This is a genomic window from Serratia sp. MF1(2023), from assembly GCF_030954545.1.
GTDB classification, from domain to species: domain Bacteria; phylum Pseudomonadota; class Gammaproteobacteria; order Enterobacterales; family Enterobacteriaceae; genus Serratia; species Serratia sarumanii.
In genome coordinates this window covers 112,917-168,646 of record NZ_JAVHUX010000020.1, presented here as the reverse complement: position 1 = coordinate 168,646, position 55,730 = coordinate 112,917, and the positions used below count along the sequence as shown (strand labels likewise).

The 55,730-nt window shown below is 60.2% G+C and carries 58 protein-coding genes (2 of these 58 cut by a window edge); 31 read left to right on the top strand and 27 right to left on the bottom strand.

Annotated features, from left to right (window positions below; genetic code table 11):
• From REA38_RS12450 to REA38_RS12440, 3 genes are all read left to right on the top strand, one after another.
• A protein-coding gene (locus tag REA38_RS12450) for an MFS transporter (protein WP_033653892.1) crosses the window boundary here: on the top strand, positions 1-882 show its 3' portion. Its footprint begins 423 nt before the window's first position; the window shows 882 of its 1,305 coding nt (coding positions 424-1,305); the start codon falls outside the window, past its left edge; its stop codon occupies positions 880-882.
• Between the two features lie 168 nt (positions 883-1,050).
• Positions 1,051-2,310, top strand: a complete 1,260-nt coding sequence (locus REA38_RS12445; protein WP_060452888.1) for an MFS transporter — start codon at positions 1,051-1,053, stop codon at positions 2,308-2,310.
• Entirely contained in the window at positions 2,307-3,749 is a 1,443-nt protein-coding gene (locus REA38_RS12440; RefSeq protein ID WP_308885968.1) for a glycoside hydrolase family 32 protein, read from the top strand. The genes REA38_RS12445 and REA38_RS12440 overlap by 4 nt, the downstream gene beginning before the upstream one ends.
• Positions 3,750-3,790: 41 nt before the next feature.
• Here REA38_RS12440 and REA38_RS12435 read toward each other — a convergent pair whose 3' ends face one another.
• From REA38_RS12435 to REA38_RS12425, 3 genes are all read right to left on the bottom strand, one after another.
• A complete protein-coding gene (locus REA38_RS12435) occupies positions 3,791-4,792 on the bottom strand; it encodes a LacI family DNA-binding transcriptional regulator (protein WP_049200376.1) in 1,002 nt (333 codons plus the stop codon).
• 69 nt (positions 4,793-4,861) lie between these two features.
• Positions 4,862-5,425, bottom strand: a complete 564-nt coding sequence (locus REA38_RS12430; protein WP_308885967.1) for a HutD family protein — start codon at positions 5,423-5,425, stop codon at positions 4,862-4,864.
• Complete coding sequence (locus tag REA38_RS12425) at positions 5,425-6,795, bottom strand: formimidoylglutamate deiminase (RefSeq protein ID WP_308885966.1); 1,371 nt, start codon at positions 6,793-6,795, stop codon at positions 5,425-5,427. The genes REA38_RS12430 and REA38_RS12425 overlap by 1 nt, the downstream gene beginning before the upstream one ends.
• 180 nt (positions 6,796-6,975) lie before the next feature.
• Between REA38_RS12425 and hutC the strand changes: the two genes are divergently transcribed.
• From hutC to REA38_RS12405, 4 genes are all read left to right on the top strand, one after another.
• On the top strand, positions 6,976-7,731 hold the full coding sequence (gene hutC, locus REA38_RS12420; RefSeq protein ID WP_033646346.1) for a histidine utilization repressor: 756 nt from the start codon (positions 6,976-6,978) through the stop codon (positions 7,729-7,731).
• 157 nt (positions 7,732-7,888) lie between these two features.
• Entirely contained in the window at positions 7,889-9,112 is a 1,224-nt protein-coding gene (gene hutI, locus REA38_RS12415) for an imidazolonepropionase (RefSeq protein WP_308885965.1), read from the top strand.
• Positions 9,109-9,912, top strand: coding sequence for an N-formylglutamate deformylase (hutG, locus tag REA38_RS12410; RefSeq protein ID WP_047567892.1), 804 nt, complete (start codon positions 9,109-9,111; stop codon positions 9,910-9,912). Before hutI ends, hutG begins: the two co-directional genes overlap by 4 nt.
• A gap of 245 nt (positions 9,913-10,157) precedes the next feature.
• Positions 10,158-11,693, top strand: a complete 1,536-nt coding sequence (locus REA38_RS12405; protein ID WP_308885964.1) for a serine hydrolase domain-containing protein — start codon at positions 10,158-10,160, stop codon at positions 11,691-11,693.
• A 3-nt stretch (positions 11,694-11,696) separates the two neighbouring features.
• On the opposite strand, the gene REA38_RS12400 is transcribed toward REA38_RS12405, so the two are convergent.
• Together REA38_RS12400 and REA38_RS12395 are read right to left on the bottom strand one after the other, a co-directional pair.
• On the bottom strand, positions 11,697-12,227 hold the full coding sequence (locus REA38_RS12400) for a chorismate mutase (RefSeq protein ID WP_308885963.1): 531 nt from the start codon (positions 12,225-12,227) through the stop codon (positions 11,697-11,699).
• Between the two features lie 113 nt (positions 12,228-12,340).
• On the bottom strand, positions 12,341-12,862 hold the full coding sequence (locus REA38_RS12395) for an anti-virulence regulator CigR family protein (protein ID WP_308885962.1): 522 nt from the start codon (positions 12,860-12,862) through the stop codon (positions 12,341-12,343).
• Positions 12,863-13,306: 444 nt separating this feature from the next.
• Here REA38_RS12395 and REA38_RS12390 point away from each other — a divergent pair, with 444 nt between their 5' ends.
• Complete coding sequence (locus REA38_RS12390) at positions 13,307-13,486, top strand: hypothetical protein (RefSeq protein WP_025160261.1); 180 nt, start codon at positions 13,307-13,309, stop codon at positions 13,484-13,486.
• A 54-nt stretch (positions 13,487-13,540) separates the two neighbouring features.
• Here REA38_RS12390 and REA38_RS12385 read toward each other — a convergent pair whose 3' ends face one another.
• The 5 genes from REA38_RS12385 to REA38_RS12365 form a co-directional block, all read right to left on the bottom strand.
• Positions 13,541-14,428 (bottom strand): nucleoside-specific channel-forming protein Tsx, encoded by an 888-nt coding sequence (locus tag REA38_RS12385; RefSeq protein ID WP_308885961.1) that lies wholly within the window; start codon positions 14,426-14,428, stop codon positions 13,541-13,543.
• A gap of 373 nt (positions 14,429-14,801) precedes the next feature.
• Positions 14,802-15,074, bottom strand: a complete 273-nt coding sequence (locus REA38_RS12380; protein ID WP_004941292.1) for a hypothetical protein — start codon at positions 15,072-15,074, stop codon at positions 14,802-14,804.
• A 73-nt stretch (positions 15,075-15,147) separates the two neighbouring features.
• Positions 15,148-16,041 (bottom strand): aromatic amino acid DMT transporter YddG, encoded by an 894-nt coding sequence (gene yddG, locus REA38_RS12375; RefSeq protein ID WP_308885960.1) that lies wholly within the window; start codon positions 16,039-16,041, stop codon positions 15,148-15,150.
• Between the two features lie 91 nt (positions 16,042-16,132).
• On the bottom strand, positions 16,133-17,509 hold the full coding sequence (locus REA38_RS12370; RefSeq protein WP_308885959.1) for an APC family permease: 1,377 nt from the start codon (positions 17,507-17,509) through the stop codon (positions 16,133-16,135).
• Positions 17,510-17,817: 308 nt separating this feature from the next.
• Positions 17,818-19,236: a glutamine synthetase family protein gene (locus REA38_RS12365; protein WP_033638248.1), complete on the bottom strand. Its 1,419-nt coding sequence runs from the start codon at positions 19,234-19,236 to the stop codon at positions 17,818-17,820.
• 219 nt (positions 19,237-19,455) lie between these two features.
• Here REA38_RS12365 and puuD point away from each other — a divergent pair, with 219 nt between their 5' ends.
• From puuD to REA38_RS12345, 4 genes are read left to right on the top strand one after another with little or no spacing between them, the layout of a single operon-like run.
• Positions 19,456-20,217: a gamma-glutamyl-gamma-aminobutyrate hydrolase gene (puuD, locus tag REA38_RS12360; RefSeq protein WP_038877729.1), complete on the top strand. Its 762-nt coding sequence runs from the start codon at positions 19,456-19,458 to the stop codon at positions 20,215-20,217.
• Positions 20,214-20,771: an HTH-type transcriptional regulator PuuR gene (puuR, locus tag REA38_RS12355; protein ID WP_049288046.1), complete on the top strand. Its 558-nt coding sequence runs from the start codon at positions 20,214-20,216 to the stop codon at positions 20,769-20,771. Before puuD ends, puuR begins: the two co-directional genes overlap by 4 nt.
• A gap of 15 nt (positions 20,772-20,786) precedes the next feature.
• Entirely contained in the window at positions 20,787-22,283 is a 1,497-nt protein-coding gene (gene puuC / locus REA38_RS12350; protein ID WP_308885958.1) for an aldehyde dehydrogenase PuuC, read from the top strand.
• 11 nt (positions 22,284-22,294) lie between these two features.
• Positions 22,295-23,575, top strand: a complete 1,281-nt coding sequence (locus REA38_RS12345; RefSeq protein WP_308885957.1) for an FAD-binding oxidoreductase — start codon at positions 22,295-22,297, stop codon at positions 23,573-23,575.
• A gap of 43 nt (positions 23,576-23,618) precedes the next feature.
• On the opposite strand, the gene REA38_RS12340 is transcribed toward REA38_RS12345, so the two are convergent.
• Both REA38_RS12340 and REA38_RS12335 read right to left on the bottom strand, forming a co-directional pair.
• A complete protein-coding gene (locus tag REA38_RS12340) occupies positions 23,619-24,374 on the bottom strand; it encodes an SDR family NAD(P)-dependent oxidoreductase (protein WP_025302549.1) in 756 nt (251 codons plus the stop codon).
• A gap of 315 nt (positions 24,375-24,689) precedes the next feature.
• Positions 24,690-25,118, bottom strand: coding sequence for a universal stress protein (locus REA38_RS12335; protein WP_033638240.1), 429 nt, complete (start codon positions 25,116-25,118; stop codon positions 24,690-24,692).
• Between the two features lie 253 nt (positions 25,119-25,371).
• Here REA38_RS12335 and REA38_RS12330 point away from each other — a divergent pair, with 253 nt between their 5' ends.
• Both REA38_RS12330 and REA38_RS12325 read left to right on the top strand, forming a co-directional pair.
• Entirely contained in the window at positions 25,372-26,049 is a 678-nt protein-coding gene (locus tag REA38_RS12330) for an isochorismatase family protein (protein ID WP_016928046.1), read from the top strand.
• A 246-nt stretch (positions 26,050-26,295) separates the two neighbouring features.
• Entirely contained in the window at positions 26,296-26,697 is a 402-nt protein-coding gene (locus REA38_RS12325) for a hypothetical protein (RefSeq protein WP_033653937.1), read from the top strand.
• A gap of 6 nt (positions 26,698-26,703) precedes the next feature.
• On the opposite strand, the gene REA38_RS12320 is transcribed toward REA38_RS12325, so the two are convergent.
• From REA38_RS12320 to REA38_RS12310, 3 genes are all read right to left on the bottom strand, one after another.
• Positions 26,704-27,348 (bottom strand): Qnr family pentapeptide repeat protein, encoded by a 645-nt coding sequence (locus REA38_RS12320; RefSeq protein ID WP_308885956.1) that lies wholly within the window; start codon positions 27,346-27,348, stop codon positions 26,704-26,706.
• A gap of 68 nt (positions 27,349-27,416) precedes the next feature.
• Positions 27,417-28,487, bottom strand: coding sequence for an SMP-30/gluconolactonase/LRE family protein (locus REA38_RS12315; protein ID WP_308885955.1), 1,071 nt, complete (start codon positions 28,485-28,487; stop codon positions 27,417-27,419).
• Between the two features lie 151 nt (positions 28,488-28,638).
• Positions 28,639-28,848 (bottom strand): hypothetical protein, encoded by a 210-nt coding sequence (locus REA38_RS12310; RefSeq protein ID WP_025160266.1) that lies wholly within the window; start codon positions 28,846-28,848, stop codon positions 28,639-28,641.
• 140 nt (positions 28,849-28,988) lie between these two features.
• Between REA38_RS12310 and REA38_RS12305 the strand changes: the two genes are divergently transcribed.
• On the top strand, positions 28,989-29,339 hold the full coding sequence (locus REA38_RS12305; protein ID WP_033653875.1) for a GFA family protein: 351 nt from the start codon (positions 28,989-28,991) through the stop codon (positions 29,337-29,339).
• A gap of 12 nt (positions 29,340-29,351) precedes the next feature.
• On the opposite strand, the gene REA38_RS12300 is transcribed toward REA38_RS12305, so the two are convergent.
• Together REA38_RS12300 and REA38_RS12295 are read right to left on the bottom strand one after the other, a co-directional pair.
• A complete protein-coding gene (locus REA38_RS12300; protein WP_033646362.1) occupies positions 29,352-29,768 on the bottom strand; it encodes a DUF2000 domain-containing protein in 417 nt (138 codons plus the stop codon).
• A gap of 99 nt (positions 29,769-29,867) precedes the next feature.
• Positions 29,868-30,326: a hypothetical protein gene (locus REA38_RS12295; protein WP_033638235.1), complete on the bottom strand. Its 459-nt coding sequence runs from the start codon at positions 30,324-30,326 to the stop codon at positions 29,868-29,870.
• 227 nt (positions 30,327-30,553) lie between these two features.
• Here REA38_RS12295 and REA38_RS12290 point away from each other — a divergent pair, with 227 nt between their 5' ends.
• Complete coding sequence (locus REA38_RS12290; RefSeq protein ID WP_308343851.1) at positions 30,554-31,765, top strand: CynX/NimT family MFS transporter; 1,212 nt, start codon at positions 30,554-30,556, stop codon at positions 31,763-31,765.
• 64 nt (positions 31,766-31,829) lie between these two features.
• Here REA38_RS12290 and REA38_RS12285 read toward each other — a convergent pair whose 3' ends face one another.
• Positions 31,830-31,967: a hypothetical protein gene (locus tag REA38_RS12285; protein WP_162837928.1), complete on the bottom strand. Its 138-nt coding sequence runs from the start codon at positions 31,965-31,967 to the stop codon at positions 31,830-31,832.
• 294 nt (positions 31,968-32,261) lie between these two features.
• Here REA38_RS12285 and REA38_RS12280 point away from each other — a divergent pair, with 294 nt between their 5' ends.
• A complete protein-coding gene (locus REA38_RS12280; protein ID WP_033646364.1) occupies positions 32,262-33,377 on the top strand; it encodes an AI-2E family transporter in 1,116 nt (371 codons plus the stop codon).
• Between the two features lie 60 nt (positions 33,378-33,437).
• Here REA38_RS12280 and REA38_RS12275 read toward each other — a convergent pair whose 3' ends face one another.
• Entirely contained in the window at positions 33,438-33,857 is a 420-nt protein-coding gene (locus REA38_RS12275; RefSeq protein ID WP_308885954.1) for a GNAT family N-acetyltransferase, read from the bottom strand.
• 145 nt (positions 33,858-34,002) lie between these two features.
• On the opposite strand from REA38_RS12275, the gene REA38_RS12270 reads away from it, so the two are divergent.
• The gene (locus tag REA38_RS12270; RefSeq protein WP_033646366.1) at positions 34,003-34,293 is read left to right on the top strand and encodes a hypothetical protein; all 291 of its coding nucleotides are present in this window, start codon (positions 34,003-34,005) and stop codon (positions 34,291-34,293) included.
• Between the two features lie 148 nt (positions 34,294-34,441).
• Here the strand turns inward: REA38_RS12270 and tolA are convergent, their stop codons facing one another.
• Both tolA and REA38_RS12260 read right to left on the bottom strand, forming a co-directional pair.
• Entirely contained in the window at positions 34,442-34,885 is a 444-nt protein-coding gene (gene tolA, locus REA38_RS12265; RefSeq protein WP_308885953.1) for a cell envelope integrity protein TolA, read from the bottom strand.
• Between the two features lie 217 nt (positions 34,886-35,102).
• The gene (locus REA38_RS12260; protein WP_125460745.1) at positions 35,103-35,510 is read right to left on the bottom strand and encodes a hypothetical protein; all 408 of its coding nucleotides are present in this window, start codon (positions 35,508-35,510) and stop codon (positions 35,103-35,105) included.
• A 316-nt stretch (positions 35,511-35,826) separates the two neighbouring features.
• On the opposite strand from REA38_RS12260, the gene uspF reads away from it, so the two are divergent.
• Entirely contained in the window at positions 35,827-36,276 is a 450-nt protein-coding gene (uspF, locus tag REA38_RS12255) for a universal stress protein UspF (protein ID WP_033646368.1), read from the top strand.
• A 73-nt stretch (positions 36,277-36,349) separates the two neighbouring features.
• Here the strand turns inward: uspF and icd are convergent, their stop codons facing one another.
• Positions 36,350-37,603 (bottom strand): NADP-dependent isocitrate dehydrogenase, encoded by a 1,254-nt coding sequence (icd, locus tag REA38_RS12250; RefSeq protein WP_308885952.1) that lies wholly within the window; start codon positions 37,601-37,603, stop codon positions 36,350-36,352.
• A gap of 131 nt (positions 37,604-37,734) precedes the next feature.
• On the opposite strand from icd, the gene rluE reads away from it, so the two are divergent.
• The 4 genes from rluE (at position 37,735) to mnmA (ending at position 40,385) form a co-directional block, all read left to right on the top strand.
• Positions 37,735-38,361, top strand: coding sequence for a 23S rRNA pseudouridine(2457) synthase RluE (rluE, locus tag REA38_RS12245; protein ID WP_197840768.1), 627 nt, complete (start codon positions 37,735-37,737; stop codon positions 38,359-38,361).
• A gap of 22 nt (positions 38,362-38,383) precedes the next feature.
• Positions 38,384-38,722, top strand: coding sequence for a lysozyme inhibitor LprI family protein (locus tag REA38_RS12240; protein WP_033638222.1), 339 nt, complete (start codon positions 38,384-38,386; stop codon positions 38,720-38,722).
• A 9-nt stretch (positions 38,723-38,731) separates the two neighbouring features.
• Positions 38,732-39,178: an NUDIX hydrolase gene (locus REA38_RS12235; RefSeq protein ID WP_041034763.1), complete on the top strand. Its 447-nt coding sequence runs from the start codon at positions 38,732-38,734 to the stop codon at positions 39,176-39,178.
• Between the two features lie 106 nt (positions 39,179-39,284).
• Complete coding sequence (gene mnmA, locus REA38_RS12230; RefSeq protein ID WP_033638220.1) at positions 39,285-40,385, top strand: tRNA 2-thiouridine(34) synthase MnmA; 1,101 nt, start codon at positions 39,285-39,287, stop codon at positions 40,383-40,385.
• A 52-nt stretch (positions 40,386-40,437) separates the two neighbouring features.
• Here the strand turns inward: mnmA and kup are convergent, their stop codons facing one another.
• Entirely contained in the window at positions 40,438-42,306 is a 1,869-nt protein-coding gene (gene kup, locus REA38_RS12225; RefSeq protein ID WP_060427679.1) for a low affinity potassium transporter Kup, read from the bottom strand.
• Between the two features lie 331 nt (positions 42,307-42,637).
• On the opposite strand from kup, the gene hflD reads away from it, so the two are divergent.
• Together hflD and purB are read left to right on the top strand one after the other, a co-directional pair.
• Entirely contained in the window at positions 42,638-43,264 is a 627-nt protein-coding gene (hflD, locus tag REA38_RS12220) for a high frequency lysogenization protein HflD (protein WP_033638217.1), read from the top strand.
• A gap of 22 nt (positions 43,265-43,286) precedes the next feature.
• Entirely contained in the window at positions 43,287-44,657 is a 1,371-nt protein-coding gene (purB, locus tag REA38_RS12215; protein WP_033638215.1) for an adenylosuccinate lyase, read from the top strand.
• A gap of 51 nt (positions 44,658-44,708) precedes the next feature.
• On the opposite strand, the gene REA38_RS12210 is transcribed toward purB, so the two are convergent.
• From REA38_RS12210 to REA38_RS12200, 3 genes are all read right to left on the bottom strand, one after another.
• Complete coding sequence (locus tag REA38_RS12210; RefSeq protein WP_033646373.1) at positions 44,709-45,413, bottom strand: GNAT family N-acetyltransferase; 705 nt, start codon at positions 45,411-45,413, stop codon at positions 44,709-44,711.
• A gap of 16 nt (positions 45,414-45,429) precedes the next feature.
• The gene (locus REA38_RS12205; protein WP_308885951.1) at positions 45,430-45,882 is read right to left on the bottom strand and encodes a GNAT family N-acetyltransferase; all 453 of its coding nucleotides are present in this window, start codon (positions 45,880-45,882) and stop codon (positions 45,430-45,432) included.
• 115 nt (positions 45,883-45,997) lie between these two features.
• Complete coding sequence (locus tag REA38_RS12200) at positions 45,998-47,512, bottom strand: PLP-dependent aminotransferase family protein (RefSeq protein ID WP_308885950.1); 1,515 nt, start codon at positions 47,510-47,512, stop codon at positions 45,998-46,000.
• 139 nt (positions 47,513-47,651) lie between these two features.
• Here REA38_RS12200 and REA38_RS12195 point away from each other — a divergent pair, with 139 nt between their 5' ends.
• On the top strand, positions 47,652-48,416 hold the full coding sequence (locus tag REA38_RS12195; protein ID WP_039566493.1) for a GntR family transcriptional regulator: 765 nt from the start codon (positions 47,652-47,654) through the stop codon (positions 48,414-48,416).
• Positions 48,417-48,437: 21 nt separating this feature from the next.
• Here REA38_RS12195 and REA38_RS12190 read toward each other — a convergent pair whose 3' ends face one another.
• Complete coding sequence (locus REA38_RS12190; protein ID WP_308885949.1) at positions 48,438-49,457, bottom strand: ADP-ribosylglycohydrolase family protein; 1,020 nt, start codon at positions 49,455-49,457, stop codon at positions 48,438-48,440.
• Positions 49,458-49,837: 380 nt separating this feature from the next.
• Here REA38_RS12190 and phoP point away from each other — a divergent pair, with 380 nt between their 5' ends.
• The 5 genes from phoP to REA38_RS12165 form a co-directional block, all read left to right on the top strand.
• Positions 49,838-50,509 (top strand): two-component system response regulator PhoP, encoded by a 672-nt coding sequence (gene phoP / locus REA38_RS12185; RefSeq protein ID WP_033638204.1) that lies wholly within the window; start codon positions 49,838-49,840, stop codon positions 50,507-50,509.
• 5 nt (positions 50,510-50,514) lie between these two features.
• Complete coding sequence (phoQ, locus tag REA38_RS12180) at positions 50,515-51,972, top strand: two-component system sensor histidine kinase PhoQ (protein WP_033638202.1); 1,458 nt, start codon at positions 50,515-50,517, stop codon at positions 51,970-51,972.
• An 84-nt stretch (positions 51,973-52,056) separates the two neighbouring features.
• The gene (locus REA38_RS12175; RefSeq protein WP_049235123.1) at positions 52,057-53,178 is read left to right on the top strand and encodes a cupin domain-containing protein; all 1,122 of its coding nucleotides are present in this window, start codon (positions 52,057-52,059) and stop codon (positions 53,176-53,178) included.
• A gap of 185 nt (positions 53,179-53,363) precedes the next feature.
• Positions 53,364-54,155, top strand: a complete 792-nt coding sequence (locus tag REA38_RS12170; protein WP_308885948.1) for a Fic family protein — start codon at positions 53,364-53,366, stop codon at positions 54,153-54,155.
• Between the two features lie 223 nt (positions 54,156-54,378).
• Positions 54,379-55,730: the 5' portion of an ATP-binding cassette domain-containing protein gene (locus tag REA38_RS12165; protein ID WP_164134145.1), read on the top strand. Its footprint extends 400 nt past the window's final position; 1,352 of the gene's 1,752 nt are visible here — the first part of the coding sequence; the start codon lies at positions 54,379-54,381; its stop codon lies beyond the right edge, outside the window.

Here is a 55,730-nt window from a genome sequence, read left to right as displayed (position 1 = left end):
ATGACCGAGTTCGCCCCGAAGGGCAAGCGCGGGCTGTTCGGCGCCTGGCAATCGCTGACCGTCGCGCTCGGCCTGCTGGCCGGGGCCGGGCTGGTGGCGCTGTTGGCCGCGCTGCTCAGCGTGCAGCAACTGCATGACTGGGGCTGGCGCATTCCGTTCCTGCTGGCGCTGCCGCTGGGCGCCGTGGCGCTGTGGCTGCGGCTAAAGCTCGAGGAAACGCCCACGTTCACCCAGGCGCAGCAACATGCGGAACACGCCGCCGCGCCGCCGGAAGCGAAGCTGGGCGGCGTGGTGAAAACCATTTTGATCGGCATCGGCCGCATGATGGGCTGGTCGGCCGCCGGCTATACCTTCCTGGTGGTGATGCCTTCCTATTTGCAAACCTCATTGCACGCCACCTTCCAGCAGGCGCTGGTGGCGACGGTGCTCGCCAACGTCGGCTTCGCCCTGACCATTCTGCCGGCGGGCATTGTCAGCGACAAACTGGGGCGTAAAACGGTGATGCTGACGGCGGTGGCGGCGGTGATCCTGTTCACCTTCCCGCTGCTGCACCTGTTGCAGGATGCGCAGAGTTCACTGTGGGCCAAAGGGCTGGCGGTCATGATCGCCGGCGCAGTGGTCGGCCTGCTGGCCGGCCCCGGCCCGGCGATGCTGGCGGAGATGTTCCCGACCCGGGTGCGCTATACCGGCTTGGGGCTGGCTTACTCGTTGTCCAATGCGGTGTTTTCCGGCTCGGCCGGGCTGATTATCACCGGCCTGATCAAACAGACCGGTAATATCGACATTCCCGCCTACTACGTGGTCGCCACCTCGGTGGTCAGCCTGTTTGCGCTGATGACGCTGCGCCGCGACGACCATCTGCGCTCGCTGAACGAACGTTAATCCTCCGGGGGCATATCGCCCCCTTGCCAACCCGTGACCTCGATCACAAGGCATAAATGTTAACGTTAACTTTTGTGATTAACATCGCATGCGTGATATCTGCTGGCTTCATCCCTTTGTGAGTTAACGTTAACAATAGAACTAACTTCACTCACCGGGGCCCTACCCATGAACCGCGAAACTAAAAAATATTACGTGCTGCTCAGCGGCCTGCTGTTCTTCTTTTTCTTCACCTGGTCTGCCAGCTTTTCGCTGATATCGCTGTGGCTGAATCAGAAGATCGGCCTGAAAGGTGCCGAGACCGGCCTGATCTTCTCCGCTATCTCGTTGGTGGCGCTGTGCGCCCAGCCGCTGTACGGGTTTATTCAGGACAAACTTGGGCTGCGCAAGCACCTGCTGCAGTTTCTCGGCGTGATGCTGCTGCTGACCGGTCCGTTCTTTATCTACGTTTACGCCCCGCTGCTGGCGAGCAGCCTGCCGCTCGGCGCGCTGGTCGGCGGGGTATTTATCGGCGCCACCTTCTTCGCCGGCATCGGCGCGCTGGAATCTTATACCGAGCGAGTCAGCCGCATCAGCGGTTTCGAATTCGGCCGCGCCCGCATGTGGGGATCGCTCGGCTGGGCCAGCGCCACCTTTTTGGCCGGTTTTATCTTCAATATCGATCCGAACATCAATTTCTGGCTGGCCTCCGCCGCCGCCGTGGTATTCCTGTTGCTGCTCAGCCAGGTGCGCGAGCTGAAGCCGAACGCCATGGCCGGCCTGGCGTTCGGCAAACCGGAAAATCTGCGGCTGCAGGATGCGCTGGCGCTGCTGCGTATGCCGGGCTTCTGGGCGCTGGTGGTGTTTGTGCTCGGTATCAGCGTGTACAACGTTTTCGATCAGCAATTTTCGGTCTACTTCGCTTCGCAGTTCGCTTCACGCGAACAGGGCAACGAGATGTACGGCTTCCTCAACTCGCTGCAGGTCTTCCTCGAAGCCGGCGGTATGTTCCTGGCGCCGCTGCTGGTGAACCGCATCGGCGCCAAACAGGGGCTACTGCTGGCCGGTGGCGTGATGGCGCTGCGCATGTTCGGCTCAGGCTTGGTCAGCGGCGCATTGATGATCTCCGCCATGAAACTGCTGCACGCCGTAGAGTTGCCGATCCTGCTGATCGCTATCTTCAAATACATCGCCAGCCGCTTCGACAGTCGCCTCTCCTCAACGCTTTACCTGGTAGGCTTTCAGTTCATCACCCAGGTGATGGCCAGCTTCCTGTCGCCGCTGGCGGGCTACGGTTATGACCGCATCGGCTTTGCCGACACCTATCTGCTGATGGGATGCGCGGTCGCCGCCACGACGCTTGTCTCCTGTTTCCTGCTGCGCGGCGAACGTTCCGCCAGTGCAGCCCCCTTTCAATCCGCCATTAAATCAAGCGAGTCTGTCCAATGAACACTGCCCTAGCTCAAGCCGACCATGCGGTCGAAGCCCTGCGCGCAGAGCGCCGAGACGAATACTACCCGCAGTTCCATCTCGCGCCGCCCGCCGGCTGGATCAACGATCCCAACGGCCTGATCTGTATTGACGGCGTCTATCATGCCTTTTTCCAACATCACCCCTACAGCGAACACTGGGGGCCCATGCACTGGGGGCACGCGACCAGCCGCGATCTGATCCGCTGGCAGCACCAGCCCATCGCCCTGGCGCCCGATGCGCCCTATGACAAAGACGGTTGTTTTTCCGGCTGTGCCGTGGATGACAACGGCGTGCTGACGCTGATTTACACCGGCCACGTGTGGCTGGGCGAACGCGGCGACGACAGCCAGGTGCGGGAAGTGCAATGTCTGGCCACCAGCGAAGATGGCATACGCTTCGTTAAACATGGGCCGGTGCTGGCCCCGCCGGACGGCATTCAGCATTTCCGCGATCCGAAAGTCTGGCGCGAGAACGGCGAATGGTGGCTGGTGGTCGGCGCCAAAGAAAACGGTCTCGGCCAGGTGCGCCTGTACCGTTCTGCAGACCTGCGCGCCTGGCGCTTCGATCGGGTGCTGGCCGGCGCGCAGGCGGCGCATCAAGGATATATGTGGGAATGCCCGGATTTCTTCCCGCTGGGGGAACAACACCTGTTGTTGTTCTCTCCGCAGGGGCTGGCGGCACAGGGCTACCGCTACCGCAATCGCTTCCAGAGCGGCTATCTGCTCGGCCACTGGCGGCCTGACAGCGACTTTAGGGTGACCCAACCCTTCTGCGAGCTGGATGCCGGCCACGATTTCTATGCGCCGCAGACCTTCACCGCCGCCGACGGCCGTCGGCTGCTGTTTGCCTGGATGGATATGTGGGAATCCCCGATGCCCAGCAAAGCGCACCGTTGGGCCGGTGCCTTCACCCTGCCGCGCGAGCTGACGCTGGCCGCCGACGGCAGCGTCCTCATGAACCCGGCGCGTGAACTGGCGGCGCTGCGGCGAGAATCGCACACCTTTTTGGCACAGACGCTGACCAATCAGCATCTGCCGCTGGCGGACGACGTGCAGGAACTCACCCTGACGTTGAGACCGGCCGACAGCGACGCCGAGCGTTACGGGCTGGCCATCGGGAATGCGGCTCGCCTGTTCGTCGACAATCAGGCGCACCGGCTGGTGCTGGAACGTTTTCATGACAACCCCGCCCTGTGCACCTGCCGCAGCGTGCCGCTGCCGGAAGGTGACACCCTGTCACTACGGATCTTTATTGACCGCTCATCGCTGGAGATCTTCGTCAATCAGGGCCAGGCCTGCCTGACCAGCCGTATCTACCCGACGGCGGGCGAGCGCCACCTCAGCCTGTTCGCCGCAGGCGGCCGGGCACAGTTCGAGCCCATCACGGGATGGCGGCTGGCAAGCATCTGGGGATAATGGGTATGAGCACCGGGCGCGCAGCGACGCACCCGGTGCGCTTACAGCGAACCCCGCTCCAACAGCGGGCAAGGCACTTTCACCGTCTCACGCTGCTCCCGCTGCTCAATCACATGCAGCGCCGCAAGGCGGCCCAGCTCGTAATGCGGCAGTTGCACCGTCGTCAATGCCGGCAGGAACAGCTCGCCGGTGCCGACCATATTGTCGTAACCCAGCACCGCCACCTGTTGCGGTATCCGCCATCCTTGCGCCAGCAATACCTGATACACCAGAAAGGCTATCCGATCGTTCCCGCACACCACGACATCGCAATCGCGCCGTCCTGCAGAGAAATGCCGCTCCAGCAGCGCGACGCAGTCGCGATAGCTTTGATCGCCGCCGCTCAGATCGAGATGATACTGCCGCAGCTGTTCAACATCGCGCCCCGCTTCGCGCCAGGCGCGTTCCAGACCGCGGCGGCGCAGGCCCGCCGCCAGCGTATCCGCCGGTAAATGAATGCACAGTGGCGCGCGATAGCCTTTGGCGATCAGCGCGCGCGTGGCGTCATACTGCCCTTGCTCGTCATCAGGAATGTAGCTGGCGATCGAATGCGCCGGGCTGACGCAGTTGGCCAGCACCAGCTTTTTGTCCAGCAGTTTGGCCGGCAATGTCACCTCGCGCAGCCCCATCGTGGTGAAGATCACCCCATCCGGACGATGCGCCAGCAGCAGATCGACGGTCTGTTCGGCGTTGTCGTCGGCAAATAGGTTGACGACGAAGCTGTTCCAGCCTCGCTCGCGCGCGGTTTTCTCAATCGACAGGATCATTTCCACCGAGAACGGCGTCGTGGCGGTGTCCAGCGCCAGCACCCCGAGCGTCTGCACGCGATTTCCGTCACCGCGAATACGCCGCGCCGACAGATCCGGCACGTAGTCCAACTGATCGATAGCCTGTTTGACGCGGCGGTAGGTTTCCGGCCGCAGCTTGCCGGGTTCATTGATGGCGCGGGACACCGTCATCAACGAGACTCCGGCAAGTTTTGCGACGTCTTTCAGCGAAGCCATGCGCCCTTCTTTATGATTAATGGGGAAAAGTGAATAATCCCATAACCGGGCGCAGGACTCTACTCTGCGTTAGCAGGCTGTGATGTTCGCCCACAGAAGAGCGCCGTCGGCCGTCAGCGGCGCCACTTCACCGCCCGCCGCCTGCGCCGCCCACCAGACGCCCTCGCGCGCCCGCAGTTCGCCGCCCCCCGGCAGCGACCAGACCCCGTTCAGCACATACAGCACGCCCGCCCGGTTGGACGGCAGGGTGACGGGCGCCGTGCTGCGCCGCACCTCGGCCGCCTGCCGGCCGCGGCGCGTCATGATGTTGAAATCCTGACTGGCGCCGCCCAGCAGCGTCGCTTCCAGCGCCACGTCGCCGGAGAACGCGAACGGCTCCCCGACGCGCGCCAATTGATGGTCGATATGCCCGGCGCTGAACAGCCGCACGCCGTCGCCTTCCAGCAGCGTGATCGAACGATCGATGCCTGCAAAGGCGGAAAACGGCCCGTCCTGTGCGATGGTGGCGATGCTGGCGCGCCAGTCAAAATCCTGCGCGCCCGGCGGCCAGCTGACGATTTCACGGGTTTCCCCACCGCCGTTGCGCCACGGGCTGACCGGCAGCGCGGCGAAGCTAAAACGGGTCAGGCTCATTACGCCTCCTGCTGAAAGGTTTTCAGCACCTGCAGGAACTCGGCGCCGCTCTGCTGCTGTAGCGCGTGCCGCCCCTGCTCGATCACCTGCCGGCCGCCGACGAACACGTCGCGAATTTGCTCTTTACCGCCGGCGAACAGCCAGCGGTTGAGGATCGAGGCGTCCGGCGCCGCCGCCAGATACGGATCGTCGCCGTCCAGCACCAGCCAGTCGGCGCGATAGCCGCTCTGCAACCGGCCGATCGGCGCGCCGCACGCCTGCGCACCGCCCTGCAGCGCCTGCAGGTACAGCACATCGCCCACCGCCGACTGTTCCGGCGTCGTCAGACGGTTGCGGCGCTGATCGCGCAGCCGCTGGCCGTATTCGAACCAGCGCAGCTCTTCCACCACGTTGAGCGAAACGTGGCTGTCGGAACCGATGCCCCAGCGCCCCTGCTGCTGCAGGTAAGCGTCGCCGGGGAAGATGCCGTCGCCGAGGTTGGCTTCGGTGGTCAGGCACAGCCCGGCCACCGCGCGGCTGCGCGCCAGCGCTTCCAGCTCGTCGCGATCCAGATGGGTGGCATGCACCAGGCACCAACGCTGATCGACCGGCAGATGGTCATACAGCCAGGCCACCGGGCGCTGCCCGCTCCACGTCAGGCAGTCGTTCACCTCTTTTTGCTGCTCGGCGATGTGAATATGCACCGGCAAAGTGCGATCCGACGCGGCCAAAATCTGCTGCATCTGGCCCAGCTCCACCGCGCGCAGCGAATGGAAGCACAGCCCCTGATTCTGCAACGGACGATCCACCAGTTGGCGGGCAATCACCTGCTGCTGGTGCAGATAGCTTTCGGTATCCTGGATAAAACGTTTCTGCCCCGGCTGAGCCGGCTGCGCGCCGAAACCGGCGTAGCTGTACAGCACCGGCAGCATCGTCATGCCGATGCCGGCCTGATGCGCGGCCTCGCTGAGGCGGCCGGTCATCTCACCGCGATCGGCGTAAGGCTTGCCGTCGGCGTCGTGATGCAGATAATGGAATTCGACCACCTGGGTGTATCCGCCCTTGAGCATTTCGATATACAGTTGACGGGCGACTACCTCCACCTGCTCCGGCGTCAGGCGCTGCACCAGGCGGTACATCAGATCGCGCCAGGTCCAGAAGCTGTCCTGCGGGTTGCCCGCCACTTCCGCCAGCCCGGCCATCGCGCGCTGGAAAGCGTGGGAGTGCAGGTTCGGCATGCCCGGCACCGCGTCGCCGTGCAGCCGGGTGCAACCTTGCGGCTCAGCGTCGGCGGTAACTTGAGTCAGATAACCTTGCGCATCGACGTCCAGCCGGACGTTATGCGCCCAGCCCTCAGGGAGCAAAGCGCGTGGGGCAAAATAAGCAGGCATGGCAGTATTCCACTGTTGGTGTAACGGCGAATGAGGCGCGGCGATGGCGCGCCTTCGGGAATTTTTGGCGGCCGCCGGCAAGTTTCTGGCGCGACGGCCACTAGTTGTATATACATATACATACGCCGACATCAACAGTAAACTGGTGTTATTATTTTTTTATTTGACGAGGTTAACGTCGTGGCTGAACAACAGACCGTGTTACAACTGGCGGCTGCAATGAGCGATGCCCCCGCCCCGATCTACCAACGGGTCAAACAGGCGATCGTGAATCAAATCCGTGCGGGGCATTGGCAACCGCACCAGCGCGTGCCCTCCGAAAGTGAACTGGTGGCGGAACTGGGCGTCAGCCGCATGACCATCAACCGCGCGCTGCGCGAGCTGACCAGCGAAGGCTTTTTGATCCGCATGCAGGGCGTCGGCACCTTCGTCGCCGAAGCCAAGGCGCATACCGCGCTGCTGGAAGTGCACAACATCGCCGATGAGATCGCCGCGCGCGGTCATCGCCACAGCAGCAAAATCCTCGAGCTGAAGGCCCGTGCGGCCAGCGAGGAAGAAGCGACGGCGCTGGGCATTCAACCCGGCCAACGGCTGTTCTACTCGCAGATCGTGCATTACGAAAACGACGTGCCGGTGCAGGTGGAAGACCGCTGCGTCAACCCGCTGGTGGCGCCGGACTACCTGAAGCAGGATTTCGACCGCGTCACGCCTTACACCTACCTGACGCAGGCCGCGCCGCTGACCGCCGGCGAACACATCGTCGAAGCGGTGATCCCCACCCGGCGCGAGCGCGAGCTGCTGCAGCTGGAGGACCACGAACCCGGCCTGCTGATCCATCGCCGCACCTGGTCCGGCAAAACCGTGGTGACCTCGGCCCGGCTGCTGTACCCCGGCAGCCGTTATCAACTGTTCGGCCGCTTCACCAGCGAAGTCTGATCCCCGGCGGGCGCGCCCTGCGCCCGCATCTCCGCTATCGATCACATCCTGATAACAAAATTTCGCCCGCCCCTTGTGACATCCCGATGAATGCGTTAGGTTGTTTTTAATTGTATATACAACCATGTGGGAGCTGCGGCTCCGGCGGAGGAAAGCAATGACGTCTGAGATTCACTGTGACAGCCTGTGGCACGGCGCCGATATCGTCACCATGCGCGACGGCAAGTATCACACCCTGACCGACGGCGCGATCGCCGTGCGCGACGGCAAGATCGTCTGGATTGGCGAACATGCGGCGCTGCCGTCCGGCCTGATCGCGGACGAAACGGTGAAATTCGACGACGGCATCATCACCCCCGGTTTTGTTGACTGCCACACGCACCTGGTGTTCGGCGGCAATCGCAGCGGCGAGTTTGAACAGCGGCTGAACGGCGTGAGCTACGCCGAGATCGCCGCGCAGGGCGGCGGCATCATTTCCACGGTGAAAGCCACCCGCGCGGCCGACGAAGCGCTGCTGCTGGAGCAGGCGCTGTTCCGCCTGCGGCCGCTGCTGGCGGAAGGCGTCACCTGCGTGGAGATCAAATCCGGTTACGGCCTCAGCCCGGAAAGCGAACTGAAGATGCTGCGGGTGGCGCGCAAGTTGGGCGAGCTGTTGCCGGTCGAGGTAAAAACCACCTGTCTGGCGGCCCATGCGCTGCCGCCGGAATACGCCAACCGCGCCGACGACTACATCAATCTGGTCTGCGATACCATCATTCCGCAGGCGGCGGCAGCCGGCCTGGCGGATGCGGTTGACGCTTTCTGCGAACATCTGGCGTTCTCGCCGGCACAGGTGGAGCGGGTCTTCGCCGCCGCCGAAGCCGCCGGTTTGCCGGTCAAGCTGCACGCCGAGCAGCTCTCCGCCCTCGGCGGCAGCACGCTGGCGGCGCGCCATCACGCGCTTTCCGCCGACCATCTCGAATACGCCACCGAACAAGATGCCCGCGCCATGGGCGACGCCGGCACCGTGGCGGTGCTGCTGCCCGGCGCCTATTACCTGCTGCGCGAAACCCAGTGCCCGCCGGTGGAGCTGTTCCGCAAGCACCAGGTGGCGATGGCGATCGCCAGCGACGCCAACCCCGGCACCTCGCCGGCGCTGTCGCTGCGTCTGATGATCAACATGGCCTGCACGCTGTTCCGCCTGACGCCGGAAGAAGCGTTGGCGGGCGTCACCACCCACGCCGCCAAAGCGCTGGGGCTGCAACACAGCCACGGCACGCTGGAAACCGGCAAGGTGGCGGACTTCGTTCACTGGCCGCTGTCGCGGCCGGCGGAACTGGCTTATTGGTTGGGCGGTCAGCTGCCCTGTACGGTGATTTTCCGAGGAGAAGTACGTCAATGACCATTCGCGATCCTTTTAGCTTCCAGACCGGCAGCCTGCCGCTGCTGATCAGCATCCCGCACGCCGGCACGCAACTGACGCCGGCGGTCGAGGCCGGGCTGACCGACGACGCCCGCCCGCTGCCCGATACCGACTGGCACATACCACAGCTGTACGACTTCGCCCGGGCGATGGGCGCCAGCGTGCTGGTCGGCAACTATTCGCGCTTCGTCATCGATCTGAACCGCCCGGCGGACGACAAGCCGCTGTACACCACCGCCACCACCGGTCTGTATCCCGACGTGCTGTTCGACGGCCGCCCAAGCTTCCTGCCGGGCAAAGCGCCGACGGACGCAGAGCGCGCCGGCTATCTGCAGCAAATTTGGCAACCTTATCATCAGCAACTGCAAGACGAACTGGCGCGCCTCAAAGCGCGGCACGGCTATGCGCTGCTGTTCGACGCGCACTCCATCGCCTCGGTGATCCCGCGGCTGTTCGAGGGCAAGCTGCCGGATCTCAATCTCGGCACCAACGGCGGCGAAAGCTGCGCCCAGGCGCTGAGCGATCGGCTGGTCGCCTGCTGCGAGCAGCAACAGCAATACACCCACGTGCTGAACGGCCGCTTCAAGGGCGGTTACATCACCCGCGCCTACGGCCAGCCGCAACAGCAACAGCATGCGATCCAGCTTGAGCTGGCGCAGGTGAACTACATGTCCGAACAGTATCCTTACGCGTTCGAACCGCAGCGCGCCGCCTCGCTGCAGCGCCTGCTCAAGCAGATGATTGAAGGCCTGTTGGACGGCGCCGCCAGACTGAACTGATCCCCTCTGCAGGCGCCGCCGGGCGCCTGTTTCTCCCCCTGCCTTTAACCGCATCGTCAGCCGCGTTCTGCGCGCCATATCAAAGTTTCGCGTGATTCCCCACCGACTGGTCTAAACAGCGCACAAAACAGCGGCCGACGAAAAACGCACTGCGCCACAATCAGCCGAAAAGCCCGCGCTCCTCGTCAGCGCCGGGCGGCGTGTGGCCGAGCTGGCCCGTTTCGAACCATCACTCTGGAGGCCCTATGTCTGTAACACCGTTAAACTGGCGCGCTGCCGGCGCCGTTGCCGAACAATTGCTGGCCGGCTGGCAACGGCATGGCGAACCCGGCGGCGCCATCACCCTGTTTGACGCCGAACAACTCCGCGCCACCGCCTGCGCCGGCCTGGCCGATCTGGCGCAGAATACCCCCTTCACCGCCGACAGCGTGGTGCGCTACGCCTCCGTGACCAAACATATCTTCGCCGCGCTGGCGCTGAACGCCACCGATCGCGCCATTCGGCTGGAGCAACGCCTGGGCGAACTGCTGCCCGCCCTGCAACCCGCGCTGGCGGACGTCACCGTCGGCCAGGCGCTGGACATGACCGGCGGCCTGCCCGACGTGCGCGAAACGCTCGGCCTGCTCGGCATCCCGCTGCACGCCGTCAGCGAGGCACAGCCGGTGATGCAGTTTGTCGAGGGGTTGGAAAGATTGAACTACGAAGCCGGCAGCGAGGTCGCCTACAGCAATACCGGCTATCGGCTGTTGGAGGCCGCGCTGCGCAGCAAGGGGTATGATTTCGACCAACTGGTGCAACAGTACATCGCCCGGCCGCTGCAGGTGCAGATGCGGGCGCCGGAAAGCTGGTTCGACGTGGTGCCGGGGTTGGTGCCGGGTTACTGGCGAGCGCCGCAGGGCTGGCAACACGCCAGCGCCGGCCTGCACCTTTCCGCCTCCGGCAGCCTGACCGGCAGCCTCAACGCCCTCACCCGCTGGCTGCAGACGCTGCTGGCCGACGTAGGCCCCGGCCAGGGCGTGCTGGCGCAACTCGGCGCACCGCGCCGCCTCAATCAGGGCCAGCTCAGCGCCTATGGCCTGGGGCTGGCGCAAACCCCGCTGGGCCGCCGGCGCTTGCTCGGCCACGGCGGCTCCCACGCCGGTTACAAAACCTATTTCCTGCTGGCGCCCGATCGCCAGGCCGGCGTCGCGCTGGTGGCCAACCGCGAAGACTGCGACAGTTTCGGTATGGCTTTGCAGGTGATGGCGGCGCTGCTGGGCGAACCGCTGCCGCAGCGCAGCATGGCGATCCCCGACGGCCTTTACGCCACGCCGGCGGAGCCACACTGGCTGGAGGTCAAAGACGGCAACCTGGCCTATCTGGGCAGCGATGAACCGCTGTATCAGGGCGAGGACGGGTACGCGGTGTCGCTGTCCGCCCATATGCCAATCAAATTGAAGTGGACCGGCGAAGCGGTCGAGGGCGAAGTCGGGCATGTGGCGCGCCGTTTTCTGCCGGTCACGGCCAACGGCGACTGCCTGAAGCATGTGCAGGGACTGTGGTATCACCCGCACTATCGCACCGCCTTTGAAATTCGCGGCGATCGGGTGCATATCGGCGTCGGCCCGGCGGCGCAGACCGGGACGCTCAGCCCGCTCGGCCAGGGCCGCATGCTGGTGGAGTGCCAGGACGGCCCGTGGTTAAAACGCTTTTGCCTCTATTTTCGCGGTTACAACGTGGATCTCATCGCCAACCGCAGCCGGATGCTGACCTTCCGCCGCAGCACCGTCGGCCGCGACTGACGCTCAGCGTGCGCTGCCGGTTTTGACCGCCAGCAGCGCATCCGCCAGCCGCCGTTTGTCGGCGGCGCTGAAATTCACCTGATCCACGGACGCCATAAACGCCGCCCGATCCGCCTCGCCGAGCGGGCCGGCGCGCAGCCGCTCCGCCAGCCGTTGCAATATCTGGCTGCTCAGCTGTGCGATCTGCGGGCGCACCTGCGCCAACGGCCGCGGCTGCCAGCCGGGTTCCGGGTTTGCCAGCCAGTCGGCGCGATAGCGGTACTGAATCGCCTTGGCGGCGTCCATCTGCGCGGCGATAAAAGGCCGCACCGACGCCGGCTCCAACCCCAAACGCCCCGCCTCCGCCTGCGCGCTGGCCAACACCTTCGCCTCCTGCGCCAGGTCTTCGATCGGCAAATGCCGCTGCGCCTTGTAACCGGCGACGTCCTTCATCAACGACAGCCGTTGGTTCACCAGCTCGCCGATAGCGGCTGCGCCCTCTGCCAACGCGGGAAAACTGGTCAAACAGCAGGCTATCAATAACGCCCTGAACATGGCGCCTCCCTTATGATGCAGTGAAACGTAAGGCCCAAAGTTCACCACGTCCGCCCCGCGCTGGCAAATAAAAAGGCCCCGCCGCAGCGAGGCCCGATAACGCTCGACAAACCTTAGTCGAACACGCCGTTGATGACGGAAGCCACAATCGCGGTGCTGAGTGCGACCAGCACCAGATCGTCGCCGGCGATACGCCACTCATAACCCGGGTACTGCGGCAGATCACGCAGCATCGAGTAAGGCACCACTTTTTTGGCGATGCCCGGCGGCAGCGGTTTACCGCGCGCCAGATTCTTGGCGATGCCCGGTGGCAGCGAGCTGTAGCCGGTCAGGCCGTAGTTGCGCGCCAGCGAACGGGCGCGGTCGCGCGAGAGGCTGACGGAAACCAGATTATCGTCGTTTCTATAGCCGCCTTTATCTTTATTGCCTTTGTTGCCGTTGTTGCCTTTATTGTCTTTATTGCCTTTGTTGTCGTTGTTGCCATGGTTACCGCTATTACCGTGATTGCCGCTGTTGCCATGGCCATTACCGTTGCCGTTACCATTGCCGCCTTTGTCAGCCAGGGCCGGGGCGGATGACAACCCCAGCGACGCGATCAGCGCCAACACCGTGAGGGTCGTACGACGTTTGTTCATGTTGTGTATTCCTGCGTGGGGGGACTCTGTTGACTATAGCGGGTCTTTTCCGGACGAAGTATAAGGAAAACTCCGAGATAACAAGTGCAGTTTGACGGCAGTCGCGCCAATAGCTTGTTTCAACGCAACACGCCTCGAGAATTCCGAAACTTACCTCAGATTTTTCTTGAAGAAAAATAAGCCTTACGCTAGCGTGGGAGGGTAACAAAAAAGAGTTAGCGTGCTCTTTTTCGTCGCACCTCAAATCTTATTCTTATCATCCATAATGATAATAGCGAACACTTCCCGCCTCTCCGTGCGGGATTCTTTTTCCCGCCGCTGTCGCCCCAATCTGGTGCTTTATGTTGAGATTTGGTTGCCAATAATTTACATTCGCTGTCTGAGAAACCTCAACCTCCCGCGGTGGCCAGGCTGGCAACGGGTGGGCGTTCAGGAGCAAAAGACGTGCAAATGACCCTCATGGAATACATCACTCGGCACTTTAACGGCGATCTTCATCGTTACGCGCAGTCGGAAGGCGTCAGCCGTGAACAAATCATTAGTTGGATAAATAATGAATGTCACGTGATCAAAGGCAGGCTGTTTATGCCAGTGAAGCATCTCCCGGTTGAACAAGCCCAGTGATGACAAAAAAAAACCCCGCCAGGCGGGGTTTTCTGTTTCTGATAGCACGGAAAATCAGAAGTTATAGCCGACCACCAGGTAATAACCCCAACCGGTAGACTTGATTTTCATCGGGTCCTGCGGCGTGCCGATATCCGCGCCATCCTGCCACTGGCCGCCGTTATGGAAGTAACGCGCCACGAAAGAATAGTGCCAGTGATCGTAGTTCAGCGCCAAAATATGGCTGGAAGCGATCGAGTTGCCGGTGCGCACCTGTTTACCGGTGCCGTCAACCCAATGGCTGTCCTTGCCCAGATCGGAACCGAAGTCGAAGTTGGTGAAGCCGATGTAGCTCAGGTTGCCGCCCCACACCTGGGTCAGCGGCACGAAGTATTTCACCTTGAAGCGGTAACCGTCCCAGCTGTTCTCGTTGGCGGCCTGGTAGTTTTCCCACTGGTATTTGGCATAGATGTTCATCGACAGGCTCATCGGCAGGCCGGTGTCGATATCGGTGCCCAGACCCATGTACCAGGTGTTCTGACGGCCGTCGGCGTTGTGGCCCAGATCATAGATGTAGTTGTTGGCGAAGTACCACTCTTTGAACGGACCGAAGCTCAGATCGGTGCCGGTCAGCTTGTCGATGGAGAAGCGCGGTTCAATCTCCATAAACAGCGGGGAACCTTTGTCCCAGATGCCGCGATCCGGGGTGTTGCCCACGCCGAAGAACTTCGGCACGTCAACGTAACCGTAGAAATCGAACCAGTCTTTCTTGGCGAAGGCTTCGTATTCGAGATACACGTCGTTATTCAGCTGCGGCCCGAAGCGGGTGTGGTAGCTGCCCACCACGTTGACGCTCTGGTGCCACCAGTCGGAGACATATTGACTGTCTTTGCTATCAGCCATTGATGATGCACTGTAAGACGCTGCGAGCAGTACACCTGCTGCGAGAGCTATTTTTTTCATTTTATTACCACATGCTTAAAGGGCCATTTCCTGCCCGTTTAGAAAAGATGACAATGAGTCTGCCGACACCTGGCGTTGTCTTCACACAGAAACTCGGATGACGCGCGCATTATAGAAACCACTGACTGTAAGAATCTGTGATCCAGTTACGCATTTCGCGAATAGGTAATCGATTGCGTTCACATTTGTCAAATTATGTTTCATGCAAATTCACATTCGCTGTGATTTTTGTCATGCACATCGATTTTTAGCGCAGTTTTTGAGCCAAATGTCGTCAGGGTGTCACCTGCCCGCCATTGAGGCGCGACAAAGAAAAAGCCGACGTATAAACGTCGGCCTTCATCAAAATCAGTAAAAAATACGCAAAGCGAAATCAGTTCACCGCCGGCACCGCCTTGGCGATGTTTTCCTGACGGAACGCCACCTCTTCGCCGTTTTTCACCTCCCAGCTGGCGACCGGGATATCGGTCTTGGGCGCCGCCGCGACGACCGAGCCGTAAATCAGCTTGTCGTCGCGGCGCAAAATATAAACGTCGAGCTGATATTCATGCCGCAAATTCGCCGTGGTCAGGCGCACGGTATCGCCGCGCTCGTAGTGATGCACGTCGATTTCGGGTTGTTGAATAAATTGAATGTCGCTTCTCATCGTCGTCGTTCCTTCAGGCAACATGGCTAGTTAAATTCTAGTTCAACATTGCGCCGACGGCAGATAATTTCCGTTAATTTCCACGGGTTGCCTGCCAACAGATCAGCGAGCCGAGAGTGACCATCGCCACACCCTGCCAGAAATTGACGGTCAGCGAGGTGTGCAACACCAGCGCGGCGAACACTGCCGACAGCACCGGGGTAAAATAAGAGACGGTCGCCAGCAGCGTCATGTTGCCGTGCAGAATGCCGACGTTCCAGGCGGCATACCCCGCCCCCATCGCCACCCCGGCGCACAGCAGCGTCACGGTCACGCCGGCGCTGAACTGCATGCCGCTTTCCGCGCTGAAGGCATATTTAAGCCACAGCGCCAGCGCGGTCAGCACAATGAACAGCACCACACCGTTGCTGCCCTGGGCGATCTTCTTGGTCAGGTTGCAGTACAGCGCCCAGATCACCGCGCCGCTGAACGCCAGCCCGTAGCTGAGCGGATTGCTGCGCACGTTGGCCAGCATCTGCGCCGGTGACCAGCCGCCCTCGCCGCTCATGATCCAGCCGATGCCGAACAGCGACAGCAGCAGCCCCGGCAGCAGCCACCATTTCGCCTGTTGGCCGTTGAGCGCCAGCGCCATCAGCACGGTGAAACAGGGCCACAGGTAGTTGATCATGCCCACTTCTATCGCCTGCAGGCGGGTATTGGCGTAGCCGAGCGACAGCGACAGGCAGATCTCGTAGCTGACGAACAGCAGGCTGCCGACGATGAGATAAGGCCGCGGAAAGCTGCGCCATTTCGGCACGCCGAGCGCCACCAGCAGAAACACCGCGCTGACGCTGTAGATCATCGCAGCGCCACCGATTGGCCCCAGCCCTTCGCTGACGCTGCGAATCAGGCCGACGACGCTGCTCCATAACACAATAGCCAACAAACCGAACAGCGTGGCGCGGGTACGCGAGGGTAAAGCGGGCATAAGGCGGGTCCAATGGGTTATTTTTTATCGGGTTTTTCACTCTACTGCCGCACGCGCCAAAAAGAAAGGCGGGAAATTCCCGCCTGTGATTTTATTGCTGCGGCTGCCGCTCGAGCTGCGGCGGCGGCTGGCGAAAACGCCGGGTCAGCCAGGCCAAATAGCCGAAGCCCAGCGTCGCCCAGATCAGCCCCATGGTCAGCGAGCTCTTCTCCAGGTTCAGCCACAGCACCCCCACCGTCAGCGCCCCCACCAGCGGCAGGAACAGGAAGTTGAAGCGATCCTTCCAGCTTTTGTTGCGCCCTTCGCGAATGAAGAAGTGGCTGATCACCGACAGGTTGACGAAGGTAAAGGCCACCAGCGCGCCAAAGTTGATCAGCGCCGTGGCGGTCACCAGATCGAACGACAGCGCCGACAGCGCCACCAGCCCGACCATCAGCACGTTGAGCGCCGGCGTGCGCCATTTAGGGTGGATGTAGCCGAAGAATTTCTCCGGGAACACGTTGTCACGCCCCATCACGTACAGCAGGCGCGACACGCTGGCGTGCGACGCCAGGCCGGAGGCCAGCGTGTTGATAAAGGTCACGCACAGGAAGATCGACTGGAACAGCTTGCCGCCGACGTACAGCGCGATCTCCGGCAGCGCGGCATCGGGCTGGTGGAAACGCTGAATGGTCGGGAAAAACAGCTGGATGAAGAACGACACGCTGATAAAGATCACCCCGCCGTACAGCGCGGTCAGGAAGATGGCGCGCGGGATCACCTTGGCGGCGTCGGGCGTCTCTTCGCACAGCGTGGTGACCGCGTCAAAGCCGAGGAACGAGAAGCACAGGATAGTGGCGCCGGTAATGATCGGCAGCAGGTGCGCATTCTCACTGAGGAACGGCCGCAGGCTCCACACCGTGCCCATCCCCTCGCCGTTGTGCAGGCCGCGCACCACCAGGTAGATGAACACCAGAATGATCGCCACCTGCGCCAGCACGAACAGGGTATTGAAGTTGGCCACCAGATTGACGCTTTTCAGGTTGATGGCGGTAATCAGGATAACGAAGCCCACCACCCACACCCAGGGCGGCACTTCCGGGAACAGCGCGGTCAGGTAAATCTTCGCCAGCAGCGTGTTGATCATCGGCAGGAACAGATAATCGAGCAGCGATGACCACCCCACCAGAAAACCGACGTGCGGGTTGATCGCCTTCTGCGCATAGGTGTAGGTGTAGGCGGAGCCGGCGGTAGGAAACTGGCGCACCAGTTTGCCGTAGCTGATGGCGGTGAACAGCACGCCGGCCAGCGCCAGCAGATAGGAGGTCGGCACATGGCCGTCGGTGAGGCCGGAGACGATGCCGAAGGTATCGAACACCGTCATCGGCGTCAGATAGGCCAGGCCCATCATCACCACCTGCCACAGCTTGAGGGATTTGCGCAGCTGCGGTTTGCCCGCCGGGCCGCCGTCGATGGCTTTAATCGTCATGGCATTTCCCCTCTTGGTCCTCTGCTGTCAACCGTGCAACGTCATTCAGAGAGGCCGCAGGGAAACTGCTGCTCAGGCGGCGGGAAAAACGGGTTGGGATCACTGTCGGGCGGCCGGCGACCGGCCCGTAGGCACTGCGGCACAGGCAAACGTCTGCGCAGGGGGATGACTGAGTCATGGCTATTTCCTCGTCGGCGTCCTGTACGCCGTGATAGAAGAAATTCAGTACCGCAGCGCGCAGCCTCACCGGCCACAGGAGAGCCGATGAAATGCGCCGGACGCGCGCGGTAGTCGCGGGGTGAGCGGGATCAGGCGTTTTTCAGCATCCACTCGATTTCGGTTTCGGTGATCAGGCGCTCGAACTGCACCAGCTCATCGGTTTTGCAGGCCAGATAGACGTGGCTGAAACGTTCGCCCAGCAATGCATTGAGCACCGGCTGATGTTCGAACTCGTACAGCGCGTCGCTCTGGCGGATCGGGAACGGCAGCCCGTCCTGCTCCAGCCCGTTGCCGGTCACCGGCTCAGGCAGCGGCAGCGCGGTTTCCAGCCCGTAGACGATGCCGGCCAGAATGGCCGCCATCACCAGATAAGGGTTGGCGTCGGCGCCCGCCACTCGGTACTCCACGCGGTGGTTGTCGCGATCGCCGCAGGGAATGCGCAGCGCCACGGTGCGGTTGTTATGCCCCCAGGAGGCCTGGGTCGGCACATACATGCCGGGCTGGAAGCGGCGGTAGGCGTTGACGTTCGGCGCCAGCAGCGCCATCGAAGACGGCATCAGGGCGATCATGCCCGCCAGCGCCTGTTTCAGCAGCGCCGAGTCTTCGCCGTCGTCGTCGGCGAACACATTGTCGCCCTGCGCGTTCAGCATGCTGATGTGCACGTGCATGCCGCTGCCGGCGTGTTCCTCATACGGCTTGGCCATAAAGGTCGCCTGCATGTTGTGGTTCTCGGCCACCATGCGCACCAGCCGCTTCAGCGCCAGCGCGTGATCGCAGGCCTGCAGCACGTCGTCGGTATGGTGCAGGTTGACCTCGAACTGCCCCGGCGACGCCTCCGCCACCGCGCCGTCCGCCGGAATGCCCTGCAAACGCGCCAGTTCGTCGATCTCGCTCAGCACGTCGGCGAAATGGTTGAGGTTATCGACGGAATACACCTGGCTTTGGGTGTTGCGCTCTTGCGTGCCCGGCGCGCACGGCGGCTGCAGATAGCCCTCCGCGTCGCGTTGACGATCGATGAGATAGAACTCCAACTCTACCGCTACCACGGGGGAAAGCCCGCGCTGACGCAAACGCTGCCACACTCGGTTCAGCACATTGCGCGGTTCAACGTCAAAGGGAGTGCCATCTTCATCCAGCATGGTGAGCAGCACCTGCGCGATATATTGCGGGTCCGCCGCCGACGGTGTCAGCGTGCCCGGCACCGGCACGCACACGTGATCCGGCTCGCCCAGCTCCTGCCCCAACCCGGCCTCTTCTACGACGTTGCCGAGAATATCCATCGCAAATACCGACGCCGGGAAGTAACAGCCCTTCTCAAGTTTGTTCAGGCCGCCGACCGGGATGCGTTTGCCGCGGAAGCTGCCGTTCAGATCGGTCAACAGTACGTCGACATGTTGGGTTAACGGATAACGTTCCAGATACTTCTTCACTTCGCGCTGGAACGCGCTACTTCGTCTCTCTTCACTGTGCTGAACAAAGTTTTCCACTTCTACGATGTTGGTCTGCATGGTTCACCCGCCGTTTGTGTTTTGCTGTCGTCGATGTTTATTGACCGTTTTGTTCAATATAATGCCCACAAATGAAACGTAGATGAAACAAATTTGTTTTGCAAGTGTTACTTTTGGTTTGAATATTGCCCAATCGACTGCTAGATTTATAGAATATTGAACGAAATCGGCGGTGGAGATGCTTATCGTTCATAATTTCGAACGTACCAAGGGGATAGCATGGACAATATATTTAACAGACCAGTCATCGGCGTCGTCATGTGCAGGTATAGGTTAAACGGGCACCTCACACAGACCTTGCAAGAAAAGTACCTGAATGCCGTTATCACCGCCGGCGGCTTGCCGATCGCCCTGCCGCACGCGCTGGCAGAGCCGGAAATGCTGGCGGAACTGCTGCCGCGCCTCGACGGCATTTTGCTGCCGGGCAGCCCCAGTAATGTGCAGCCGCACCTTTATGGTGAAAACGGCGATGAGCCTGACGCCGATCCTGGCCGAGACGCGTTGAGCCTGGCGCTGATCCGCCAGGCGTTCGACAGGCGCATTCCCCTTTTCGCCATTTGCCGCGGCATGCAGGAGATGGTGGTCGCCACCCAAGGTACCCTGCATCGCCGCCTGTACGAACTGCCCGAGCTGCAGGAACACCGTGAAGATCACGACCTGCCGCTGGAACAGCAATACGCCCCCGCCCACGAAGTCATCGTTCAGGAAGGGGGGCTGCTTTCGCAACTGATACCGGATTGCAACAGATTCTGGGTGAACTCGCTGCACGGCCAAGGCGCCAAAACCCTGGGCGCGAGCGTTCGCATCGAGGCGCACGCCGCCGATGGGCTGGTGGAGGCGATCAGCGTGCGCGATCAGCCTTTCGCGCTCGGCGTGCAGTGGCACCCGGAGTGGAACAGCGACGAGTACGCCCTGTCGCGCCTGTTGTTTGATGGTTTCATCACCGCCTGTCGGAACTATCAAAAGGAAAAACGCCCATGAGCGACGTCAGCTTGGCACCGGGAAAACGTCTGTCGCAGATCCGTCAACAATTAGGGTTGTCGCAGCGCCGGGTTGCCGAACTGTCTGGGTTAACCCACAGCGCCATCAGCACTATCGAGCAGGACAAGGTCAGCCCGGCCATCAGCACGCTGCAAAAGCTGCTGACGGTATACGGTCTGTCGCTGTCGGCGTTTTTCGCCGAGCCGGAAAAACCGACGGAGCCGCAGATCGTGATCGGCAGTGACGATCTGATCGAAATCGGCAGCCAGGGCGTTTCGATGAAGCTTATCCATAACGGCGATCCGAACCGCACGCTGGCGATGATGATCGAGACCTACGAACCGGGCACCACCACCGGCGAGCGCATCAAGCATCAGGGGGAAGAGATCGGCACGCTGCTGGAGGGTGAAGTGGTGCTGCAGGTCAACGGCCAGAGCTATCACCTGTTGGCTGGGCAGAGCTACGCCATCAATACCGGCATCCCCCACAGTTTCAGCAACACGTCGGCGCGCATTTGCCGGATTATCAGCGCCCATACGCCGACGACATTCTGATCAACGGAGCCAGGCATGAACTTTCACCATTTGCAGTATTGGCAACAACGGGCGCAGACCCTGAAGATTGAGCACCGGCTGTTTATCGACGGCCGCTACCAGCCGGCCGCCGCGGGGAAAAGTTTCGCCGTGGAAGATCCCGCCGGGCGCCGTGAGCTGGCGCAGGTCGCGCGGGGCGAAGCCGCCGACATCGATCGGGCGGTCAGCGCGGCGCGCGCCGTCTTTGAACGCGGCGACTGGGCGCAGGCCGCCCCGGCGCAGCGCAAAGCCACGCTGCTGCGCTTCGCCGATCTGATGGAGCAGCATCACGAAGAGCTGGCGCTGCTGGAAACGCTGGACACCGGCAAACCGATTCGCCACAGCCTGCGCGACGACGTGCCGGGCGCCATTCGCTGCATTCGCTGGTACGCCGAAGCGATCGATAAGGTCTACGGCGAAATCGCCCCCACCGGCCGCGAGGCGCTGGCGCTGATCGAGCGCGAGCCGATCGGCGTGGTCGGCGCCATCGTGCCCTGGAACTTCCCGCTGCTGCTGGCCTGCTGGAAGCTCGGCCCGGCGCTGGCCGCCGGCAACAGCGTGGTGCTCAAACCCTCCGAAAAATCGCCGCTCAGCGCCATCCTGCTCGGCAAACTGGCGCAGCAGGCCGGGCTGCCGGACGGCGTGCTGAACGTGGTGCCCGGCTATGGCCACGACGCCGGCAAGACGCTGGCGCTGCACCGCGACGTCGACGCCCTCACCTTTACCGGATCCACGCCGGTGGCGAAGCAGCTGATGATCTACGCCGGCGAATCGAACATGAAACGCGTCTGGCTGGAGGCCGGCGGCAAGAGCGCCAATATCGTCTTCGCCGACTGCCCGGATCTGGATCAGGCCGCCCGCAGCGCCGCCGCCGGCATCTTCTATAATCAGGGGCAGGTGTGCATCGCCGGCACTCGCCTGCTGGTCGAAGCGAGCATTCAGCAGGAATTCCTGCAGGCGCTGCGCAAACACGCGGCGGCCTTCGCTCCCGGCGATCCGCTCGATCCCGACACGGTGATGGGCACGCTGATCGACAGCGGCCACTGCGAAAAAGTGGCCGGCTATATCGATCGGGGGCTGAGCCAGGGCGCCGCGCTGTTCCTCGACGGGCGCGACCATCCGCAGGGCGACCACGCCGGTTATCTGGGGCCGACCATCCTCACCCAGGTGAACAACGCCATGAGCGTGGCGCGCGATGAAATCTTCGGCCCGGTGCTGGCGGTGACTACCTTCGACGACGAGCAACAGGCGCTGCAGCTGGCCAACGACAGCGACTACGGCCTCGGCGCCGCGGTCTGGACCCGCGATCTGGCCCGTGCGCACCGTATGGCGCGCCAGCTGAAAGCCGGCACGGTGTTCGTCAACAACTACAACGACGGCGACATGACCGTGCCGTTCGGCGGCTACAAGCAGAGCGGCAACGGCCGCGACAAATCGCTGCACGCGCTGGACAAGTTCACCGAATTGAAAACCACCTGGATCTCGCTGGAATAAGGGCTTATCTCATGACTGAACACGTAAAAAGCTACTATGCGGCCACGGCCAACGCACATCAGCCCTATCCGCAACTGAACGAATCGATCGAGTGCGACGTCTGCGTGATCGGCGGCGGCTATACCGGCCTCTCCTCCGCGCTGTTCCTGGTGGAAGCCGGTTACGACGTGGTGGTGCTGGAAGCGGCGCGCATCGGTTTCGGCGCCAGCGGCCGCAACGGCGGCCAGTTGGTCAACTCCTACAGCCGGGACATCGATGTGATTGAAGAGCGCTACGGCGCGGAAAGCGCCCGCCTGCTCGGCAGCATGATGTTTGAAGGCGCGGAGATCATCCGCAGCCGCATCAGCCGCTACGCCATCGACTGCGACTATCGCCCCGGCGGCATCTTCGCCGCGCTGAACAACAAGCAGTTCCATGCGTTGATCGAGCAAAAAAGCAACTGGGAACGTTACGGCAATACCCAGCTCGAGCTGCTCGATGCGGACCGGGTGCGCCAGGAGGTTGCCAGCGATCGCTACGTCGGCGCGCTGCTCGATCACAGCGGCGGCCACATCCATCCGCTCAACCTGGCGCTGGGCGAGGCCGAGGCGATTCGCCTGCAGGGCGGGCGCATCTTCGAGCAATCGGCGGTGACGAACATCCGCCACGGCGAACCGGCGCTGATCAGCACCGCCAACGGCCAGGTGAAGGCGCGTTTCGTCATCGTCGCCGGCAACGCCTATCTGGGCGACAAGCTGGAGCCGCGGCTGGCCAAGCGCAGCATGCCGTGCGGCACTCAGGTGGTGGCCACCGAGCCGCTGGCGCCGGAGATCGCGCAGGCGCTGATCCCGCAGAACTACTGCGTGGAAGACTGTAACTACCTGCTGGATTACTACCGCATCACCGCCGATCATCGCCTGCTGTACGGCGGCGGCGTGGTGTACGGCGCGCGCGATCCGGACGACATCGACAACCTGATCCGGCCAAAATTGCTGAAGACCTTCCCGCAGCTGAAAGGGGTGCGTATCGACTATCGCTGGACCGGCAACTTCCTGCTGACGCTGTCGCGCATGCCGCAGTTCGGCCGGCTGGAGAATAACGTCTACTACATGCAGGGCTACAGCGGCCACGGCGTGACCTGTACCCATCTGGCGGGCAAGCTGATCGCCGAGTTGATGCGCGGCGACGCCGAACGCTTCGACGCCTTCGCCAAGCTGCCGCACCTGCCGTTCTTCGGTGGGCGCAATCTGCAGATCCCGTTCACCGCCATCGGCGCGGCCTACTACACGCTGCGCGACCGCATCGGCGTCTAAAACAGCAGGCCCGGTCATCCTGGCCGGGCCTGTGCGTTAACGCTTAAACGATCTTCGGTTGGCCGTCCGAGGCGGTCGCCCCGCCATCGACCGGAATGTTGGCGCCATTGATAAAGCTGGCGTCGTCGCTGGCCAGAAACGCCATCACCGCCGCCACTTCTTCCGGCTCCGCCGCGCGCCCCAGCGCGATACGCTCATTGAACTTGTCGCGGATTTCCTGCGGCCAACCGTTGGTCATGTTGGTTTTCACCAGGCTCGGGCAGACCGAGTTGATACGCACGCCGTCACCGCCGTGATCCAGCGCCATGGCGCGCGTCAGGTTGACCACCGCGCCTTTCGCCGCGCAGTAATAGGCCGCGCCCCAGTCGCCGCCCAGGCCGGACACCGACGCGGTATTGACGATGCAGCCCTTGGTCTTCAGCAGATGCGGCAAGGCGAATTTGGAGCAGAACACCACGCCGTCGATATCGACCCCGGCGATGCGCCGCCAGTCATCGACGCTAGTTTCCAGCACGCTGCCCGCCACGTGTACGCCGGCGTTGTTCAGCAGAACGTCGATGCGGCCCAGTTTTTCCGCCACCTCGTTCATCATTTTTTCAACCGCGACGTGATCGGACACGTCGATATGCACCGCCATCGCCCGGCCCTTCGGCAGCGAAGCGGCAACCTTGTCTACCGCCTCTTTAGCCCAGTCGGCCAGCACCACGATGGCGCCCTCGGCGGAGAACCGCCGCGCCGCCGCTTCCCCCATGCCATTGCCCGCACCGGTGATAACCACGACTTTATTGTCAAAACGCATGAGACCTCCTCCATGTGAACGTATTTATATAAGTCATACAAATCTCATTGCCCCGAGGATAAGACGCCCCTCCCCTGAGCGCCAGTCAAAACGTGCGGTTTATTAACCAAAAGGAGGTATGTCAGTGATTTCAATGCGCTGGGTTAACCTTTATCGGATTTTGGCCAACATATTGATGGATAGAATAAAATCCCGGCCTGTCACTATTTTCAAGGCGGATTGTCAGCCAGCGGGACTATTGCGGATAGGCGGTTATGGCCGCTCAGAGATAAGCGATGTGAATGAAAAACGGCAGCCGCCCGCAGGCGGCCGCGACTATTTTTTCTCGATGGGGATCACCAGCAGATCGACGTTCAGCTCGTTGATCGCCTGACGCGCCGAAGAGACCAGTCGGCTCCAGACATCGTGATGGTGGCCGAAGATCACCAGATCGAACCCTTTCTCCTTCGCCACCCGGTTCAGTTCCTCCGTCAACGCGCCGCGGCTGACGATCACCTCTTCAACCGGATACGACGACTGCCCTTTGATCGCATTGAGCATATTCTTCACCCGCTCTGAAAAGGTGCGATCGGTGTAGTTATAATCGCCCACGCCCAGATCGACGTAATAACCGGCGCGATGAATGTCGATATAGATCAGGGAAAGTTGGGCATTGAGCGCGGCGGCCAGCCTGGCGCCCTTGCCCAGCAGGAACTCTGCGTCTTCGCTGAGATCCGTGGCGACAACGATATGCCGATAAGCCATGATGGCGGCCCTCCTCGTCAACTCCGTAAACAGGATGGCGCTCCTTGCCGCATGTTTCTCATGCACCTTAAGTTTAGCCTAGCGCCGGTTCGCTCGCCTGTCTCGCAATCGTTCCATCTGTGGAACGATGCATCCCGCCTTTGCGGTCTACCGGATTTTTCTCCCCTCCCTACACTGTAGACAAGCGCTGAGTTTCAGCCTTATCAATCAAAGCAGATACCCATTGACCTCACGACAAGAGAAGGAAAAAACCATGAGCACTCCAGCCAACTTCAACGGCCAGCGTCCTGTTATTGATGCCAATGACGCGGTCATGCTCCTGATCGACCATCAGAGCGGCCTGTTCCAGACCGTCGCCGACATGCCGATGACCGAACTGCGCGCCCGCGCCGCCGCCCTGGCCAGCATCGCCACCCTCAGCAAACTGCCGGTGATCACCACCGCTTCAGTGCCGCAGGGCCCGAACGGCCCGCTGATCCCGGAAATCCATCAGAATGCGCCGCACGCGCAATACGTCGCCCGCAAAGGGGAAATCAACGCCTGGGACAACCCGGACTTCGTGGCGGCGGTCAAAGCCACCGGCCGCAAGACTCTGATCATCGCCGGCACCATCACCAGCGTCTGCATGGCCTTCCCGTCCATCAGCGCGGTGGCCGAAGGCTATAAAGTGTTCGCGGTGATCGACGCCTCCGGCACCTACTCGAAAATGGCGCAGGAAATCACCCTGGCGCGCGTGGTGCAGGCCGGCGTGGTGCCGATCGACACCGCCGGCGTGGCCTCGGAGCTGCAGGGCAGCTGGAACCGCGCCGACGCTCAGCAGTGGGCCGAGGTTTACACCAAAATCTTCCCGGCCTATCAACTGCTGATCGAGAGCTACCTCAAAGCGCAGGACGTAGTGAAAAACAACGAACTGCTGGACTCCCAGCGCTAAAGGCGCCCAGGCACAAAGCCCCGGCACCCTGCCGGGGCTCGCCATGAAAACGCGCAAAAGCCGCCGTTTCTGCCTTCTGTTCTTCCCTTCACGCGAAACCGCTTTCTGTTATAAAAGCGGGGATAAGCGCTTAATCGTCATGAAAAAGCCATAAAAACTTAATAAATCAATCTGTTCTCGACACTGGTACATTATCGTTGCTACGATAATTATTTATATTCGCAGGAAATGACCTCAAGGATGGCTATGATTGGCAAAAGAACACTGACGCTAGCTGCGCTGACACTCAGTTTGGCAGGCTGCCAGCCGGCGCCGCCAAGCTATGTGAAAAACGCGAATGCCTTGATCGCCAAACAGATCAGCGCAATTAGCCTGCAAACGGCACAGTGCAAATTTGCCCAAGACGGGCACTATTGGATTTCGGCTTGCTCGTTGGGTACTGCGCACACCGCACCGGTGTTCGCCTTGTTCGAACAGGAAGGCGTTATGCAGGCCAACGACAATCTGGCCATCGCCGTCGTGCCGCTCAACGAACAAGCTCGCCTCCTCTCACAGGATCCGCGCTTCACTATCCCGGTAATGCAACGCCGCATTCCGGTGGACGCGGATAAAGCCTTCAATCGCTTATTTGCCCAATCATCGCAATAACCCCTCTCAGCCGACGATCGCGATCCCCAGCCGCTCCAGCAGCTGCGCGGCCTGGTGGCTGTCCATTTTGACCCCCTGCAGATCGGTGCTGCGTAAATCCAATTCGCCCAGTTCCGCATTGCTCAAATCGCACTGGGTGACGTCGGCGGCGCGCCAGTCGAATCCGGAGAACTCGCCGCCGGACAGATCGGAGCCGCTGAAGCTGGCGCCGAGCACCTGTGCGCCGTGCCAGCGGTTTTCCCACAGCTCGCATTTCTCCAGCACCACCTTGGCGAAGTTGGCGTAGCTCAGGTTGCTTTTAGTGATATAGGCGCTGCAAAACCAGGTGCGGCTGGTGATCATGTTCATAAAACTGGCGCCGCGAAAATCGGCGCCCTGCGCGCGGCATTCGCGGATCTCCAGCCCCAGGGCGCTGGCGTAGCTGAAGTCGGCCATCGACAAATCGCAGCTTCTGAAGCTGGCGTCTTTGAGTACCGCACGGCTGAAATTGCCGCCCTGTCGGCTGTCACGATCGTAAAACTGGCAGCCGATAAACTCGGTGCCGGTGAGATCGGTGCCCGAAAAATCACACAGCATAAAGCTGCCGTTTTCAATCTTCTCGCCGGTAAAGCGGTTACGGTCAATCTTTTCACCCTTCAACATCAGACTCATCGCAGCACACCTGTTTATTTATACAGTCGGTGCGGCATTTAATCCTATTCCAGCTGAGTTGGCAACCATCACCGATCGGCGGGCCTCCGCTCTAACGCCACCCTGACGATGCTGAACGTCCTGGTTCTCTCCGCCTGAGCGACGTCGGCAAACAAACGGGGGTAACGGGAGTTGACCACCCACACCTCGCCATCGCGCAGCGCGGCGCCGGTCGGCCCATCCAATCCCGGCGGCGTGGCGACCGCCGCGAGATGCGCACTGGCCCAGCCGTCGCTCGAGGCGAGCAGCGTTACGTTGCCGGACATGCCCCCTTTCCTCCCCGGATAAGACTGTACGATCACCAATTCATGGGCGTTTTTGAGCCGCAGCCCGTCCGGCCCTTTCAGCCGCTGCGGCAGCCTGATTTCACTTATTGCAGATGCGTTATCCAGCGTCACCTTCCACAACAGCCCGCGGGTGTAGTCCGCCGCAATCAGATAGCCATCCGGGTGATACACGATGCCGTTGAGATAAGGCTGCGTGCCCTGCGCTGCGGCGGGTGCGTCGGCGGGCATCAAACGCGCCGAGCGCACCAGAATAGATACCTGGCGCGTTGCCCGGTCAATCTTGTAAATCTGCGGCTGGAAGCTGTCGGTCACGTAGATATTGCCCTGCGCGTCGAGCGCCAGATCGTTGGCCAGCGTCGGCCCACGGCTTAACGATGAAAGATCGTACGTCTGCTGCAGCGCGCCGGTATCGAGATTGAACTCCAGCACCTGCGCCACGCGATTGCGCGTGCCGGAGGTTGAGTTGAGGGATACGCCCACGTCTTCGTTGCACACCAGCACCCGGTTGCGCTCGGCGTCCACCAGCATGCCGGAGGTGGTGATAAGCCCACTGCCGGTGGAAAAGCGCCGATAGCGGCCATCCGGGTAGACCAGGCCGAGCTGCCCGCCACGCAGGGACGACACCAGGAACGCGCCGGCGCGCGCATTCCAGGCGATGCCTTCAGGGTAGGCGCCGGCGGCATCCGGCGAGAAGTCGATGCGCTGCGCGGCCTGCGCCTGCATGACGCCGCTGAGAAACAGCGCGGCGCCGGCAAGCTGGGTGAGGCGCCGGCGCCGCAGCAACAAGAAAGAAAAGAGGCTGAAGCGGAACATAAGCATGATCCTGATGAGGACTCGGATCGCTAGAGTAGGATCGCGCCGCTCACGGCACCAGCCGGGAAAAAGGCAATGCGCTACTAAAAAAATCGCAGTAATCGGCGCAAAAAAAACCGCCCGGGCGGGCGGTTGAGGCGACGGCGAACCGTTACTTCAGGGCTTCCTGAATGGCGTCGGCCATCGGGCCGATGTGCTTCTCCGCCGCCTTCAGCTGGAAGTCCACGCCGTTGCCGTCGTTGGTATCCGACAGCGTGGCCTTGATCAGCTCCAGCGCCGCCTGCACCGCCACCAGCCGTTTATGCTGTTCGTCCGTGACCGGTTTGGCGCCCATATTGGCCGGATAGTAATGTTCTAACATCGCGATCTCCTTTTGATGACGTTAACCTCTAACCTACCAGAAAACCGCGCGTTTACTAAGGAAACCAGGCCCTGCGCGGCCGAGTGACGATAAATTGCACTATACTGGGCAAACACGCCCCCTGCTACAGGACCATCGCCATGCCATTCCAGGGAAGCTGCCACTGCGGCGCCGTCACCTTCTCCGTGGACGCCGAACTGCCCACCGAGGCCCTCAGCTGCAACTGTTCGATCTGCCGCCGCAAAGGGCTGCTGCTGTCGTTCTTCCCCATCAGCGCTTTCACGCTCAACAGCGGCCAGGACCAGCTCAGCGCCTACACCTTCAATCAGCACAAGATCCGCCATCAGTTCTGCCGAGTGTGCGGCGCTCAGCCCTTCGCCTACGGCACCGCGCCGGACGGCGCCGCGATGTGCGCCGTCAACCTGCGCTGCGTGCCTGACGTCGCGCTGGATGCGTTGCAGATCCACAGTTACGACGGCGCCAGCGTCTGAGATGCCGCGTTTTCAGCGGTAGACGGAGAACTTCTTGGTCAACGGCTTAAGCTGTTCGGCGTCGCCGTAGAGCGCCACCGCCACGAAATCCAGTTGTTCGTAAGGGGTGTTGGCGGTGTCGGCGATCTGCTGTTCGGCGGAGTGCGACAGCATGGTGGTGGTGAAGAAGTTGGACAGTACGCCCTCCTCCTTGCATTTGAGGATCAGGTTGCTGAGCTGGCTGCTGTTTTTAGCCTGCAGGATCACCATCGGGTAGTGGCTCATATTGGCGCTGACGCCGTCGAGGCTGCTCGGATAGTGGTGAAACTGGCGCTGTTCGATCAGATCGGTGATGCCCGCCGTCAGATGGCAGGAGGCGTTAAACAGCGTGGCCGGTTCGTGATTGCGGTTGAGGATGATATAAAACTTTTTCTCGTTGTCGCTGTACATACTCTTCTCCTTGAATAGGCAGTCAGTTTTATCCAACCTGCGCACGGTTTCAAGGCGCGATAAGGGGCCGCGTCCGGCCCCCGTAATAACGCTGCCGGCTCAGACGGCGCCTTCACCCGGGCCGAGCGGCTGCGCCACCTGATGCAGCACGGTGATGTGCTGCAAAAGCGTGCCGCCGTCGATCGGTTTCATCTGGCCGTCGCGATCTTTATAGTGCGTCGGCTTGGCGCCGTGGAAGAACAGCCCGGCGTTGACCTGCACGCCCAGATAGCCTGCGCTGGCCGGCAGGCGCTGCACGTCGGTCCAGGGATTGGAAACCGGCACGTACTGGAAACCCTCGCTCGTTTTGGCGTACAGCGGGCGCAGCAGCGTGACAAAGGCCATCATCGGCGACAGCGCATCTTTAAAGATCTGCACCGGCCGATCGACCGTCATCAAGAAACCCTGCGGCTGCTCCTCAACCGTGTCGAGGCTCAGGCTGCTGCTGATATCATCACCCCGGCCGCCATAGCTCCATTCAATGGCCGGCGCCCCACTCTCGTTCATCATCTCTGACATACACTGCTCCTTATAAAATGAATTCAACACGCCTGCTGCGTGCCGGAACAGTAAACCGCTGCAGGGGGATCAGCGTCCACGCCGGGCGGCACGCTGGCGAACCAAACAACGAAGGCGCTCAATAAAGCTCGAAATGAATAATTTCCCCACGTGATAGCGCAGCATTTGAACGACCTCAGCCGTTGCAAGAGCACATAGTGATGGCGTTACCGCCACTGGAGAGTGTTATGACCGCGATTAAACCGGACGCCATCGACCGCGTTCTCCCCGCCGCCACGCCCTGGCTAGCCGTCATCAACGTGCTGTTCGCCGGCATCGCCGCGGCGCTGCACGTGGGCAAGGCCACCATCGCGCTGCCGGCGCTGGAGGCCGAGTTCGGCCGTTCGCTCGAGGCGCTGAGCTGGGTTATTTCGGCCTTTCCCTTCGTCGGGGTGTTCGGCGGCATCGCCGCCGGGCTGCTGGTGCGCCGCTGGGGCGACCGGCGGCTGCTGGCGCTCGGGCTGCTGATCATCAGCGCCGCCAGCTTTACCGGCGCCGCGCTGCACGACTTCAGCGGGTTGATCGTCAGCCGCTTTGTCGAAGGCCTCGGCTTCGTGATCGTGGTGGTCGCCTCGCCGGCGGTGCTGAACCGCATCGTCGCCCCGGCGCAGCGCAGCCTGGTGTTCGGCATCTGGAGCACTTTCATGCCGGCGGGCATCGCCATTTCGCTGTTTTTCGGCCCCCATCTCGCCGGCTGGCAGCAGAGTTGGCAGGCCGGTGCGGCGCTGACGCTGCTGGCCGCCCTGCTGCTGCCGCTGACCACGTCCCGCCGCACCACCGAGACGCACGCGCCGTCCTTGCCGCTGCGGCAAGCGCTGGGCGCCCTGCTGCGGGCGCGCCGACCGCTGTTGCTGGCGCTGATGTTCGCCACCTACAACCTGCAATTTTTCTCGGTGATGACCTTCCTGCCGATTTTCCTGATGCAGCGCATCGGCCTGTCGCTGGCGGCCGCCGGCGGTATCAGCGCGGCGGCGGTGGCGGCGAACATCATCGGCAACCTCGCCGCCGGGCTCTTGCTGTCGCGCGGTCTGCGCGCCGGTAGCCTGCTCGCGGCCACCAGCCTGATCATCGGCGTCTTCGGCATCGGCATTTTCTTGCCGATAACGCCCAACGCCCTGCTGATCCCGCTGTGTTTCCTGTTCTGCGCCATCGCCGGCATGCTGCCCGCCACCATTCTGGCCGCCACGCCGGCGGCGACGCCGGAACCGACGCTGCTGCCGCTGAGCCTGGGGCTGGTGATGCAGGGGAACTATCTCGGCCAGGTGATCGGCCCGGTTGCGCTGAGCGCCATCGTGGCCGCAGCCGGTTGGGCGGCCCCGGCCTGGCTGGTGCTGGCGGCGGCCGTGTCAGGGGCGCTGTTGGCGCTGGCTTTTCTCAGCCGGCGGCATAAGGCGGGGTGATAAGCAGAAAGGTGGTTCTGTTTGTTATAAGCGGTGCTGAATTTTCCCTGGTGCAGATGCCTGCCTATCGCGAAGGATAAGGCCAATGATGATCGAGACCCGACAATGACAAGGCGCCGGTGGCCGCGAAATACACCAGCAGGCCGGCAAAGGCGATCAGTAGCGTCTTCTCGATGACGCCGAGTCGTTTGTGTTCAGTCATTTGCATACTCCTTCGTGGTATCGGGCGAACGGCCGCCCTCATCAACACTAGGAAAGCCTGGCGCAGGCGGCAAGCGCGGCTCACAAAATGAAACACAATCGATAAATTTTGTTAATTATTTAGCCCTCTTTCTTTTCTCACGCCGCCGTCTGTTCACCCTGCGGCGCCAGCCTTGCCCTTAATAACCCTATGGAATACGCCACTAAAAATCCCCTACCGGTTAAGTAAAGGTGATGATAGTGTTGTTTTCATTCAGTTCATCTATGCTGAAAATTCATCTTTTGAGGGACGACTATGATGTCTAAAGGCATTTCCAAGGGATTCTTTATTCTGATCCTGTTCATCGTTACCGCCGCCTTTCTCGACGTGCTGGGGCCTTACTACTCCTCGGTGCTGTGGGCGGTCATTCTGGCGGTGATTTTCCATCCGGTAAAAAAGAAACTGAAGCAGTACGTCGGCGAACGCAACGGCGTGGTGTCGCTGCTGACGGTGGCGCTGATCTGCCTGATCGTGTTCACGCCGTTGGCGATCATCGCCTCGTCGCTGGCGATGGAATTCAACGTGATCTACACCAAGCTGCAGACCAACAACAGCCAGTTGCCGACCATGCTGGCGGACTTTATGCGCCACCTGCCCGGTTGGGCGCAGCGCTTCCTGGCGGAACATAACCTCAACAGCGCCGCCGAGATACAAAAGCAGCTTTCCGAGGTGGCGCTCAAGGGCGGGCAATATCTGGCGGGCAGCGTCTTCCTGATCGGCAAGGGCACCTTCAACTTCGTCGTCGGCTTCGGCGTGATGCTCTACCTGCTGTTCTTCCTGCTGAAAGACGGCCCCTATCTGGTGAACCTGGCGCTCGAAGCGCTGCCGCTCTCCCAGCACGTAAAACACCACCTGTTCGTGAAGTTCGCCGCCGTCTCCCGCGCCACCGTCAAGGGCACAGTGGTGGTCGCCGTGGTGCAAGGCGCGCTCGGCGGGCTGGCGTTTTACTTTACCGGCATCGACGGCAGCCTGCTGTGGGGCGCGCTGATGGCGTTCCTGTCGATTATCCCGGCCGTAGGCTCCGCTATCATCTGGGTGCCGGCGGTGATCTACTTCTTCGCCACCGGCATGCTATGGAAAGCCATTTTCCTGGTAGTGTTCTTCGTGGTGGTGATCGGCCTGGTGGACAACATTCTGCGCCCGCTGCTGGTGGGCAAAGACACCAAAATGCCGGACTACCTGATCTTGATTTCCACCCTGGGCGGCATGGAGATCTACGGCATCAACGGCTTCGTCATCGGCCCCTTGATCGCCGCGCTGTTCATCGCCTGCTGGAACATTCTGTCCGGCCGCGACAGCGAGGAGAACATCGAAGAGATCGACGAAGCGTTTATCGAGGAAGGCAAAAATCATCCCGACGCGGTGGAGTAAACCTCCCGCAGCGAATCACGCAGGGGCCCAATGGGCCCCTTTTTTGTCAGTGGTTTTGTATCAGCGCGCCGGGATAAAAAAGACCTGCTCCGGATCGCCGTCATCGAGATTGTCAATCTGGCCGCTGGCGACAAACCCGGCGTTCAGCAGCAGCCGCTGCATCGGCAGGTTGGAGCGATTGGTGGAGGTGAACAGCTTCGGGTGCCGGCAATGGGACTTCAACGCCGCAATCAGCGCCTGCCCGACGCCCCGGCGGCGATAGCGCTCGCCGACCATCAACATCTCGATAAAGCCGCAGCCGAAGAAGTGATAGTGCAGCACCCCATAGCCCATTGCCATGCCCTGTTCCTCGGCAAGAAAACAGATGCCCTGCGCGCACCAGGCGCGGATTTGCGCCGCGCGCTGCGGCGCATTCTGAGCAACGCTGTCCAGGGCGATCAGGGCTGCGACATCGGTTTCAGCAGCAAGGCGCACAAGCATATTTAACCCCTCATTCGTATGGATGACGGCGGTGCCGCTTCAACGAAACGGCAACCGAAGCGGGATAATTTTTACATCCCCGCCAAATTTTGTAATCCTATTATAGAGTTACTAAAAACACGCCAAGGAAGGAAAACATTTCCCGATGAAAATACCGCAAATCTCCGCCGCCCTGCTGTTTACCCTGCTGCTGGCGGGCTGCCAGTTCCACAAAACCGTGTTCCCGCCGCCGTATATCGGCACTCCGCAAGAGATCAGCACCTACGAAGTGAAAGGGCTGACCTTCGTCACCACCGTCACCTTCAGCGGCCTGTTTGCTGAAGAGCTGGTGCGCGAGTACGCGCAGAAGCATCACTACCGCTATTACGTGGTCACGATGCGCAGCAACGGTTTTAAAGATCGAAGCGAGCGCGTGAGCGCAATGATGTATCGGTAAGTCTTGGCAACATATGCCGTGAAGACTGGATTCAACATTAGGAAACGCTATACGAAATATTGCACAACCCAATACTCACAGGCCGCATGAAAGTACGGCCTGCGACTTTGGTTTAATTATCTGGCATCGCAGTTGTCGCCCTTTATTTTCATATCGGCCGAAACTCCAACGTGCCGTTGTTGACCGCTTCGTAAACCGCGGCCGTTGGCGGCTTAGGCAAACGCGCATTGACGATTGCCTTTATCGCGGCCTGGCAAAGTTGCGGTTCCCCTTGTTCAGCCCGAACGCTGATCAGCAGACCATCCGGCGCCAGCTTGATGCGCAATGTACAACTTCTGCCTGAGTAGGCTTCTGCATCTTTCAAATGGCTTTGAATCACGGCCAGCAACTGGGCAAAATACTGTTCTTTCTCTTTTCCCGGCGCAGGCGTCTTTGGGTCACCAAGGTTGGCGAAAAGATCATCGACCTCTTTATTCGCCGGATCGTTTTGGCTGGGGGCAGTGCTCTTGGCACACCCCGTTAATGCCAGTGCGAGCATCACCGCCATTAAGGTGGCGGCGCCGGTTTTATAGCCTGAATGCGTTATTTTCATATCCCTTTCCTTATGGATGATTATCAGCGGCGAAATCCGTTAACGCGGGGCTACTCAAAGAGCCCCGGCCAATACGTTATACAGGATCAGCATAAACCGCCACTGACCTTAAGCCTTTCTCCAGGTACTGAGAAGTTTGTCACTCCAACACCGGCTCTGCAGCGATTTTCGACGGAAATAATGTATGAAGAGACAGCGACGGTATATACGTTTTCACTCATCCTTTGTAAGCACTACACATAAATTTCAACACGGTCTTTTGGCTCACAATGCTGAGATAAACCGGATCGCTGGATGCCATGTTCACGAACACCCAACTGGTTATGCCGTCAACGGTTCTGGCAAAGCTCAAAGTATCAATGCCCTGAATGTCATCCCGGTCGACAAAACGGAATACGGCGCTGTTAATGGTGACGGTTTGCGATGCGCCATTCATCATGGCCGTAATTTGGGTTCCTGCTTGCGTATTGCATTCCAAACGAACCATGGGTGAAGGCGCTTGCGGGACGGGGTTTGATTCGGCGTACTTTGCTTTCGCCCTAGCCACTCGTTCATCGGCAGTTTGCGTGGCGCATCCGCTAATAAATAAAGACAAAATCAAAGCAGTAACAATTTTTTTGGTCATTTAAACTATCTTTTTTCTTGATGGCAATATTATTGATTGTAACAAAGAAGTCCGCCGAGAGCTCCTTTTCGGCTCAAACGCCAAGGACACTGATACACGCCTAACGATAGCGGCACCGAGCGCTGAACATTTTGCTCTCCATGCCTTTAACGGCCAGGTCAACCGCTTCTAACTTATTGCCACAACAGCGATTTCCGCATACTTTACCTTTTTGGCGGCCAATTTCTTTGGTTCTGCCATACCGATCGCCGTTTTCTCGGCGTCTGGCAGCTATAATCCAAGAAGTGGAGTTATTTGATAATGATAAGGAGGGAGTATGTATAAAACTATCTTGGTTCCAGTCGATATTACCGAGCCGGAATTAACGCAGCAGGTCATCCCACATGTCAACGCGCTCGCCAGGCTCGAAGACTCCCACGTCCATTTCCTGGCGGTGATCCCGTCACGCGCCACCTACGCCGCTTTCGGCTTTGCCGCCACCGCGGCGATAGAAACCAAAGACGAAATCATTGCGGTAGCGACCGAAGGGTTGGCGAAAGCGGCCAAAGAATTCAGCGTGCCTGAAGATAGAGTGACCACGCACGTGGCCGTCGGCGATCCTAAAGATCAGATCCTGGAACTCGCTGATGCGCTTAACGCGGAGATTATTGTGATGGGTTCCAACCGCCCTTCTGCGATCACTTACCTCCTCGGCTCCAATGCCACCGCCGTCGTGCGCCACGCCAATTGCCCGGTGCTGGTGGTGCGTGAATCGGCCAATCCTTGATATCCCATGCCCATTCGAACAATAAAAAACGGGAGCCCTAAGGCTCCCGCTCTTATTCAAACGCCAAACACACTTACATGTGCTCTACGATAGCATCGCCAAACTCTGAACATTTCAGCAGTTTAGCGCCTTCCATCAGGCGCTCGAAGTCATAGGTCACGGTCTTGGCGGCGATGGCGCCTTCCATGCCTTTAACGATCAGGTCAGCCGCTTCGAACCAGCCCATATGACGCAGCATCATCTCTGCGGACAGGATGATGGAGCCTGGGTTCACTTTGTCCTGGCCGGCGTACTTCGGCGCGGTGCCGTGAGTCGCTTCGAACAGCGCGCAGTCGGAGCCGATGTTGGCGCCCGGTGCGATGCCGATGCCGCCGACCTGGGCAGCCAGGGCGTCGGAGATGTAGTCACCGTTCAGGTTCATACAGGCGATCACGTCGTATTCCGCCGGGCGCAGCAGGATCTGCTGCAGGAAGGCGTCGGCGATCACGTCTTTAACCACGATCTCTTTGCCGGTGTTCGGGTTCTTGATCTTCAGCCATGGGCCGCCGTCGATCAGCTCGCCGCCGAACTCTTCGCGCGCCAGCTCATAGCCCCAATCCTTGAAGGCACCTTCGGTGAACTTCATGATGTTGCCTTTGTGAACCAGGGTCACAGAGTCACGGTCGTTGGTGATGGCGTATTCGATCGCCGCACGCACCAGACGCTTGGTCCCTTCTTCGGAGCATGGCTTCACGCCGATACCGCACTGCTCCGGGAAGCGGATTTTTTTCACGCCCATTTCGTCGCGCAGGAATTTGATCACTTTGTCCGCTTCGGCGGAGCCGGCTTTCCACTCGATGCCGGCGTAGATGTCTTCGGCGTTTTCACGGAAGATCACCATGTCGGTCAGCTCAGGCTGTTTCACCGGGCTTGGGGTGCCCTGGTAGTAACGCACCGGGCGCAGGCACACGTACAGGTCCAGCTGCTGGCGCAGGGCCACGTTCAGAGAACGGATGCCGCCGCCGACCGGGGTGGTCAGGGGGCCTTTGATGGCGACGCGGTAGTCGCGGATCAGGTCCAGAGTTTCGTCCGGCAGCCACACGTCTTTACCGTAAACGTGGGTAGATTTTTCGCCGGTGTAGATTTCCATCCAGGAGATTTTACGTTCGCCGTGGTAAGCCTTTTTAACGGCCGCATCAACCACGTGGATCATGGCAGGAGTCACGTCAATGCCGATGCCGTCGCCTTCGATGAACGGGATGATCGGGTTATGAGGAACAACCAGTTTACCCTGGGCGTCAACCGTGATTTTTTTACCTTCTGCCGGAACAACTACTTTGCTTTCCATCAACCTCTCCTTCAAGCGCAATTTTGTTAATGCTTTGTAAGATGCGTGTAGATACTACTTGAATATTCGGTCCGCGCCAATCCGAAACGGATTCGGTTATAATGCGCTTATCATCCGTAATCTCAACCGTTATGAAAAAATTCTCTGTTAGAAATCACAAAGTTAAACGATTCAGCAAGCCGAATACCGCCAAACCCGCCGCGCCGAAAGGGCCGCGCCGAATTGTGTTATTCAACAAGCCCTTCGACGTGCTGCCGCAGTTCACCGACGAAGCCGGCCGCGCCACGCTGAAAGAGTACATCCCCTTCCCCGACGTTTACGCCGCCGGGCGTCTGGATCGCGACAGCGAAGGGCTGCTGGTGCTGACCAACGACGGCCAGCTGCAGGCGCAGCTCACCCAGCCGGGCAAGCGCACCGGCAAAATCTATTATGTGCAGGTCGAAGGCACGCCGCAGGAGAGCGATCTGGCGCCGCTGCGCAGCGGCATCACGCTGAAAGACGGCCCCACGCTGCCCGCCGAGGTGGAGTTGGTGGCCGAGCCGCAGTGGCTGTGGCCACGCAACCCGCCGATCCGCGAACGTAAATCCATCCCCACTTGCTGGCTGAAAATCACCCTGTATGAAGGGCGAAACCGCCAGGTGCGTCGCATGACGGCGCATATCGGGTTCCCTACCCTGCGCCTGATTCGCTACAGTATGGGTAATCTTTCGCTGGGTTCACTGCAACCTGGTGAATGGAAAAGCATCGATTCCCTGTAGACCGATAACTGATGGAGGCGCCATGAGGAACACACTGACCGCGCTGCTGTTCACCGCACTGGCGGCCCCGCTCGCCGCCCAGGCCGCCAGCTTCGACTGCGCCAAGGCGGCAGGCAGCGATGAACGCGCCATCTGCGCCGACCGCACGCTGAACGATCTGGACGTGCAAATGGCCACAAAATACCAATTCCTGCGCGGCCTGTTCGCCATGGGCGCGCGCGGCGCGATGCAGGACAGCCAGCAGGACTGGCTGGCAAAACGCCAGCGGTGCGGCGGCGATACCGCCTGCCTGCTCAAAAGCTATCGCACCCGCATCGCCGAGCTGGACGACATCTACCGGCGCATCGACAAACCGCTGTAAGGAGAGCGCATGTTCAAACCGCACGTCACCGTGGCCTGCGTGGTGCACGCCGCCGGCAAATTTTTAGTGGTCGAAGAGACCATCAACGGCAAAGCGCTGTGGAACCAGCCGGCCGGCCACCTGGAGGCCGACGAGACGCTGGTGCAGGCCGCCGAGCGCGAGCTGTGGGAAGAGACCGGCATCCGCGCCGCGCCGCAGGCGTTCCTGCGCCTGCACCAGTGGATCGCGCCGGATCGCACGCCGTTCCTGCGTTTTTGCTTCGTTATCGAGCTGGAACAGCCGCTGCCGACCGAGCCGCACGACAGCGACATCGATCGCTGCCTGTGGCTGAGCGCCGACGAGATCTTGCAGGCGCCCAACCTGCGTTCCGCGCTGGTGGCGGAGAGCATTCGCAGCTACCAGCAGCCGGAGCGCTACCCGCTGTCGCTGGTCGGCAGCTTCGCCTGGCCGTTTTAAGGGCGCGGGGCAGCACAAGATGAACAGTGCGCCGGCGCGGCCAACGTGGTAAAATCCTGCGCTTGTTTTTATCAGCACGGTTCGTGTTCAAGTTCGTGAGATCCCCATGTCAGACAACAGCCAGAAAAAAGTAATCGTCGGTATGTCCGGCGGCGTCGACTCTTCCGTTACCGCCTATCTGTTACAGCAACAGGGCTATCAGGTCGCTGGGCTGTTCATGAAGAACTGGGAAGAAGACGACGACGAAGAGTACTGCTCAGCCGCGACCGATCTGGCCGACGCGCAAGCGGTCTGCGACAAGCTGGGCATCGAACTGCACACGGTGAACTTTGCGGCAGAATACTGGGACAACGTGTTTGAGCTGTTCCTGGAAGAGTACAAGGCCGGCCGCACGCCGAACCCGGACATCCTGTGCAATAAAGAGATCAAATTCAAAGCCTTCCTGGAGTTCGCCGCCGAAGATCTGGGGGCCGATTTCATCGCCACCGGCCACTACGTGCGCCGCCAGGACGTGGACGGCAAGAGCCGCCTGCTGCGCGGCGTCGACGGCAACAAGGATCAGAGCTACTTCCTCTACACCCTGAGCCACGAGCAGGTGGCGCAAAGCCTGTTCCCGGTCGGCGAGCTGGAGAAGCCGGAGGTGCGCCGCATCGCCGAGCAGCTGGAGCTGGTCACCGCCAAGAAGAAAGATTCTACCGGCATCTGCTTTATCGGCGAGCGCAAGTTCCGCGACTTCCTCGGCCGTTACCTGCCGGCCCAGCCGGGCCCGATCGTCAGCGTTGACGGCCAGACCGTCGGCGAACACCAGGGCCTGATGTATCACACCCTGGGCCAGCGCAAAGGGCTGGGCATCGGCGGCCTGAAAGACAGCAGCGAAGATCCTTGGTACGTGGTGGATAAAGACGTGGCCAACAACGTGCTGGTGGTCGCCCAGGGGCACGATCACCCGCGCCTGATGTCTACCGGCCTTATCGCGCAGCAGCTGCACTGGGTGGATCGCCTGCCGCTGAGCGGCCCGTTCCGCTGCACGGTGAAGACCCGCTATCGCCAGCAGGATATCCCTTGCACCGTGACCCCGCTCGACAGCGAACGCATCGAAGTGCGTTTCGACGAGCCGGTCTCCGCCGTCACCCCCGGCCAGTCGGCGGTGTTCTACCAGGGCGAAATCTGCCTCGGCGGCGGCATCATCGAACAGCGCCTGGCGTAATTCGCCTGCCGTCCAAGAAAAACGCTGCGTTTATCGCAGCGTTTTTTTTTAATCAAAATTCCACCTGCGCGCCCAGTTCGATCACCCGGTTCGGCGGGATTTCGAACAGATCCGGCGCGCGCAGCGCATTGCGCTGCAACAGCTGGAACACCTTGCCGCGAATGCGCAAATACCAGGGCCGCTTGCCCAGCACCAGCGTGTCGCGCGACATAAAGAACGAGGTCTCGTTCATGGTGAAGCTCATCCCCTCCAACCCACAGCGGTAAAGGATGTCCGTGACGTTGGGCGTCTCGCGCCAGCCGTAGCTCGCCACCACCCGCCAGAAACTCGCCGACAGCTGTTCGATCGCCACCCGCTGCACGTTATGCACGTACGGCATGTCGGTGGTGACGATGGTCAGCAGCACCACGCGCTCATGCAGCACCTTGTTGTGCTTCAGGTTATGCAACAGCACCAGCGGCACCGCGTGCGGCGTGCGCTCCATAAACACCGCGGTGCCCGGCACCCGCTTCGGCGGCGCCTCCTCCAGCGACTCGATCAGCGCGCTCAGCCCCTCCTGGTTGTCGCGCAGCCGGCGGATCAGACGCGAACGCTCGGTCTTCCAGGTCAGCATGATCAGCAGAATCATCAGCCCAAGCACCACCGGCAGCCAGCCGCCGGTCGCCAGCTTGATCAGGTTGGCGCCGAACAGCGGTACGTCGATGCACAGCATGATCAGCAGCATCAGCCCGCCCAGCGCGCGCGGCCAGCCCCAGTTTTTCACCGCCACGATACTCAGTAAAATCGACGACAGCAGCATGGTGCCGGTCACCACGATGCCGTAAGCCGAGGCCAGGTTGCTGGAGTGTTTGAAACTGATAATCACGATCAGCACCGCTGCGAACAGCAGCCAGTTCACCACCGGAATGTAGATCTGCCCGGACTCCTGATCGGAGGTATAGATGATGCGCATCGGCGGCAGGTAGCCCAGCCGCACCGCCTGCCGCGTCAGCGAGAACACGCCGGAGATTACCGCCTGCGAGGCGATCACCGTCGCCAGCGTGGCGATCACCAGCAGCGGGATCAGCGCCCAGGTCGGCGCCAGCAGGAAGAACGGGTTGTTGATCGCCGCCGGATTGGTCAGCAGCAGCGCCCCCTGGCCGAAGTAGTTCAGCACCAGCGCCGGCGCCACCAGCGTAAACCACGCCAGACGGATCGGCTTTTTACCGAAGTGGCCCATATCGGCGTACAGCGCTTCGGCGCCGGTGACCGACAGCACCACCATGCCCAGCGCAAAGAACGACACCGTCTTGTATTCGAGGAAGAAATTCACCGCCCAGTAAGGGTTCAGCGCCCGCAGCACGCCAGGGTGCTGCAGAATGCCGCCGATGCCCAGCAGCGCGAGCGTCAGGAACCAGATAACCATCGCCGGGGCGAACAGTTTGCCGACGCTGCCGGTGCCGCGCTTTTGTATCGCGAACAACGCGGTCAGCACCAGCAGCGACAGCGGCACGATAAAGCTGTCCAGTTCGGGGGCGATAATCTGCAGCCCCTCGATGGCCGAAAGCACCGAAATGGCCGGGGTGATCACCCCGTCGCCGTAAAAGAAGCTGCCGCCCACCAGCCCGATCAGCACCGCCGCCGGCACCCAGCGCGCATCCAGCCTGCGGATCGCCAGCGACATCAGCGTCAGGATCCCGCCCTCGCCGTCGTTGTCGGCGCGCATCACGAAACAAATGTATTTAATGGACACCACCAGCGTCAGCAGCCAGAAAATCAGCGACAAAAAGCCGTAGATTGAGGCCGGCGTCATGGTGATGCCCTCCTCCGCCGTCAGGCATTCGCGCAGGGTATACAGCGGGCTGGTGCCGATATCGCCGTACACCACGCCGATGGCCGCCAGCGTTACCGCCGGCAGCGGCTGCTTGTTTTTTACGTGCATATGAAGATCTTTATTTGAGGGCTCACGTTGGCAGTATAGATGCAGCCGCCGCACTTTATTTGCCGCCGTAACAATAAGTTCGCGCCGCCGCGCCGGCGATTTTCGCCGCCTGTCTGCGCAGTTCTGCGCCGTACGGCGCCTCCGCCTCGTCTCGGGCGTATTAGACGCTGGGTTTAGCCTCGATTTTGTGGCATGATCCGCGGCATTCGTTGTCATCGTTGTTACAGCCACGCCCGTTCGTTACCGTTCGCGGCCGCCGCCGTTACCCCTGCGATACACACAACCTTATGCAGTAAGCCATGTACCGTTCACAGCGTTTACAGGAGTAATCGTGGCGAAGAATTATTATGACATCACGCTGGCCATGGCGGGTATCAGCCAGTCGGCGCGTTTGGTTCAGCAACTGGCCCATGAAGGGCAATGCAACCGCGAAGCCTTTCAGACCTCGCTGAAAAGCTTGCTGCAGATGGACCCGCCCTCCACGCTGGCGGTGTTCGGCGGTGAAGAACGCAATTTGATGGTCGGCCTCGAAACCCTGATGGGCGTGCTTAACGCCAATAACAAAGGGCCGGGCGCGGAACTGACCCGCTACACCATCAGCCTGATGGTGCTGGAGCGCAAGCTCAACGCCAACAAACAGGCGATGAACACGCTCGGTGAACGCCTCAGCCAGCTCGAACGCCAGCTGGCGCACTTCGATCTTGAGTCGGACACCATCATCAGCGCGCTGGCCGGCATTTACGTCGACGTGGTCAGCCCGCTCGGGCCGCGCATCCAGGTGACCGGCTCGCCGGCTATCTTGCAGAACCCGCAGGTGCAGGCCAAGGTTCGCGCCACGCTGCTGGCCGGCATTCGCGCCGCCGTGCTGTGGCAACAGGTCGGCGGCAGCCGCCTGCAGTTAATGTTTTCCCGTAATCGTCTGTTCAAACAGGCGCAAAATATCGTTGCTCATTGTTAATCGATCCCAGGAGTTGCTACCGATGGAATTATCCTCACTGACCGCCGTTTCCCCCGTTGATGGACGCTACGGTGATAAAGTCAGCGCACTGCGCCCCATTTTCAGCGAATACGGTCTGCTGAAATTCCGCGTACAGGTTGAAGTACGTTGGCTGCAAAAACTGGCGGCCTGCGCAGAAATCAAGGAAGTTCCCGCTTTTGACGCCGACGCAAACGCTTTCCTCGACAAAATCGTCGCGGAATTCAATGAAGAAGACGCTCAGCGCATCAAAACCATCGAGCGCACCACCAACCACGACGTGAAAGCGGTCGAGTATTTCCTGAAGGAAAAAGTGGCGGCGGTGCCTGCGCTGCACGCGGTGTCCGAGTTCATCCACTTCGCCTGCACCTCCGAAGACATCAACAACCTGTCGCATGCGCTGATGCTGCAAAGCGCCCGTCAGGACGTGGTGCTGCCTTACTGGCGCAAGATCATCGACGCGCTGAAAGGGCTGGCGCTGGAATACCGCGATATTCCGCTGCTGTCGCGCACCCACGGCCAGCCGGCGACCCCGTCGACCGTCGGCAAAGAGTTCGCCAACGTGGCTTACCGCATGGAGCGCCAGTACCGCCAGCTGGAGCGCGTGGAGATCATGGGTAAAATCAACGGCGCGGTCGGCAACTACAACGCCCACATCGTCGCTTACCCGGAAGTGGACTGGCATCAGTTCAGCGAAGCGTTCGTGACCTCGCTCGGCATCACCTGGAACCCGTACACCACCCAGATCGAGCCGCATGACTACATCGCCGAGCTGTTCGACTGCGTAGCGCGTTTCAACACCATTCTGATCGACTTCGACCGCGACATCTGGGGCTACATCGCCCTGAACCACTTCAAGCAGAAGACCATCGCCGGCGAAATCGGTTCTTCCACCATGCCGCACAAGGTCAACCCGATCGACTTCGAAAACTCCGAAGGCAACCTGGGCCTGGCCAACGCCGTGCTGGGCCACCTGGCGGGCAAACTGCCGGTGTCCCGCTGGCAGCGCGACCTGACCGACTCCACCGTGCTGCGTAATCTGGGCGTAGGCCTGGGCTACGCGCTGATCGCCTATCAGGCCACCCTGAAAGGCATCAGCAAGCTGGAAGTGAACCAGGCGCACCTGCTGGACGAACTGGATCACAACTGGGAAGTGCTGGCCGAGCCGATCCAGACCGTGATGCGCCGCTACGGCATCGAGAAACCTTACGAGAAGCTGAAAGAGCTGACCCGCGGCAAGCGCGTGGATGCCGCCGGCATGCAGGCGTTCATCGATGGCCTGGCGCTGCCGGAAGAAGAGAAAACCCGTCTGAAGGCGATGACCCCGGCCAACTACATCGGCCGCGCCACCACCATGGTCGACGAGCTGAAATAAGCGCTTTAGCCTGACAACGACAAGGCGGCCTGCGGGCCGCCTTTTTCTTTGCTATTCGCCGCGCAGCACCTGCAGCCGGGCTATCTGCCGCCCCTGCGCATCGAAGTTGTCCGCACTCAGCCAGCGCGCCAGCGCCTGCCGCACCGTCGGCCAGCGGTCGGCGGTGATGGCGAACCAGTCGGTATCCCGGCTGCGCCCCTTGACGATCACCGCGAAGCGGAAGTTGCCCTCGTAGCGAAAGCCAAAGCGCAGCGCGGCCTGGCGGGACGGCGCGTTATGGCTGTCGCACTTCCACTCGCAGCGGCGGTAGCCCAGCGTGTCGAAGGCATAGCGCAGCAGCAGCGCGATGGCTTCGGTGGCGCTGGAGCGCTGTTTCATCAACGGCGACCAGCTGACGTGGCCGATCTCCAGCACCCCGTTGGCTTCGTCGATGCGCATCAGCGCCACCGTGCCCACCGGCGCATCGCTGGCGGCGTCGAACACCGTCAGATTGACCAGCGCCGGGTTGGCCTGCAGCGTCTCCAGATGCTGCAACATCGCCGCCGGCGTATCGGGCCGTTCGATGGACAGATAGGTCCAGTCGCGGCCGTCCGGCGCCAGTTGAAACGCCTCGAACAGCGCGGCGTAATCCCGCTGCGGCTCGAGCGGCGCCAGCGAACAGAAACGCCCGCCGAGCGTCGCGCCGCCGGGGCGGCGAGCCGGCTGCCAATCCGGCATCGGTTCGCCAACCGGCTGACCATAACGATTCATTGCCATAAACGCCCTCCTGCGATTAACGGGAATAAACGATAAACGAGCTTCTTCTGCCGATTTTGTCGTACAGCGAGCGCGCCGGCGCGTTGTACTCCTGGGTCATCCAGTAGACCCGATCGCTGCCGCGCGTCTCTGCCAAGCGGTACGCCTGTTCGAACAGCTTTTCCGACACCTTGTGGCCGCGCGCCTGCGGCGACACATAGAGATCCTCGATATAACAATAGCCGACCGCGCTCCAGGTGGACGGATGGAACACCAGGTTCATCAGCCCCAGCAGTTGGCCGTCGGCATCCTGCGCCACCAGCCCGTACACCTGTTCATCCTGCCCCAGGCGTTCGAAGGTGCGATCGGTCACCTGTGGCGCCACGTCGGCGCGGTAAAAATCGAGATAGCCCTGCCACAGCGCCAGCCATTGCGCTTTGTCGTCGCCATTGATTCTGCGGATAGTCACTTCAGGGTTTGATGGGTTCATAGCGCCTCACGGAGTAAGATGTTATTTCCATTAGGGAAATAACCGGATAGCGGCAGAATACACCGCGCGGCGACGGTACAATACGGACCAATACGAAACGCAGAGCAGACCAATTTTAGCCGTCGCTTGCCACCGGCAGCGCGTTGAACACCTGCGCCAGCGTCGCGATAAAGCGCACGATCTCATCCGGCGTATAGGCCGAGAAGCCGAGCACCAGCGCCCCGCGCTGCGGCGTGCCGGTGTAGAAGTCCGCCAGGCCGTACAGCCGAATCCCCCGTTCGGCGGCCGCCGCCACCAGCCGCCGTTCCATCGCCGCATCCGCCAACGGGCACACCAACTGCAGCCCGCCCTGCGGCAACGCCGGGCGCGTCCAGGCCGCCAAGTGACGATGCACCGCGTCGTACAGCACGTTCAACCGCGCCTTGTACAACGTGCGCATATTGCGCAGATGCTCGGCGTAGCCGCCCTCGTGCAGGAAGTGGAACAGCGTCATCTGCGCCAGCGCCGACGTGTAGCCGTCCTGAAACTGCCTGGCGGCGACCAATGGCCGCACCAGCTGCGGCGGCGCAATCATGAAACCGATGCGCAGCCCCGGAAACAGCGTCTTGCTGAAGGTGCCGATGTACAGCGTGCGCCCGCCGCTGTCCAGCCCCTGCAATGCCGCCTTGGTTTGCCGGTCATAGTTGAACTCGGCGTCGTAGTCGTCTTCGATGATCCAGGCCCGCTGCCGCTGCGCCCACTGCAGCAGCGCCAGCCGCCGCTCGAGGCTCAGCGAATACCCCAGCGGGTAGTGATGGGACGGCGTGATGTAAACGCCCCGTCCGCCGCCCGAGGCCTGCATCAACTGCCCGACGTCCAGCCCCTGCTCGTCGATACCGATCGGCCGCGCCTGCAGCCCCGCCGACTGCACCAGCTTTTTCGCCCCCTGGTAACCCGGCTCTTCGACGAACACCGCATCGCCGGGATCGAACAGCACCTGGGTACACAGCGCCAACGCCTGCTGAGAGCTGGTCACCACGATCACCTGTTCCGCCGTCGCCTTCACGCCCCGCTCCCGCTGCAGATAGCGCGCGATCTCCGCGCGCAGCTCCGGCAACCCTTGTGGATCGGCATACCCCAACAGCCGCTCGCCGTGCCGCCGTAGCGCCTGCTTTTCCTGCTGCAGCCATTGCTCGATGGGAAACGCCCGCAGGTCCGCCAGCGAAGGCGTCAGCGAAGCCTGGCGGCTGGTGTGCGGCGTATGGCTGACCGCCAGCAGCGCCCGACCGCGATCGCTCAGCTCGCGCTCCGCCAGCCGCGCCTCTTGCCCCGCCGCCGTCGCCAGCAGTTCACGGCCGAGCAGCGTGTCGCAGCGATAGCGCACAAAGCTGCCGCGCCCCACCGTTCGGCTGATGAACCCCTCCGCTTCCAGCCGCGCGTAGGTCTGTTCCACCGTGTCGCGCGCCACCGTCAGCCGGGCCGCCAACGCACGGCTCGGCGGCAGCTGCGTCCGCCAGGGCAGTTCTCCGGCGGCGATTAGTTGTAGCAGGGCCTGATGCAGCGCCGAACGCCGGGTCAGGCCTTGCCGCCGCTGCTGCGCGAAGGCGGCCAGGATCGCCGCGTCGTCCGCGTGTCGTGGGGTATCGCTCATGGGGTATTTGTTTCTCCTGGCTCAGGGGGCCGACGCACTACTCTACCTCATTTCACCCCGGCGGCGGCGGCAGTTGCGCTGCCCGGCGAAATCCCCTTAAATAAGCCATCGCATTGCGGCTACAGGACTTCCGTCGGCTATGAGCAAGGAGACCAACCAGCGTCTGCTGGACAAACTGCAGCAGGATCTGGCCAGCGCGGGCGCGATGCCGCTGTATTTGCGCTTCAACGCCTCGGTGCGCCAGGCCATCGAGCAGGGGTTGCTGAATGCGGGGGATTTTTTGCCCAGCGAGCGCCTGTTCACCGAACGGCTCGGCATCTCGCGCATCACGGTGCGCAAGGCGCTGGCCTGCCTCGAGCAGGACGGCATCATCGGCCGTTCGCGCGGCTACGGCACCTTTATCCAACCGCAGCGGCCCGAGCCGAAGCTGTTCTATTCATTGGCGGACGTCAAAGGATTCTCGCGCGAGGTAATACAGCAGGGGCGCCGGCCGGATACACAGTGGATCAGCCGCGAACGGATACCCGCCGGCGCTGAGCTGGCTGAAAAGCTCCAGCTGGCGGCCGGAACGCCGATCTACCAACTCAAACGCATTCACCTGATCGATCGGCGGCCAATGTCGGTGGCGGTGTCCTACGTGGTGGCGGCGGCGATTGCCAACGTCGACGAGATCGGCATCTCGCTGTACGATTACTTCCGGCGCAATAAAGTGGAGATGGGATCGCTGCGCAGCCAGGTCAGCGCGGCGATGGCCGACGACGATATCCGTCAGGCGCTGCGGCTCTCGGAGCCGATGCCGCTGCTGATCGTGCGCCAGACGCTGTTCGACCACCAAAAAAAGCCGATCGAATACAGTGAAAGCTTCTGCCGCAGCGACATGTACGAATTTACCAGCGAAAGCTGACCCGTTGCGTCACGCGGCGGCTTACGACTCGCCCTGCCGGCGGCGGCGAAAACGCGCGAACGCCTGAACGTAAACCCCGATATCCAGCGGATTCACCCGTTTTAACTCCGCCAGCAGCCCCGGCTCAATCGCCTCGGCGCCGTGCAGCGCGCCGCAAATCGCGGTGGCCATCGCGCCGATGGTGTCGGTATCGCCGCCCAGGTTGGCGCAAAGCACGGCGCACCGGGTAGGATCGGTTTGCGCCAGCTGCACCATCGCCAGCGCTGCGGGCACCGACTCGATGGTGCTCACCCCGGCCCCGATCAGCTGATATACCCGCTCGGAGGCCTGCTCGGTGCCGATGGCTTCATCCACCACCTGAAACGCCAGTTCGATGCGCGCCGCCAGCGAAGGGCTGAACGTCGTCTCCTGCCGGCGCTGGGCATACTCCGCCACCCCCGGCAACGCCAGGCGAATCGAGGCCCAGTCAGCCCCTTCCACCGCCCGCGCCACGGCCCAGGCGATCGCCACCGCACCGGCGACGGCGATGTCGGATTTGTGCGTCGGGCTGCAGGCCAGCCACACCTGCCGGCAGAAATCCTCCAACGGCGCGGAAGGCAGCACGCAGCCCAAAGGCGAAATGCGCATCGCCGCACCGTTGGTGATGCCGTTGTTTTCCAACTCGGCGATCGGCGTGCCCGCTTTTTGCTCGCTCAGCGCCAGTTTGGAACTGGGGCCGAGAATGTTCTTGTTGAAAGCGTCAAAACCGTCCACCCAGCGGATCACGTTGCGGGCGATCAGCTCCGGCACCACCTCGCCTTGCGCCTCCACCAGCGCATCGGCCAACGCCAATGCCATCGCGGTATCGTCGGTATATTGCCCGGCCTTGAAATAACAGGCGGCGGTGTTCTCCGCCGGCCCGTCGAGAAAGCCGTCTATCCAGCCGAAGTGGCGCTTAACCCGCTCGCGCGGCCACAGCTCGGAAGGCATGCCGAGCGCGTCGCCCAGCATCTGTCCGTAAAGTGCGCCCGCTATGCGTTCCGCCTGGGTTAACTGCTTCATCCGTCGCTCCTGAAAAAATGTGCCGATGCCTCAATAATACCTTATTAGTACCTTTAAAGCTTATCAAGCGCCCCGGCTCACACGTTCTTTCCGCGGGCAATGCCCGGCGCGTTTAAGTTGCGTTTAACGTCGCCCCGCCGCTGTTTATCCGACGTTTATCAGAACTTGTCGATAATGTCGGCGAACAAATTGATAACGCTTATTTTAATACATTGCTTCGGCTCTCTTGCGAGCCGGGCGGGTTATACCTACCATAGCCTCAGCACTTTTTGTCAACATGGTTCAGGTGGCCGCGTTATCCCCTGACACGCCGCAGAGCGTGTTCCCTTTTTATCGCGTGGGTGACAGGACGTTCACCCGCATAGTCACAGGAGTTCGCCATGCGAGTACTGGTTGTTGAAGATAATGGTCTGCTGCGCCACCACCTTTCCGTTCAGATGCGCGAGATGGGCCATCAGGTCGACGCGGCCGAAGACGCCAAGGAAGCCGATTACTTCCTGCAAGAGCACGCGCCGGATATCGCCATCGTCGATCTCGGCCTGCCGGGTGAAGACGGTCTGAGCCTGATCCGCCGCTGGCGCGCGCACCAGGCCAAGCTGCCGATCCTGGTGCTGACCGCCCGCGAAAGCTGGCAGGACAAAGTGGCGGTGCTGGAAGCCGGCGCCGACGACTATGTCACCAAGCCGTTCCACCTGGAAGAAGTGATCGCCCGCATGCAGGCGCTGATGCGCCGCAACAGCGGCCTGGCTTCGCAGGTGATCGTGCTGCCGCCGTTCCAGATCGATCTGTCGCGCCGCGAACTGAGCGTCAACGATCGGCAAATCAAGCTGACCGCCTTTGAATACACCATCATCGAAACCCTGATCCGCAACGCCGGCAAGGTGGTGAGCAAGGATTCATTGATGCTGCAGCTCTACCCGGACGCCGAGCTGCGCGAAAGCCACACCATCGACGTGCTGATGGGCCGCTTGCGCAAGAAGGTGCAGGCGGAATACCCGCATGAAGTGATCACCACGGTACGTGGCCAGGGCTATCGTTTTGACGCGAAGTGAACATAATGTTCAACAAGAATAAAAAACCGTTTTCGCTGCGTGCCCGCTTCCTGATGGCGACCGCCGGGGTGATCCTGGCGCTGTCGCTCTCTTACGGTTTGGTGGCGGTCGTCGGCTATATCGTCAGCTTCGACAAAACCGCCTTCCGCCTGCTGCGCGGCGAGAGCAACCTGTTCTTCAGCCTGGCGCAGTGGAAAGACAACAAGCTCACCATCGCCATTCCCCCCGATATCGATCTCAACTTCCCGACGCTGGTATTTATCTACGACGATAAAGGCAACCTGCTGTGGAGCCAGCGCAAGGTGCCGGAGCTGGAGAAGCTGATCAACAAGGAATGGCTGGAGGAGTCCGGCTTTTACGAAATCGACACCGACACCCGCGTCAGTAGCGAAGTGCTGGGGGACAACCCCAAAGCGCAGGATCAGCTGAAGAATTACGACGATACCGATCAGAACGCGCTGACCCACTCGGTGGCGGTCAACACCTATGCCGCCACGCCTCGCCTGCCGGCGCTGACCATCGTGGTGGTCGACAGCATTCCGCAGGAGCTGCAGCGATCTGACGTGGTGTGGGAGTGGTTCAGCTACGTGCTGCTGGCCAACCTGCTGCTGGTGGTGCCGCTGCTGTGGCTGGCGGCCTACTGGAGCCTGCGGCCGATCAAGGCGCTGGTCAATCAGGTGGGCGAGCTGGAGAACGGCGAGCGCGATCAGCTGGATGAGAACCCGCCCAGCGAGCTGCGCGGGCTGGTGCGCAATCTGAACATTCTGGTGCGCAACGAACGCCAGCGCTACACCAAGTACCGCACTACCCTGTCGGATTTGACCCACAGCCTGAAAACGCCGCTGGCGGTGCTGCAAAGCACCCTGCGCTCACTGCGCAGCGGCAAGCAGACCACCATCGAAGAAGCCGAGCCGATCATGCTGGATCAGATCGGGCGCATCTCGCAGCAAATCGGTTACTACCTGCACCGAGCCAGCATCAACTCCGGCCAGACGGTGCTGACGCGCGAGATCCATTCGGTGCCGGCGCTGCTCGACAGCCTGGTGGTGGCGCTGAATAAGGTTTATCAGCGCAAAGGGGTGGTGATCACGCTGGACATCTCGCCGGAAGTGACCTTTATGGGCGAGAAAAACGACTTTATGGAAGTGATGGGCAACGTGTTGGAAAACGCCTGCAAATACTGCCTGGAGTTCGTGGAGATCACCTCGCTGCACTCCGAGAAAAACCTCACCATCGTTATCGACGACGACGGCCCGGGGATCCCGGAAAGCAAGCGCCAGCTGATCTTCCAGCGCGGCCAGCGGGTGGATACTCTGCGCCCCGGCCAGGGCCTGGGTTTGTCGGTGGCGGCGGAGATCATCGAGCAGTACGACGGCGAAATCGTCATCAGCGACAGCCCGCTCGGCGGCGCGCGCATGCAGGTCACCTTCGCCCGCCAGCACGACACCCACCACAACGAGTAAATTATGCCGCTGCGGCCCCGATCCACGGGGCCAAACTTCCGTTATAATCGCACACAGGCTCACTCCTCTCTCCTGGAATAGAACATGGATTATCAATTAGACCTGGACTGGAACGATTTTTTGCAACGTTATTGGCAAAAGCGTCCGGTGATTCTGAAGCGCGGCTTCAAAAACTTTATCGATCCGATCTCCCCGGATGAGCTGGCCGGGCTGGCGATGGAAAACGAAGTGGACAGCCGCCTGGTCAGCCACCAGGACGGCCGTTGGCAGGTCGCGCACGGCCCCTTCGAGAGCTTCGATCACCTGAGCGAAAACAACTGGTCGCTGCTGGTGCAGGCGGTGGACCACTGGCATGAGCCTTCCGCGGCGCTGATGCGCCCGTTCCGCCAGCTGCCGGACTGGCGGATGGATGACCTGATGATCTCCTTCTCGGTACCGGGCGGCGGCGTCGGCCCGCACCTCGATCAGTACGACGTGTTCATCATTCAGGGCACCGGCCGCCGCCGCTGGCGCGTCGGGGAAAAAACGCCGCTGAAACAGCACTGCCCGCACCCGGATCTGCTGCAGGTGGAGCCGTTCGACGCCATCATCGACGAAGAGATGGAGCCGGGCGACATTCTCTACATTCCGCCGGGCTTCCCGCATGAAGGCTACGCGCTGGAAAACGCGCTCAACTATTCGGTGGGCTTCCGCGCGCCGAACGGCCGCGAGCTGGTGAGCGGCTTCGCCGACTACGTGCTGGCGCGCGAGCTGGGCAGCAAACGCTACGGCGATCCGGACGTTAAACTGCGCGAACACCCGGCGGAGATCCTGCCGCAGGAAGTGGACGCCTTACGGCAGATGATGCTGGATCTGGTGCAACAGCCGGAACACTTCCAGCACTGGTTCGGCGAGTTTATCTCCCAGTCGCGCCACGAGCTGGATCTGGCGCCGCCGGAGCCGCCGTATCAGGCCGGGGAAATCTACGAGCTGCTGCAGCAGGGTGAAGCGCTGCAGCGCCTGGGCGGGTTGCGCGTGCTGCGCGTCGGCGATCGCTGCTTCGTCAACGGCGAGCTGATCGACACCGACCAGCTGCAGGCCGCAGACGCCCTTTGCCAGCACTTCAGCGTCGACGCCGCCCTGCTCGGCGACGCGGTGGACGACCCGTCGTTCCTGGCGCTGCTGACCGCACTGATCAACAGCGGCTATTGGTACTTTAACGACTGAGTTCTCGGGGTCGTGGTTCCTGTTGAACATAATACCGGCCCGCTTAGGCGGGCCTTTTCTTTGGGGGTAAAAAGTTGGCAACACTTCGACACATGGAAACAAAATATTAATAGCTGTGAAACCTAAACGAAATAATATTAACCTACCTTTTTAACACATTAACGAAATTTCATGGACGATGAAAAATGGAAAATTACGTAATACAAGGAAAGGTCATTAAATTACTACGTATGGACTACCCCAAAGTTAATCATTTTCATACGGATACACGCTTACTTTTAGACAGAACACAAGTATTGATTCAGAATACATCCTTTGAATACAAGCAGTTACTGGAAAATGCAAGCCAGGTAATTGAGGATAAAAGGATCCAACCATTACAGCATCGCTTAAGCGCCTATGTGGATCTCGATATATTTCCCAGCGAAAACTCAACAAGCCAGAACGAAGCCATCTTCTATCATCAGTTTTACCCCACTCTTTCCGACATCGTTAACAATAACCTATCATTTATCCAATTCATTGAAAAAATAGGAAGTGAAATAACGAGACGCTCGATCCCCGTTAGGAAAGCAAATATAAGAACTGTCCCCGATAAGGATGGCAGCTACACTGAATTCATTGATATTTCACTATTAAGCGAATCACTCTCCAATCTGCGAGAGTACGCAAAGGGAAATAGCGATGATAACAAATTATTTCATGCTATCATTTTCGCAGTCATGTTTATGCATATCCACCCTCTGCAAGATGGGAATGGACGCGCCGCCAGAATCCTTTTTAATCTCATGTTACAAATAAAGCCGCTTAGCTACCTCCCTCTTACTGAGCTTTGTCATTTTGCACGTAGTGGTTATGTACTTAGCTTACGCGAAGCCTTTTTATTTTCCGAATGGGACAATATTATTAAGTTTTATTGTAATTGCATCCACCTGCTTTACGACTCTGCAACGAGTGAGTTAACTAGCATGCAGTAAAAATTGCATGCTACTTAGCTAATTTAATGACAATGGAGTATTTATGTTAACTGAAAAAGACATTCTGTTAATCAATACAACCACCATGACCGATACTCAGGTCGATAAAATCAGTACGCAGCGATAACTGAGCTTGGCATGAAATAGAATTTGTTTATCAAATAATTTTCAAGAGTATGGTGTGGGCCCGCATCATACTGTAAAGAAGATTAAAGGTAAAAAGATGGAAAAAATACTATTTTTATTGAAATATTTCAACAAGTCATCAAGTTACACAGTAAAACGTCAATTTTACACTTTGATTTTAATCTCGGTGATCGCCACATTTTTATTTTCTGTACAACCGGTAATTATGGCTTACCTAATTAATGCCATTGAGGAAAAGGAATTCAGTTTATCTCTTTCCATCATTACCCTTGCTATCAGTTATATCGCCATTATGAGCATGCGAAAGCTCTCTTCAGCATTAAACTTCATATTAATCACATCGCTACGTAACAACATCGTGATCAACATGACTGATAATTATTTTAAAAGCCTTTTCAATTTGAAAGAAGTAAATAGCCATGAAAATACGGGAGATATCACCCAACGTTTAAATCAGGCTATAGATGAATTGACAATTTTACTGAGGAATATCTCACACAACCTACTCCCCCCTCTATTTCAGCTAGGATTCAGCATTTCAATTATTTTATTATCCGGAGACTACCTCGTATCATCACTATTCTTAATTTATTTTATCCTTTACCTTCACACTAAGAAAAAGTTCAACAAAAAAATCTCTGAACTTTACTCTGATTTTTACTCTACCTCGGTAAAAAAGTACAGCATCATCACTGACAGCGTTAAGAACATGGAGGCTGCCAGAGTTTGCAATACATATGAATTTTTATTTAACAGATACAAAACACTCCTTAACAAGATTGAAGATAAACATGAGGCATTACTCAAAACAGATTTCAAACTCTTACTTATTGAAGCATTACTAAGTATCTTTTTCTTCGGCTCATCGTTTTTACTTTCTCTTTATTTTGTTATAAGCAAGGGGATTACCTTAGGTCACTTTGTCATGATAGCCTCTTACATCATGTTATTGGCGACTCCCTTAGAGAACATCGGTTCCATGTATACGGCGATGCAAAAGTCCACAGCATCCTTATATACATTTATTACATCAATCAAGCCGCCGACAACTCAAAACTCACACACCACCGATTTACAAGACACGGCAGTTTCGATCACGCTAAGAGATGTGCAATATTCATATGATAAAAACGGGACATATGCCATTAAAAATATGAACATTGAATTCTCGCACGCTGGTTTTTTCACTTTAACGGGACCTAGCGGAGCAGGAAAAAGCACGTTAGCAAAATTGATTTCAGGTGAACTGGAACCTGATGCGGGAAGGATATATTTAAACAGCAGTGAAATAAATTCACTCTCAATTAAGCAGCGAGCTGAAATAATTTTCCACGTCGCTCAAAATGACTATATATTTATGGATACACTCCGATTTAACCTGCAAATTTCGTGCCCAGATGCCTCTGATGAAAAACTCCTTATGGCTTT

Excerpts from the sequence above, each read along its gene's own strand:
- tolA (WP_308885953.1), bottom strand. The coding sequence starts at position 34,885 with ATGAAAATAACGCATTCAGGCTATAAAACCGGCGCCGCCACCTTAATG.
- REA38_RS12300 (WP_033646362.1), bottom strand. The coding sequence starts at position 29,768 with ATGTACAGCGACAACGAGAAAAAGTTTTATATCATCCTCAACCGCAAT.
- REA38_RS12395 (WP_308885962.1), bottom strand. The coding sequence starts at position 12,862 with ATGAACAAACGTCGTACGACCCTCACGGTGTTGGCGCTGATCGCGTCG.
- REA38_RS12340 (WP_025302549.1), bottom strand. The coding sequence starts at position 24,374 with ATGCGTTTTGACAATAAAGTCGTGGTTATCACCGGTGCGGGCAATGGC.
- REA38_RS12430 (WP_308885967.1), bottom strand. The coding sequence starts at position 5,425 with ATGAGCCTGACCCGTTTTAGCTTCGCCGCGCTGCCGGTCAGCCCGTGG.
- icd (WP_308885952.1), bottom strand. The coding sequence starts at position 37,603 with ATGGAAAGCAAAGTAGTTGTTCCGGCAGAAGGTAAAAAAATCACGGTT.
- REA38_RS12425 (WP_308885966.1), bottom strand. The coding sequence starts at position 6,795 with ATGCCTGCTTATTTTGCCCCACGCGCTTTGCTCCCTGAGGGCTGGGCG.
- rluE (WP_197840768.1), top strand. The coding sequence starts at position 37,735 with ATGAAAAAATTCTCTGTTAGAAATCACAAAGTTAAACGATTCAGCAAG.
- REA38_RS12310 (WP_025160266.1), bottom strand. The coding sequence starts at position 28,848 with ATGTTAGAACATTACTATCCGGCCAATATGGGCGCCAAACCGGTCACG.
- REA38_RS12295 (WP_033638235.1), bottom strand. The coding sequence starts at position 30,326 with ATGTCAGAGATGATGAACGAGAGTGGGGCGCCGGCCATTGAATGGAGC.
- REA38_RS12320 (WP_308885956.1), bottom strand. The coding sequence starts at position 27,348 with ATGAGTCTGATGTTGAAGGGTGAAAAGATTGACCGTAACCGCTTTACC.
- REA38_RS12305 (WP_033653875.1), top strand. The coding sequence starts at position 28,989 with ATGCCATTCCAGGGAAGCTGCCACTGCGGCGCCGTCACCTTCTCCGTG.
- REA38_RS12445 (WP_060452888.1), top strand. The coding sequence starts at position 1,051 with ATGAACCGCGAAACTAAAAAATATTACGTGCTGCTCAGCGGCCTGCTG.
- phoP (WP_033638204.1), top strand. The coding sequence starts at position 49,838 with ATGCGAGTACTGGTTGTTGAAGATAATGGTCTGCTGCGCCACCACCTT.
- REA38_RS12290 (WP_308343851.1), top strand. The coding sequence starts at position 30,554 with ATGACCGCGATTAAACCGGACGCCATCGACCGCGTTCTCCCCGCCGCC.
- REA38_RS12240 (WP_033638222.1), top strand. The coding sequence starts at position 38,384 with ATGAGGAACACACTGACCGCGCTGCTGTTCACCGCACTGGCGGCCCCG.
- REA38_RS12325 (WP_033653937.1), top strand. The coding sequence starts at position 26,296 with ATGATTGGCAAAAGAACACTGACGCTAGCTGCGCTGACACTCAGTTTG.
- purB (WP_033638215.1), top strand. The coding sequence starts at position 43,287 with ATGGAATTATCCTCACTGACCGCCGTTTCCCCCGTTGATGGACGCTAC.
- puuD (WP_038877729.1), top strand. The coding sequence starts at position 19,456 with ATGGACAATATATTTAACAGACCAGTCATCGGCGTCGTCATGTGCAGG.
- REA38_RS12200 (WP_308885950.1), bottom strand. The coding sequence starts at position 47,512 with ATGAGCGATACCCCACGACACGCGGACGACGCGGCGATCCTGGCCGCC.
- REA38_RS12270 (WP_033646366.1), top strand. The coding sequence starts at position 34,003 with ATGAAAATACCGCAAATCTCCGCCGCCCTGCTGTTTACCCTGCTGCTG.
- REA38_RS12400 (WP_308885963.1), bottom strand. The coding sequence starts at position 12,227 with ATGTTCAGGGCGTTATTGATAGCCTGCTGTTTGACCAGTTTTCCCGCG.
- REA38_RS12335 (WP_033638240.1), bottom strand. The coding sequence starts at position 25,118 with ATGGCTTATCGGCATATCGTTGTCGCCACGGATCTCAGCGAAGACGCA.
- REA38_RS12345 (WP_308885957.1), top strand. The coding sequence starts at position 22,295 with ATGACTGAACACGTAAAAAGCTACTATGCGGCCACGGCCAACGCACAT.
- hutI (WP_308885965.1), top strand. The coding sequence starts at position 7,889 with ATGACGTCTGAGATTCACTGTGACAGCCTGTGGCACGGCGCCGATATC.
- uspF (WP_033646368.1), top strand. The coding sequence starts at position 35,827 with ATGTATAAAACTATCTTGGTTCCAGTCGATATTACCGAGCCGGAATTA.
- REA38_RS12330 (WP_016928046.1), top strand. The coding sequence starts at position 25,372 with ATGAGCACTCCAGCCAACTTCAACGGCCAGCGTCCTGTTATTGATGCC.
- REA38_RS12280 (WP_033646364.1), top strand. The coding sequence starts at position 32,262 with ATGATGTCTAAAGGCATTTCCAAGGGATTCTTTATTCTGATCCTGTTC.
- puuC (WP_308885958.1), top strand. The coding sequence starts at position 20,787 with ATGAACTTTCACCATTTGCAGTATTGGCAACAACGGGCGCAGACCCTG.
- REA38_RS12195 (WP_039566493.1), top strand. The coding sequence starts at position 47,652 with ATGAGCAAGGAGACCAACCAGCGTCTGCTGGACAAACTGCAGCAGGAT.
- REA38_RS12315 (WP_308885955.1), bottom strand. The coding sequence starts at position 28,487 with ATGTTCCGCTTCAGCCTCTTTTCTTTCTTGTTGCTGCGGCGCCGGCGC.
- yddG (WP_308885960.1), bottom strand. The coding sequence starts at position 16,041 with ATGCCCGCTTTACCCTCGCGTACCCGCGCCACGCTGTTCGGTTTGTTG.
- REA38_RS12210 (WP_033646373.1), bottom strand. The coding sequence starts at position 45,413 with ATGGCAATGAATCGTTATGGTCAGCCGGTTGGCGAACCGATGCCGGAT.
- phoQ (WP_033638202.1), top strand. The coding sequence starts at position 50,515 with ATGTTCAACAAGAATAAAAAACCGTTTTCGCTGCGTGCCCGCTTCCTG.
- REA38_RS12260 (WP_125460745.1), bottom strand. The coding sequence starts at position 35,510 with ATGACCAAAAAAATTGTTACTGCTTTGATTTTGTCTTTATTTATTAGC.
- REA38_RS12235 (WP_041034763.1), top strand. The coding sequence starts at position 38,732 with ATGTTCAAACCGCACGTCACCGTGGCCTGCGTGGTGCACGCCGCCGGC.
- hutG (WP_047567892.1), top strand. The coding sequence starts at position 9,109 with ATGACCATTCGCGATCCTTTTAGCTTCCAGACCGGCAGCCTGCCGCTG.
- REA38_RS12175 (WP_049235123.1), top strand. The coding sequence starts at position 52,057 with ATGGATTATCAATTAGACCTGGACTGGAACGATTTTTTGCAACGTTAT.
- puuR (WP_049288046.1), top strand. The coding sequence starts at position 20,214 with ATGAGCGACGTCAGCTTGGCACCGGGAAAACGTCTGTCGCAGATCCGT.
- REA38_RS12380 (WP_004941292.1), bottom strand. The coding sequence starts at position 15,074 with ATGAGAAGCGACATTCAATTTATTCAACAACCCGAAATCGACGTGCAT.
- REA38_RS12405 (WP_308885964.1), top strand. The coding sequence starts at position 10,158 with ATGTCTGTAACACCGTTAAACTGGCGCGCTGCCGGCGCCGTTGCCGAA.
- REA38_RS12205 (WP_308885951.1), bottom strand. The coding sequence starts at position 45,882 with ATGAACCCATCAAACCCTGAAGTGACTATCCGCAGAATCAATGGCGAC.
- REA38_RS12190 (WP_308885949.1), bottom strand. The coding sequence starts at position 49,457 with ATGAAGCAGTTAACCCAGGCGGAACGCATAGCGGGCGCACTTTACGGA.
- kup (WP_060427679.1), bottom strand. The coding sequence starts at position 42,306 with ATGCACGTAAAAAACAAGCAGCCGCTGCCGGCGGTAACGCTGGCGGCC.
- REA38_RS12385 (WP_308885961.1), bottom strand. The coding sequence starts at position 14,428 with ATGAAAAAAATAGCTCTCGCAGCAGGTGTACTGCTCGCAGCGTCTTAC.
- REA38_RS12440 (WP_308885968.1), top strand. The coding sequence starts at position 2,307 with ATGAACACTGCCCTAGCTCAAGCCGACCATGCGGTCGAAGCCCTGCGC.
- REA38_RS12170 (WP_308885948.1), top strand. The coding sequence starts at position 53,364 with ATGGAAAATTACGTAATACAAGGAAAGGTCATTAAATTACTACGTATG.
- REA38_RS12285 (WP_162837928.1), bottom strand. The coding sequence starts at position 31,967 with ATGACTGAACACAAACGACTCGGCGTCATCGAGAAGACGCTACTGATC.
- mnmA (WP_033638220.1), top strand. The coding sequence starts at position 39,285 with ATGTCAGACAACAGCCAGAAAAAAGTAATCGTCGGTATGTCCGGCGGC.
- REA38_RS12275 (WP_308885954.1), bottom strand. The coding sequence starts at position 33,857 with ATGCTTGTGCGCCTTGCTGCTGAAACCGATGTCGCAGCCCTGATCGCC.
- REA38_RS12370 (WP_308885959.1), bottom strand. The coding sequence starts at position 17,509 with ATGACGATTAAAGCCATCGACGGCGGCCCGGCGGGCAAACCGCAGCTG.
- REA38_RS12365 (WP_033638248.1), bottom strand. The coding sequence starts at position 19,236 with ATGCAGACCAACATCGTAGAAGTGGAAAACTTTGTTCAGCACAGTGAA.
- REA38_RS12435 (WP_049200376.1), bottom strand. The coding sequence starts at position 4,792 with ATGGCTTCGCTGAAAGACGTCGCAAAACTTGCCGGAGTCTCGTTGATG.